Origin of the sequence: Collinsella sp. AF14-35 (assembly GCF_003464565.1) — a bacterium.
Lineage (GTDB): Bacteria > Actinomycetota > Coriobacteriia > Coriobacteriales > Coriobacteriaceae > Collinsella.
Window position 1 is genome coordinate 1 of the sequence record NZ_QRZD01000011.1, and the last position, 57,671, is coordinate 57,671.

Annotated in this window: 47 protein-coding genes and 1 other RNA gene (1 of these 48 running past the window's edge); 8 read left to right on the forward strand and 40 right to left on the reverse strand. The window is 60.1% G+C overall.

From position 1 onward, the window contains the following. Nucleotides 1–135 precede the first annotated feature (135 nt). From nagB to ssrA, 7 genes are all read right to left on the reverse strand, one after another. Complete coding sequence (nagB, locus tag DWW12_RS04965) at nt 136–864, reverse strand: glucosamine-6-phosphate deaminase (RefSeq protein WP_055251013.1); 729 nt, start codon at nt 862–864, stop codon at nt 136–138. Between the two features lie 272 nt (nt 865–1,136). Then, nucleotides 1,137–1,634 carry a PTS glucose transporter subunit IIA gene (locus tag DWW12_RS04970; protein WP_022094632.1) on the reverse strand — a complete coding sequence of 166 codons (498 nt, stop codon included), beginning with the start codon at nt 1,632–1,634 and terminating at the stop codon, nt 1,137–1,139. A 71-nt stretch (nt 1,635–1,705) separates the two neighbouring features. Beyond that, nucleotides 1,706–3,043 (reverse strand): phosphoglucosamine mutase, encoded by a 1,338-nt coding sequence (glmM, locus tag DWW12_RS04975; RefSeq protein WP_117637848.1) that lies wholly within the window; start codon nt 3,041–3,043, stop codon nt 1,706–1,708. A gap of 123 nt (nt 3,044–3,166) precedes the next feature. Then, the gene (rpsI, locus tag DWW12_RS04980) at nt 3,167–3,562 is read right to left on the reverse strand and encodes a 30S ribosomal protein S9 (RefSeq protein WP_022094634.1); all 396 of its coding nucleotides are present in this window, start codon (nt 3,560–3,562) and stop codon (nt 3,167–3,169) included. A 2-nt stretch (nt 3,563–3,564) separates the two neighbouring features. Further along, complete coding sequence (gene rplM / locus DWW12_RS04985; RefSeq protein ID WP_022094635.1) at nt 3,565–4,008, reverse strand: 50S ribosomal protein L13; 444 nt, start codon at nt 4,006–4,008, stop codon at nt 3,565–3,567. Nucleotides 4,009–4,165: 157 nt separating this feature from the next. Next, nucleotides 4,166–5,044 carry a patatin family protein gene (locus tag DWW12_RS04990; RefSeq protein WP_117855277.1) on the reverse strand — a complete coding sequence of 293 codons (879 nt, stop codon included), beginning with the start codon at nt 5,042–5,044 and terminating at the stop codon, nt 4,166–4,168. 608 nt (nt 5,045–5,652) lie between these two features. Then, nucleotides 5,653–6,016: a transfer-messenger RNA gene (gene ssrA / locus DWW12_RS04995) on the reverse strand. 239 nt (nt 6,017–6,255) lie between these two features. On the opposite strand from ssrA, the gene DWW12_RS05000 reads away from it, so the two are divergent. Beyond that, on the forward strand, nt 6,256–6,690 hold the full coding sequence (locus DWW12_RS05000) for a hypothetical protein (protein WP_147345465.1): 435 nt from the start codon (nt 6,256–6,258) through the stop codon (nt 6,688–6,690). Between the two features lie 58 nt (nt 6,691–6,748). Here the strand turns inward: DWW12_RS05000 and DWW12_RS05005 are convergent, their stop codons facing one another. From DWW12_RS05005 to DWW12_RS05030, 6 genes are all read right to left on the reverse strand, one after another. Continuing rightward, nucleotides 6,749–7,264, reverse strand: coding sequence for a PIN domain-containing protein (locus DWW12_RS05005; RefSeq protein WP_147345466.1), 516 nt, complete (start codon nt 7,262–7,264; stop codon nt 6,749–6,751). Next, nucleotides 7,261–7,614: a hypothetical protein gene (locus DWW12_RS05010; RefSeq protein WP_147345467.1), complete on the reverse strand. Its 354-nt coding sequence runs from the start codon at nt 7,612–7,614 to the stop codon at nt 7,261–7,263. The genes DWW12_RS05005 and DWW12_RS05010 overlap by 4 nt, the downstream gene beginning before the upstream one ends. A gap of 143 nt (nt 7,615–7,757) precedes the next feature. Next, nucleotides 7,758–9,773, reverse strand: coding sequence for a heavy metal translocating P-type ATPase (locus DWW12_RS05015; protein ID WP_233544232.1), 2,016 nt, complete (start codon nt 9,771–9,773; stop codon nt 7,758–7,760). A gap of 78 nt (nt 9,774–9,851) precedes the next feature. Then, a complete protein-coding gene (locus tag DWW12_RS05020) occupies nt 9,852–10,097 on the reverse strand; it encodes a DUF6110 family protein (RefSeq protein ID WP_055250999.1) in 246 nt (81 codons plus the stop codon). Nucleotides 10,098–10,292: 195 nt separating this feature from the next. Next, nucleotides 10,293–12,050 (reverse strand): ABC transporter ATP-binding protein, encoded by a 1,758-nt coding sequence (locus DWW12_RS05025; protein ID WP_117855285.1) that lies wholly within the window; start codon nt 12,048–12,050, stop codon nt 10,293–10,295. After that, the gene (locus DWW12_RS05030) at nt 12,051–13,874 is read right to left on the reverse strand and encodes an ABC transporter ATP-binding protein (protein ID WP_187364965.1); all 1,824 of its coding nucleotides are present in this window, start codon (nt 13,872–13,874) and stop codon (nt 12,051–12,053) included. 114 nt (nt 13,875–13,988) lie between these two features. On the opposite strand from DWW12_RS05030, the gene DWW12_RS05035 reads away from it, so the two are divergent. After that, nucleotides 13,989–14,993: an AraC family transcriptional regulator gene (locus tag DWW12_RS05035; RefSeq protein ID WP_117855287.1), complete on the forward strand. Its 1,005-nt coding sequence runs from the start codon at nt 13,989–13,991 to the stop codon at nt 14,991–14,993. Nucleotides 14,994–15,290: 297 nt separating this feature from the next. Here DWW12_RS05035 and gatB read toward each other — a convergent pair whose 3' ends face one another. The 16 genes from gatB to DWW12_RS05125 all read right to left on the reverse strand — a co-directional run bounded on the left by gatB (nt 15,291) and on the right by DWW12_RS05125 (nt 39,446). Further along, nucleotides 15,291–16,967 carry an Asp-tRNA(Asn)/Glu-tRNA(Gln) amidotransferase subunit GatB gene (gatB, locus tag DWW12_RS05045; RefSeq protein ID WP_117855289.1) on the reverse strand — a complete coding sequence of 559 codons (1,677 nt, stop codon included), beginning with the start codon at nt 16,965–16,967 and terminating at the stop codon, nt 15,291–15,293. After that, complete coding sequence (gene gatA, locus DWW12_RS05050; protein WP_117855291.1) at nt 16,967–18,481, reverse strand: Asp-tRNA(Asn)/Glu-tRNA(Gln) amidotransferase subunit GatA; 1,515 nt, start codon at nt 18,479–18,481, stop codon at nt 16,967–16,969. Before gatA ends, gatB begins: the two co-directional genes overlap by 1 nt. Further along, on the reverse strand, nt 18,481–18,792 hold the full coding sequence (locus DWW12_RS05055; protein WP_117855292.1) for an aspartyl/glutamyl-tRNA amidotransferase subunit C: 312 nt from the start codon (nt 18,790–18,792) through the stop codon (nt 18,481–18,483). The genes gatA and DWW12_RS05055 overlap by 1 nt, the downstream gene beginning before the upstream one ends. A 325-nt stretch (nt 18,793–19,117) precedes the next feature. Further along, nucleotides 19,118–20,035 carry a class C sortase gene (locus DWW12_RS05060; RefSeq protein WP_158564398.1) on the reverse strand — a complete coding sequence of 306 codons (918 nt, stop codon included), beginning with the start codon at nt 20,033–20,035 and terminating at the stop codon, nt 19,118–19,120. Nucleotides 20,036–20,178: 143 nt separating this feature from the next. Beyond that, nucleotides 20,179–21,141 (reverse strand): MarR family transcriptional regulator, encoded by a 963-nt coding sequence (locus DWW12_RS05065; protein ID WP_199570701.1) that lies wholly within the window; start codon nt 21,139–21,141, stop codon nt 20,179–20,181. A gap of 518 nt (nt 21,142–21,659) precedes the next feature. Beyond that, the gene (locus DWW12_RS05075) at nt 21,660–23,471 is read right to left on the reverse strand and encodes a SpaA isopeptide-forming pilin-related protein (RefSeq protein WP_158564400.1); all 1,812 of its coding nucleotides are present in this window, start codon (nt 23,469–23,471) and stop codon (nt 21,660–21,662) included. 114 nt (nt 23,472–23,585) lie between these two features. Then, the gene (locus DWW12_RS05080) at nt 23,586–25,253 is read right to left on the reverse strand and encodes a SpaA isopeptide-forming pilin-related protein (RefSeq protein ID WP_158564402.1); all 1,668 of its coding nucleotides are present in this window, start codon (nt 25,251–25,253) and stop codon (nt 23,586–23,588) included. After that, complete coding sequence (locus tag DWW12_RS05085) at nt 25,246–28,452, reverse strand: Spy0128 family protein (RefSeq protein ID WP_117855302.1); 3,207 nt, start codon at nt 28,450–28,452, stop codon at nt 25,246–25,248. Before DWW12_RS05085 ends, DWW12_RS05080 begins: the two co-directional genes overlap by 8 nt. Nucleotides 28,453–28,568: 116 nt before the next feature. Further along, nucleotides 28,569–28,772 carry a hypothetical protein gene (locus tag DWW12_RS05090; protein ID WP_117855304.1) on the reverse strand — a complete coding sequence of 68 codons (204 nt, stop codon included), beginning with the start codon at nt 28,770–28,772 and terminating at the stop codon, nt 28,569–28,571. A 513-nt stretch (nt 28,773–29,285) separates the two neighbouring features. After that, the gene (locus tag DWW12_RS05095) at nt 29,286–30,107 is read right to left on the reverse strand and encodes an HAD family hydrolase (protein ID WP_117855306.1); all 822 of its coding nucleotides are present in this window, start codon (nt 30,105–30,107) and stop codon (nt 29,286–29,288) included. A 210-nt stretch (nt 30,108–30,317) separates the two neighbouring features. Next, nucleotides 30,318–31,598, reverse strand: a complete 1,281-nt coding sequence (locus DWW12_RS05100; RefSeq protein WP_158564404.1) for an MFS transporter — start codon at nt 31,596–31,598, stop codon at nt 30,318–30,320. 288 nt (nt 31,599–31,886) lie between these two features. Next, nucleotides 31,887–33,188 carry a molybdopterin-guanine dinucleotide biosynthesis protein B gene (mobB, locus tag DWW12_RS10095; RefSeq protein WP_117855309.1) on the reverse strand — a complete coding sequence of 434 codons (1,302 nt, stop codon included), beginning with the start codon at nt 33,186–33,188 and terminating at the stop codon, nt 31,887–31,889. Nucleotides 33,189–33,192: 4 nt separating this feature from the next. Further along, complete coding sequence (gene moaA, locus DWW12_RS05110) at nt 33,193–34,248, reverse strand: GTP 3',8-cyclase MoaA (protein ID WP_233541961.1); 1,056 nt, start codon at nt 34,246–34,248, stop codon at nt 33,193–33,195. Between the two features lie 234 nt (nt 34,249–34,482). Next, nucleotides 34,483–35,520 (reverse strand): hypothetical protein, encoded by a 1,038-nt coding sequence (locus DWW12_RS05115; protein ID WP_117855310.1) that lies wholly within the window; start codon nt 35,518–35,520, stop codon nt 34,483–34,485. Nucleotides 35,521–35,734: 214 nt separating this feature from the next. After that, the gene (locus DWW12_RS05120) at nt 35,735–37,633 is read right to left on the reverse strand and encodes an ABC transporter ATP-binding protein (protein WP_117855312.1); all 1,899 of its coding nucleotides are present in this window, start codon (nt 37,631–37,633) and stop codon (nt 35,735–35,737) included. Continuing rightward, nucleotides 37,626–39,446 carry an ABC transporter ATP-binding protein gene (locus DWW12_RS05125; protein WP_369832419.1) on the reverse strand — a complete coding sequence of 607 codons (1,821 nt, stop codon included), beginning with the start codon at nt 39,444–39,446 and terminating at the stop codon, nt 37,626–37,628. The genes DWW12_RS05120 and DWW12_RS05125 overlap by 8 nt, the downstream gene beginning before the upstream one ends. 261 nt (nt 39,447–39,707) lie before the next feature. On the opposite strand from DWW12_RS05125, the gene DWW12_RS05130 reads away from it, so the two are divergent. Then, complete coding sequence (locus DWW12_RS05130; protein ID WP_117855314.1) at nt 39,708–41,054, forward strand: MATE family efflux transporter; 1,347 nt, start codon at nt 39,708–39,710, stop codon at nt 41,052–41,054. A 70-nt stretch (nt 41,055–41,124) separates the two neighbouring features. Further along, nucleotides 41,125–41,973: a MerR family transcriptional regulator gene (locus DWW12_RS05135; protein WP_117855316.1), complete on the forward strand. Its 849-nt coding sequence runs from the start codon at nt 41,125–41,127 to the stop codon at nt 41,971–41,973. Nucleotides 41,974–42,030: 57 nt separating this feature from the next. Here DWW12_RS05135 and ligA read toward each other — a convergent pair whose 3' ends face one another. The 8 genes from ligA to DWW12_RS05175 all read right to left on the reverse strand — a co-directional run bounded on the left by ligA (nt 42,031) and on the right by DWW12_RS05175 (nt 51,654). Beyond that, on the reverse strand, nt 42,031–44,259 hold the full coding sequence (gene ligA / locus DWW12_RS05140; protein ID WP_117855317.1) for an NAD-dependent DNA ligase LigA: 2,229 nt from the start codon (nt 44,257–44,259) through the stop codon (nt 42,031–42,033). 247 nt (nt 44,260–44,506) lie between these two features. Further along, on the reverse strand, nt 44,507–45,976 hold the full coding sequence (locus DWW12_RS05145) for a S1C family serine protease (RefSeq protein ID WP_117855319.1): 1,470 nt from the start codon (nt 45,974–45,976) through the stop codon (nt 44,507–44,509). Between the two features lie 173 nt (nt 45,977–46,149). Beyond that, a complete protein-coding gene (locus DWW12_RS05150; RefSeq protein WP_117855320.1) occupies nt 46,150–46,773 on the reverse strand; it encodes a hypothetical protein in 624 nt (207 codons plus the stop codon). Nucleotides 46,774–46,793: 20 nt separating this feature from the next. Beyond that, a complete protein-coding gene (locus DWW12_RS05155) occupies nt 46,794–47,147 on the reverse strand; it encodes a hypothetical protein (RefSeq protein WP_117855322.1) in 354 nt (117 codons plus the stop codon). Next, on the reverse strand, nt 47,137–48,264 hold the full coding sequence (locus DWW12_RS05160; RefSeq protein WP_089573200.1) for a hypothetical protein: 1,128 nt from the start codon (nt 48,262–48,264) through the stop codon (nt 47,137–47,139). The genes DWW12_RS05155 and DWW12_RS05160 overlap by 11 nt, the downstream gene beginning before the upstream one ends. A 182-nt stretch (nt 48,265–48,446) precedes the next feature. Continuing rightward, complete coding sequence (locus DWW12_RS05165) at nt 48,447–49,109, reverse strand: response regulator transcription factor (RefSeq protein ID WP_006234733.1); 663 nt, start codon at nt 49,107–49,109, stop codon at nt 48,447–48,449. Between the two features lie 50 nt (nt 49,110–49,159). Next, a complete protein-coding gene (locus DWW12_RS05170; RefSeq protein WP_117855323.1) occupies nt 49,160–50,497 on the reverse strand; it encodes a glutamine synthetase family protein in 1,338 nt (445 codons plus the stop codon). Between the two features lie 134 nt (nt 50,498–50,631). After that, nucleotides 50,632–51,654, reverse strand: a complete 1,023-nt coding sequence (locus DWW12_RS05175) for a LacI family DNA-binding transcriptional regulator (RefSeq protein ID WP_158564406.1) — start codon at nt 51,652–51,654, stop codon at nt 50,632–50,634. Between the two features lie 235 nt (nt 51,655–51,889). Between DWW12_RS05175 and DWW12_RS05180 the strand changes: the two genes are divergently transcribed. Both DWW12_RS05180 and eda read left to right on the forward strand, forming a co-directional pair. Further along, nucleotides 51,890–52,924 carry a sugar kinase gene (locus DWW12_RS05180; protein WP_117645915.1) on the forward strand — a complete coding sequence of 345 codons (1,035 nt, stop codon included), beginning with the start codon at nt 51,890–51,892 and terminating at the stop codon, nt 52,922–52,924. Nucleotides 52,925–53,178: 254 nt separating this feature from the next. Further along, nucleotides 53,179–53,820 carry a bifunctional 4-hydroxy-2-oxoglutarate aldolase/2-dehydro-3-deoxy-phosphogluconate aldolase gene (gene eda, locus DWW12_RS05185; RefSeq protein ID WP_117855327.1) on the forward strand — a complete coding sequence of 214 codons (642 nt, stop codon included), beginning with the start codon at nt 53,179–53,181 and terminating at the stop codon, nt 53,818–53,820. A gap of 379 nt (nt 53,821–54,199) precedes the next feature. Here eda and DWW12_RS05190 read toward each other — a convergent pair whose 3' ends face one another. Both DWW12_RS05190 and DWW12_RS09835 read right to left on the reverse strand, forming a co-directional pair. Continuing rightward, the gene (locus DWW12_RS05190; protein WP_117855329.1) at nt 54,200–54,892 is read right to left on the reverse strand and encodes a GntR family transcriptional regulator; all 693 of its coding nucleotides are present in this window, start codon (nt 54,890–54,892) and stop codon (nt 54,200–54,202) included. Between the two features lie 162 nt (nt 54,893–55,054). Further along, nucleotides 55,055–55,228 carry a hypothetical protein gene (locus DWW12_RS09835; RefSeq protein ID WP_158564408.1) on the reverse strand — a complete coding sequence of 58 codons (174 nt, stop codon included), beginning with the start codon at nt 55,226–55,228 and terminating at the stop codon, nt 55,055–55,057. A gap of 133 nt (nt 55,229–55,361) precedes the next feature. Here DWW12_RS09835 and DWW12_RS05195 point away from each other — a divergent pair, with 133 nt between their 5' ends. Together DWW12_RS05195 and DWW12_RS05200 are read left to right on the forward strand one after the other, a co-directional pair. Then, on the forward strand, nt 55,362–56,171 hold the full coding sequence (locus DWW12_RS05195; protein ID WP_117855330.1) for a gluconate 5-dehydrogenase: 810 nt from the start codon (nt 55,362–55,364) through the stop codon (nt 56,169–56,171). 205 nt (nt 56,172–56,376) lie between these two features. Further along, complete coding sequence (locus tag DWW12_RS05200) at nt 56,377–57,018, forward strand: RpiB/LacA/LacB family sugar-phosphate isomerase (RefSeq protein WP_117855332.1); 642 nt, start codon at nt 56,377–56,379, stop codon at nt 57,016–57,018. A gap of 138 nt (nt 57,019–57,156) precedes the next feature. Here DWW12_RS05200 and DWW12_RS05205 read toward each other — a convergent pair whose 3' ends face one another. After that, a protein-coding gene (locus DWW12_RS05205; RefSeq protein WP_117855334.1) for an NAD(P)/FAD-dependent oxidoreductase crosses the window boundary here: on the reverse strand, nt 57,157–57,671 show its end. 1,435 nt of this gene lie beyond the right edge of the window; the window shows 515 of its 1,950 coding nt (coding positions 1,436–1,950); its start codon lies beyond the right edge, outside the window; its stop codon occupies nt 57,157–57,159.

A 57,671-nucleotide genomic window follows, 5' to 3' on the forward strand; every position in this document is an offset into this window, starting at 1 on the left:
GCGCCGACGCCCCTAAAGTAGACACACATTTTGTCCTATAAGCCGATTTTGGTCAAGCGGGCGGAGAGGGATAACAAAAAGGCCCCCGCAAAGCGGAGGCCTTAGGCAAGGCTATGTCGAGATGCAGGATTCGCGCTACTCGCAGAGCGAAAGGGCGGCCTCGTCGGCAACGACAACGCAGTTGGTGTGCAGCTGCAGGATCGAAGCCGGGCACGCGGGCGTAACCGGACCATAGCACATGTCATGCACGGCCTGAGCCTTGGCCTCGCCGTTGGCGACGACTAGGATCATGCGGGCATACATGATGGTCTGGGTACCCATGGTGTAGGCCTGACGGGGAACATCGTCGATGCTGTCGAACAGGCGGCTGTTGGCCTGAATGGTGCTCTCGGTGAGGTCGACGCAGTGCGTGCCCTTGGAGAAGTGGTCATCGGGCTCGTTGAAACCAATGTGGCCGTTGTTGCCAATGCCGAGCAGCTGCAGATCCGGGTAACCGGCGGCGGCGACGATCTTGTCGTACTCAGAGCAGGCAGCGGCGGCGTCGGGGTTGGAACCGTCGGGCACATGCGTGTTGTTCAGGTCGATGTTGATGTGATCGAAGAAGTTCTCACGCATGAAGTAGTGATAGCTCTGGGGATCGTCGTGCGAAAGGCCGCGATACTCGTCCAGGTTGTAAGTGCTGACCTCGGCAAAGTCGACGTCGCCCTTCTCGTACCAAGCAGCGAGCTGCTTGTAGGCACCGATCGGGGTGGAGCCGGTGGCAAGACCCAGCACGCAATCGGGCTTGAGGATAACCTGCGCCGAGATGATATTGGCGGCCTTGCGGCTCATATCCTCGTAGTCTTTAGCTTTAATGATCTTCATTACGCGTCCTTTCTCGTACAAGAGAGGCAAGGCTCCCCTTACAAGCACTTGCCCGCGGCCCGCGTCGGCCGCAACCAACGTGTGCGGCCACCAGGGCGAGGTCGCGTAATGTATGTGTCTCGTGTCTAGCCGCGTCGAGGCCCCTGCCCGTCCACGGTGACCCGAAGCCTTTTAGCTTCGGACAAATCCCATCTTGCCACGGAGGGCGTCCTCTTTCAAGGGCGCCCTCCGTAAACGTGTTTGAATTGTAGGCTAATGGCCACGTGCACTTGCTAGCGCTCGCGAGCAACGATGAGCTGGTCCATCTCTTCGACATGCACGCCAACGGAGCCCTTGATGCTCGAGAACTCAACAGAGTTGCACACCAAGATGGGAACCGTCACATCGTAGCCCTCGGCAGCAATTGCCTCGCGATCGAACTCAATGAGCACATCGCCCTTATGGACGATGTCGCCCACTTGCGCATGTACGGTAAAGTGCTTGCCCTCAAGCTGAACAGTGTCCAAACCAACGTGGATGAGCACGTCCAAGCCATCGACCGTGTTAAGCGCAACAGCGTGTCCCGTGGGAAAAATGGCCTCGACCTTGGCATCAGCCGGCGCAATCACACGCGTGCCGGTAGGCTGAATCGCCACCCCCTGGCCCAAAAGCCCGGTGGCAAATGTCTGGTCATTGACCTCGGAAAGCGGAATGACGTCGCCCGAGATGGGAGCATCCAGCGTAAGGACTCGACCACGCATACCAAAAGACCTTAGGACTTTAGTGAACATGCTCCCCCTCGGACATACCAATCGACCAAAATAGCTTTAACAGTTTACCACTTGGCACTCGTTTTTGACCATTAGGGAAGTTCGCGCTTGACAACCTCGACGATGTCGTCGACAACGCGCTGGGTCAGCTCGTGCGTCTCGGCCTCGGCCATCACGCGGACCAGCGGCTCGGTACCGCTCGGACGCACCAGAATGCGACCACGGCCGTCAAGTTCCTTCTCGGCAGCAGCGACGGCATCCCAGATGGGCTGGCAATCGTCCAGACCAGCCTTGTTGTCGGAATGCACGTTGACGAGTACCTGCGGGTACTTCTTCATGATGCCGGCAAGATCGGTGAGGGTACGACCGGTGCGCTTGAGCACGGCCAGCAGCTGCAGAGCCGTCACCAGACCGTCACCGGTGGTGTTGTGCTCCAGGAAGATGATGTGGCCGGACTGCTCGCCGCCGATGACGGCGCCATCCGCGAGCATACGCTCCAGAACGTAGCGATCGCCCACGGCGGTCTGAACCATTTCGAAGCCCTGCTCCTTCATAGCGATGGAGAAGCCAAGGTTGCACATGACGGTCGAGACAATCTCGGAGTTGGCGAGCTTCCCGCGGGCGGCGAGGTCAGAACCGCAGATAGCCAGGATGTAGTCACCGTCGATCTCATTGCCCTCGCCGTCCACGAACAGCACGCGATCGGCGTCGCCGTCGTGGGCCAGACCGATGTCAGCATGGGTGCGCAGCACGAGCTCGCGCAGGGGCTCAAGATGGGTGGAGCCGCACTCAACGTTAATGTCGGTGCCACAGTAATCGGTGTTGATGGCATGGACCGTGGCACCCAGGCGCTGCAGCGCGGCGGGCGTAGTCTGGCAGGAAGCACCGTGACCGCAGTCAACGGCAACGACCAGGCCATCAAGCCTCAGGCCATCAAGCGTATCGATGGCGTGGTCGACGTATGCCTTGCGAGCGTCCTTCATCTTAATAATGTGGCCCACGCCGGCGCCAGTCGGCAGCGTGTCGGCAGCCATGGCTTCCTCGGACATGACCCAGGCGCTGATCTCCTCCTCGACCGCATCGGGAAGCTTCATACCCTTGCGGCTAAAGAATTTGATGCCGTTGAACTCCGGCGGATTATGCGAAGCAGAGATGACGATGCCGCCGTCGAGCTCGTTCTGGACGGTGAGCAGCGCCACGGCAGGCGTGGGGATGACGCCGCAGCAGTGCGGACGGCCGCCCTCGGCCATGATGCCGGCGGTCAGAGCGCTCTCGAGCATGGTGCCCGAAAGACGCGTGTCGCGGCCGACGCAGATATCCGGACCAAGGAACTTGGTCGCCGCGCGGCCCAGGCGAAACGCGAGGTCGCACGAGAGGTCGGCATTGGCGACGCCACGGACGCCGTCGGTACCGAAGATGTTCTGGGGCATAGGATCGCTCCTTCCCTAGCAGGCGATATGCAACCGCCTACCCTAGTCGAAAAAGAAAAGCGGGACCCGCCGAGGAATCGGCAGGCCCCGCTTGTACATTGTATCTCGTAAGGAGATAAAACCTTAGCGCTTGGAGAACTGGGGAGCGCGGCGGGCCTTCTTGAGGCCGTACTTCTTGCGCTCGACCACGCGAGCATCGCGCGTAAGGAAACCGGCCTTCTTGAGGTCAGCACGGTAGTCGCCAGCGTTCAGAAGAGCGCGGGCGATGCCCAGGCGCAGAGCGCCGGACTGACCGGAGATGCCGCCGCCATCGCACAGAGCGATAACGTCGAACTGACCGGCGGTGTCGGTCACCTTGAAGGGAGCAAGGGCGTTCTCAACGAGCTGATGACGGCCGAAATACTGCTCGGCGTCACGCTTGTTGATGGTCACCTTGCCGGTGCCGGGGACGAGACGGACGCGGGCGACGGCGTTCTTACGACGGCCGGTACCCTGGTAGACAACGGTGTTCTCAGCCATCTTTAAGCCTCCAGCTCAATCTTCGTGGGGTTCTGGGCAGCATGCGGATGCTCGGCACCAGCGTAGACCTTAAGCTTGGTCATCTGGGCACGGCCGAGGGTGGTCTTGGGCAGCATACCGCGAACGGCGCGCTCGATAACCTTCTCCGGGTGCTTCTCCATAGCCTGGCGGAAGCTCTCAGCCTTGAGGCCGCCGTTGTAGCCGCTGTGGCGATAATAGGTCTTCGTGTCGGCCTTGTTACCGGTAAGCTGGACCTTATCGGCGTTGATGACGACAACGAAGTCGCCGCAGTCGCTGTTGGGCGTGAACTGGGGCTTGTTCTTACCGCGCAGGATCATTGCGATCTGGGTGGCAAGACGGCCCAGGACAGCACCATCGGCGTCGACGAGAACCCAGTTGCGCTGGACCTCGCCCTGCTTGGCGTAGTGAGTCGATTTCGAAATCACTTAGACTCCTCCATGTACAGTACGTGTTGTTACAGAGATTCACGGGGCTCTGCAAGTAACCCGTCCATATTACCCCGCTCACCGTACGAGTCAACAGGTATTTTGGCTCCGACCAGAGTTTCTGCACATGTCGTCCATGGGTCATGACGTCGCGACACTAGCGCTCGACAAATGCCTCGATATCACTCAGTAGGCGCTTTGCCTCCTGGCGGCCCTGGATATACAGGTCGAGAAGCTTGGCCGGATCATGCTCGACATGGCCGACCTCGACCGGCTTTTGCGGAGCGATGACCAGCGCGCGGCCCTCGCGCTCATACTTCCACAGGTGCATGCGCTGGAGGTTATAGCGGTCGTGGCGCGTCTCGATAGCCTCGAGCAGGTAGGGGTAGTCGACATAGCGGGCGCGCGCGGCGGGCATAAACTCGTAGGGCTTTTTCTCGTATGAGCGGTCCTGCGTGACAATAACAACCGCGCGATCGAAGCCCGCCTCCTCCAGCACGTGCTCGATGGGGACCGAATCGGCTACGCCGCCGTCGACGTATTTGTGCCCGTCAATCTCGACCGGCGGCGTAACCAGCGGCAGCGAGGTAGAGGCGCGCACGGCGTCGAGGTCAAGTACGGCGCTTTTGACCGGCAGGTACGCGGCGGTTCCAAAGAGCATGTCCGTCGCGACGGCGTACATCTCGATGGAGCTCGCGTCGAACGTCTCGTTGTCAAAGGGATCCAGGCGGTCCTGGACATCGTTGAAGATAAAGTCGTAACCCACAATGGAGCCCGTGGACGCAAACGATGCGGCACCCATGAAGCGGTTGTCGTTGCAGAAAGCCAGGTTGATGCGGTTGGCACGGCCGATCTGGTGCGACTTGTAGTTCACGCCGTTGAGGGCGCCGGCCGATACGCCATATACCGCCGGAATTTCGACACCGGCCTCCATGAGAACGTCGAGCACGCCGGCGGTAAACTGCCCACGAAAACTGCCACCCTCCAAGACGAGCGCGACCTTGCCGGCGTTCTTTGCCTTATCTTCTGCAGTCATATTGACCTCCTGCGATTGCGTTTTGGCTTTCTTCTACCCAGTTTTGGAATGGAGGGCGCATGGGTTTTGGAGTTGAGGGGGCGGCTGGCGGAAAGCACGTCCCGTTCTGAGGGGCGATTCCGGGATGCGCTTTCCGCCTGGGTTGCCATGGGGAAAGCATGTCCCACTCTACGGCTCGATTCCGGGTCGCAGCTTCCACTTGAGGCGTCATCCGGAAAATGTATCCCATTCCGAGCTTAGATTCCGGGATGCGGTTTCCGCCTGGGCAGTCATTGGGAAAACGCGTCCCACTCTGCGTCACTGAGGCGTTTTCTTTACGCCCGCGCCCTGCATAGAGTTCGATTCTCCGCGGTACGGGGGATCCGTTGATGCTGGACGAGGCCAGCTGAAATTCGATAAACATCGCATCTATATTGGGCTGAAGCTTTGCGCGAAGAATCCGCGTATTTGCTGCACCGGCTTCGGCCGGCTGCCGCCGCCCTCGCCCGCGGGCTACAAACGCTTCGCGTTTGCTTAACGCCCGCGCCCTGCACAGAGTTCGATTCTCCGCGGTACGGACTAGAAATAAAAAGACAGGTAGATACGAATATCTACCTGCCTGTTACTTATGGTGGAGGCGCGGAGAATCGAACTCCGGTCCACGAAAGCCCCCTGATTGGCATCTCCAAGCTCAGTCGCTGGTTTAGTCTCGGACGCTTTGCGCGCAGCGACACGCTCGCAGCATCCCAACCGGTTCGATCTTAGCCTGCGCCATACCGATTACGTGCGCAGGAGCATTCCCCTAACATGACGTCGCACCGGTGTCGGGGAAATCACCGGGTTGACGCGCCGCTATAAATTAAGCAGCGAGAGCCATAGGCTCAAAAGAAGAGTTGTTGTCAATTCAATTTGACGGTACCCCTGTTTAACGAGGCGAGGAGACCTCGGCTTGCTTCCTCTCTCAGAGCTATCGTGTCGAAACCAGTCGCCCCCGAATGTTGGGAAAGTCTGGATGGTATCGGGCCTGCAAACACCCGATAACCGTCGACTTTTCAAGGAACATACGGGGCGAGCCCCGCTTGTGGAGTGTTATCTTACCACGTTCTGAAAGCGGACAGCTGTTCTATGCACGAGCTGTGAAGACCCCAATGTGCGCCGCACTTCGCACTTTTGTTACCGATCGCGTCACGTATATTTTCGCCAAGCAAAATTGCCCCGTCGAAAGGACCGTTATGGATACCAAGCAGCAACTCGTCAATGCCCTCGCAGGCCTGGGCTCAACCATTACCGAAGCCATGGATGTCATCGAAGGCTTTGTCCCCTGCGGACACCCCGCCCTCACGGTATCGAACGCACTCGTCGCGCTGGACGCTGCCGATGATGCAGCTCTTGCCCAGCAGCTTGAGACCGTCGAGGGCTTTATCGACCACGTGAGCGAGAACCGTGGCGTGACCGCCTACCGCGGTATCGAGGTCGAGCTCGCGGGTCCCAAAGCCGATCTGCTCGCAGCAATCCGCGAGGTAGGTGCCCTCATGCAGACCGCAGGCGTCAAGAACACCCAGGTCAACGAGTGGGTCTACCGCAGCCTGGCAGCACTCGACAGCTCCGACGAAAAGGCAGCCGAGCAGCTCGCAGAAAGTCCCGCCATTAAGGCCGAGCTTTTGTAAATAGCAGACGCGGGTCCCTTGGCGCATCGTCGTCCAAGAGGCCCGCAAACAGTTCGCGTCAACCGATAGCCGCGCCGCCGCGTTCGGCCAAAGCCAGAATCGGCATCATTTGGCGCGGGGTCTTTGCTGCAAGATCGGCATGTTCGAGCAGCTTGCGATCGTTAGTTACCAAGTAATCGACCTGCGCGCGCTTGCACGCGGCGAGCACCAAGTTGTCTTCGTAATCGCGATGGAGCGCTAAGTATTTGTCGGCCAGCCAAAGGTCCGACGCATCTGCGCCCACGGCCGTGGCGTTTTCGGTCATGTTCCGAACAAACGCCAGCGCCGCATCGCCAATTGCACGGGCAAACGCCTCGTCGATCGCTCCCCCGCTGGCAAGAACGCTACGCTTCAGCTCGTGTTGGACAACGTACAGCACGTCCTTAGCGATATGCACCGGAAAGAACAGCAATGCCCCCGCCTCCGTCGCCTGCCCAATAAACGCACGTGCGGCAAGCGACTCGGCATGGTCGACGCAAAACGAATCAACCCATACGTTGGCATCCACCATTATTTTGAGGGGAGCCCCGCTCACAGGATCATCCCCTTTTGGCGATAGCGCTCGTCCATAGCTTCGGGATAGATTGCGTCCCAATCGCGATCGTCGGATACGGGCGACGTCGCGATGCCCAGGTCCGCGTAAAGCTGATCCGCCGCCGCCCACGACGCGGCAAACGGTGTATCGGGCGCGACGGACTGCTGCCGGTCGTCGACGGCCGCAAGCACTTCCTCGCACTGCCCGCCACCCTGCGCGACCTTAGCCACCACCTTTTTGATGAGCTCGGGCAGTGACCCGCCCGAAAGCCGCAGCACCTCCTCGGCACGGTTCTTGACCTGGCGATCTACGCGAACGTTCACCTGCGCCATGCCGCTAACAGCACCCACGTCGATCCCGCTCCCTTCAATTGCTAGCCCTGCTAGCAACACTATATAGAGAAGCTAGCACATGGTCAAACGCAAAAGGCCTGCGCTCGGACGACACCGATGCCGTCTGGGCGCAGGCCAGATAACGTGGGCGAACACGTCTGCTAACGCAGGTAAGCCTTCGCGTTGCTCAGACTGTAGGCAATCGTCGAGCCGTTGTGCAGCAGCGACGACGCCTGCGGGGTAATCGCGCCGGTAATGCCCAGCGCCAGGAGCGCTGAGTTGGTGAGCATCACCTTAGAATAGGAGCTCGTCAGACGATCAACGAGGCCCTGGCTCATGCGGCGCAGGCGCACGATTGCGGCCAGATCCGTATCGGTCAGGATGATATCGGCGACCTCCTTGGCGATGTCGCTTCCGCCACCCATTGCCAGCCCCACGTCGGCCAAACCGAGTGCCGGCGAATCGTTGACGCCGTCGCCCACCATGGCAACGTGGCGCCCCTCACCCTTAATGCGCTCCACATAGGCGTACTTGTCCTCGGGCAGCAGCTCGGCCTTAAACTCGTCGACACCCGCCTCGCGCGCAATGCGCTCGGCCGTGCGCTCCGAATCGCCCGTGAGCATAACGACATGCTTGACGCCCAGCGCATGTAGGTCGGCGATGGCCTCACGGACGCCGGGCTTGAGCGGATCCTCGATGCCGAGCACGCCGACGACCTTGCCGTCGACCGCCAGATACAGCGGCGACAGGCCTTGCATCTGGAGCTCGATTTGCTCCTTGATGTCGGACTCGAGCTGCGCACCCTCGTCCTCAAATACAAAGTGCGCCGAACCGATAATGGCGCGACGCCCCTCGATGGACGAAGCGATGCCGTGCGCCACGATGTACTCGACCGCGGCATGGCGCTCGCGGTGCTCGAGCCCGCGCTCGAGGGCGGCGTTGACCACGGCACGCGCCACCGGATGCGGGAAATGCTCCTCCAAGCAAGCGGAAAGGCGCAGGACCTCGTCCTTGCTCCAGCCATCTGTCGTCAGCACGCAAGCCAGGCGCGGCTGCGCCTCGGTAAGCGTGCCGGTCTTATCAAACACGATGGTGTCAGCCTTGGCAAACGACTCAAAGTACTTCGCGCCCTTGACCATGACGCCCATCTTGGCGGCATCGCTCATGGCGGTCATGACGGCGACGGAACCCGTGAGCTTGAGTGCGCACGAGTAGTCGACCATCAGCGCCGCCGAGGTCTTGATAAGGCTGCGCGTGGTGAGCGCAACCAGGCCCGCGAGTAGGAAGTTCCACGGGACGATCTTGTTGGCGAGGTCCTCCATATGCGACTGGCCCTCGGATTTGAGCGAGTCGGCCGTCTGCACGAGCGAGACGATCGAGCGCAGTTTGGTCTGCGCCGTGTTGGCGCGCACGCGCACCAAGATGCTGCCGTCTTCCACGACGGTACCGGCGAACACGTCGTCGCCCACGCTGCGCTCAACGGCAAGCGGCTCGCCGGTCAGGGTCGCCTGGTTGACCATAGCGCTCCCCTGCTCGACGACACCGTCGATGCAAATGGACATGCCAGTGCGCACGGCGACCAGATCGCCGGGCTCGAGCTCGGTCGCAGCAACGCTTACCTCGGTATCGCCGACGACCTTTTGCGCCTTGTCGGGTACATCGAGCAGCGAGTTGATGAGCTCGTTTTCGCTCATGGCGCGGGTGTAGTCCTCGAGCAGCTCGCCCACGTTGAGCAGGAACATTGTCTGGCCCGCGGTGTCGACATCACGCTTGACGAACGAAATGCCGATGGCCGAAGCGTCGAGCACGGGAACGGTCAGGCGCGGCTGCGCCAGCTCATGAAGGGCAGCGCGCAAAAATGCCATGTAACCGGCCACGACAAACACCGCACGCAGAGGCGTCGGCAAGAACCAGCGGCGCGCGTAGTGGGCGCCGACGAGTGTCGCCAGGTCCATAACGAGTTTGTGCTTGCGCGGCTCAAGCTGCATCACATAGCCCGACTTGGCATCGGCGATAGCTTGAGCATCGAGTGCGCCCAAGGCGTCGAGCACGCTCGCGCGACGTGGCTCGTCGTATTCGAGCGCCATCTGGCCAATACGGCCATATACGCGCACCTTGTGCACGCCGTCGATATCGCCGCTGAGCTTAAGAAGTGCATCGAGATCGCTCTCTGGCACAGGACCCGCCAATTGAAGACGGGTCCTGCCGGGGATCTCGCTGATAATCGAGAATCTCATAGTTTGTGCCTGGGAGCGTTACTCGGCTGCCTCGTCAGCAGCGGCCTCGCTCTGGGTGATGTAGGCCGCCTCGGCAACCATGTCGTCGACATTAGCCTTGGCCTGCTCGACCATGTCCTGGTAGCCGTTCTTGATGCGCATGCCGCACGCGATACCCTGCACGCAGGCGTTCTTTACCGGAGCGCTGGTGAGCAGCTTGATGCCAGCCGTACCAAGCAGAAAACCGCCACCAACAAGCAGGGTGTTAAACGTCGACTTCTTCATGTTACTTCTCCCTTTTGCCGCATGGGGCGCGGCATGGTGCCTTAGCACCCGAGTTCATCAGTCAGCTCGAGCACGCTTTTGAAATACCTTAATTCTATCTAACTATCTAGGTCAGCCATGGCTAACCTTTTGAAAATTAACGATGCGGAGTAACCGATTGTCAATGTGACAAAGGGACTGTCCCTTTGTCCCTTCTTACAACTGCCAGGTAGCTGCTTCCTTTTGCAGCGCAACCATGCGGGCGAATTCTCCACCTGCCGCCTTGAGCTGCGCCGGAGTGCCCTGCTCGGCAACCACACCATCCTTGAGTACAACGATTTTGTCGGCATTTTCCACCGTACGCATACGGTGGGCAATAACGATAACCGTCTTACCTGCAAGCAGACGGGAGAGCGCCTGCTGAACCACGGTCTCGTTCTCCACATCCAAGCTCGCCGTCGCCTCGTCCAACAGCACGATAGGCGCGTCTTTGAGCAGCGCACGGGCGATGGAGATGCGCTGGCGCTCGCCGCCGGACAGCTTGGAGCCGTTCTCGCCGATCATGGTGTTGTAGCCCTGCGGCATGCGGCTCACAAACTCGTCGCAGTTGGCGGCGCGCGCAGCCGCAAGCACTTGCTCATCGGTGGCGCCACGACGCCCGAGGCGGATGTTTCCCATCACCGTGTCGTCAAAGAGCAGCACGTCTTGGAACACAATGGCGTAGTCGCGCAGCAGCACCTCGGGATCCACGCTCGCAACATCCACGCCGCCCACGGTGACCGTGCCCGCGGTGGCATCCCAAAAGCGCGCGGCCAGGCGGCTCACCGTAGACTTACCGGAGCCCGAAGGACCGACCAGTGCCGTGACCTCGCCTTCCTTGGCGGTAAAGCTCACATCGGTAAGAACTTTCTCGCCGGCGCGGCCGTCCTCGCCCGCACCATAGCCAAATGCCACGTGATTGAACACCACATCGTGGCCTACGGGCTCAAACTGCTCGCTGCCCCGCGCCACGGGCTCTTCCATGATGGAACGCATGCGCTTGGCCGACGACTCGGCGGCAAACAGCTCGGACATCAGCATCAGCGCCTGATCAAAGGGCGCATAGATGCGGCTCACCATAAGCAGGAAGGCAAACATCACCAAAAAGTCGACCTGGCCGGAGGCGACCATCGCAGCGCCCGTGACCAACGTGGTGGCAATCCCCAGGCGCAGGATGGCAAAGGCGGAGTTGACCAAAAGCCCATTGGCGAGCTCGCCTTTGGTGGTCTCGCGCTCCTCGGCATCGATCACGGCGTTGAGCCCCTCAAGATAATGAGCCTCCTGGTTGGTGGCGCGGATCTCGCGCACGCAGTCGAGCGTCTCCTGGATCGCCTCGGTAACCTTGACCTTCTCGGCGCGCACATGGTCGAACACCGGGGTCATGGGGCCGCGTGTCAGATACAGCACGGCAAAGGCCACGGGCACGCTCCAAAACGCCGCGATCGCCAGCTGCCAGCAAAAGAACAGCGACGCCACGAACACAATGGCGCTTGCGATGATGGCACCCCAAAGCTCTCCCAGCACGTGGCTGTAGGCGTGCTCCATGGCCTGGACGTCGCCCATGATGGTCTCGGTTAAATCGGCCAGATCACGACGGCCAAAAAACGACAGCGGCAGCTTGCGCAAGCGCTCGGCAATCTCCATACGCTGCTTGCCGCACTCCTCGTAAAAGATGCAGTAGGTGTAGTAATACTGCTGCCAGTTAGAGGCAAAGAGCAACACGAAAAAGACCAGGAGGCCGCCCACAATCGGCAGGGCATCCGGCAGGTCGGCACCGGTGGCGAGATGTTCGACAAAACCGGCCATGACCAGGAACAATAAGCCCATGCCGGCCATGGTAATGAGATTGGTGAGCGCGGTCCAGAAAATGCCGCGTTTTACGCCGGCGACGCCTTTATCGGATAGGAAATACTTCTTTTGGAATGAGGCGAACATTTAGGCCTCGCCTCCCTTCGTGACGGCGGCATCCGCGGCAGCAGTGATCTTCCAGCTCGCGGCCTGTTCGTATTCGGCCCACATCTTGGCATACAGACCCTCTTGGGACAGCAACTCGGCATGGGTGCCAGTCTCCTGCACGCTACCCTGGTTGAGCACCACGATTTGATCTGCGCCCACTACAGTCGAGAGTCGGTGCGCGATCATAATGACCGTACGACCCGCCGCCAGCTTGCTAAAGGCGCGCTGGATGAGTGCCTCGTTCTCGGGGTCGGCAAACGCCGTGGCCTCATCGAGCACCACGATGGGCGCGTCTTTAAGGATCGCGCGGGCAAGTGCCACGCGCTGGACCTCGCCGCCCGAAAGATATGCTCCGCCGGCACCGAGCATGGTATTGATGCCCTGTGGAAGCTTGGCCACAATGTCGTCGCACTGAGCTGCGGAGAGGGCCGCACGCACTTCGTCGTCAGTGGCCGTAGGCTTGGAAGCGCGCACGTTATCGGCAAGTGTTTGCCGGAACAGCTGGTTGGTCTGGAACACGAAGGCGACCTGGTCCATAAGCTCGTGCGGATCCATATCGCGAACGTCCACACCACCTACGAGCACTCGACCCGAGGAAACATCCCAAAAACGAGGAATCAGGCTTGCGCAGGTTGACTTGCCGCCGCCCGAAGGACCCACAAGCGCAAGGGCACTACCAGCGGGAACGCTGAAACTTACATGGCTAACGGCAGGTGCTTCGGCACCCTCGTACGTAAAGCTCACGTCCTCAAATCGCACGTCGCCGCCGGCAGGGTGCTTGGGTTGCGTGGGCACGGAGAGCTGCTTGGAATCCATGACGCTTCGAATGCGAGCCAGCGAATCGGCACTCATCTGAGAGGCCTCGCCCACAAACATGAGCTTGGTCATGGCCGTCGGTACCACGGCCGAAAATATCGCGTAAAACGTGAAGTTGACCATAAAGTGCGCGAAGTCCGTCTCGCCCGGCGCCAACAGCAACGCCACGGGCAAAAGAAATGCCACGAGGCCATTGAGCGCGGTAAGGTTGAGCACCTGCGGGCCTCGGCAGAACGTACCCGCATAGCTTTGCGCCATGTCGGCGTATTCGGCGATCGCATCGTGAAACGCCTTAAAGGAGTAGACCGTCTGCTGGAACACCTTGACCACGGGGATGCCGCGCACGTATTCGGTGCCGGTCTTGTTCATCTTGACCAGCGCGCCCATGTAGGCCTTCATAAACTCGGCGCCCTTGCCGCTCATCATGGTGGCCATGGCGCAAAACGAAACGACGACCGAGATTAAGCATGCCGCGCCCAAACGCCAATCGAGGGCAAATAGCAGCACAAGCAGGCCCGCGACCATGGCAGTGGCGCCGGCGATATCGGGCAGCATGTGCGCGAGCAGCGTTTCGGTGGAGGCGGCGCATCCGTCTACGATACGGCGCAGCTCACCGGTGGCGTGCGTGTCAAAGTAGCCGAGCGGCAGCTTAAGCAGATGCTCGCTCGTAGCCTTGCGGATATTGGATGCGCAGCGAAACGCGGACAGGTGCGTGCACATGAGTCCCACGAAATAGACCACGATGCTTGCCAGGGCAAAACCCACAGCCCACCAACCATACATCGCGATGTCGGCGGCCTCGCTCCAGTTAGGCGCCACAGCGATCAGGTCTCGCGCAACAAGCCAGATGCACACGTACGGGCCAAAGCTCAACAGCTGCGAGAACGCCGAGAGGGCCATGCCCAAATACGTTAGGAATTTACGGTCGCCGGCATATGCAAGCAGCTCGCCGATACCGCCGCCTTCCTTTTTTGATCCCTTTGCCATGAGATTCCTTTCTAACGGCTTGAGAGTTAACCGTAATGAACTTATCATTGATGTGTTAGCCATGGCTCACAATCGAGCCAGGCGTGGACGTTTCTGCAAAGGAAAGGGACGCTTTTGCAAATACGGCGGGCAGCGACCGACATAACCGAGCTCTATGCACCGCAGTTTGAGCAGTTTGGCCTGGAGCTTACCGGCAAGGGCGCCGTCTTTACCGGCGAGGTGGCAAACGATCGGGCGCACGGACGCGCATGGATCATGCCCCTCTCCCCTGCCTGCATCGTCATGGAGCATTACATTACCCCGACGCACGATATGTACCTGGCCGAATACACACCCGAACCGTACGCGTGCGTGAGCGAGGTCAGCGCGCCCACGCTCATGTGCATGCCCGAAGCCGGCATAACGCCTGCGAACCTTAAACCCCTGCATGGACCGTGGCCGAACAGCGCGGTGTGCAGCTTTATCCAAGATAGCTGCGGCGAGGAGCTAAGTCCGCTGTTTGCAGGGCAGCTTTATCACTCGCGCTCGGTGCTCTTTTTGCCCGGGTATTTTGACGAGCTGGAGCATCGGTATCCCACTGAGTTCGTAGGAGTCTTTGAAGCGTTTGCCGAGTCGTGGCACGAGGAGGCGACGTCTGCCATCTGCCACACGCTGCGCCGGATTAACGAGGACCGCGCCCGCACCGTAGGCGGACACGTCTATATGCAAGGCATCGTGGAGACCATGGTCGCGGAGCTCGCCTGTTCGCGCGCGGCCCACAAGCAGGCGCGGCGGGCGGCAGACACACGCGCCAGCATAACCATTGCCGAAGAAGCAACGGCAATGATTGAGCGCGCGCTCGACAAAGGCAGACGTGTGGGTATCAACGAGGTAGCCGAGAGGCTCTACACAAGCCGCTCCAAGCTATGCGCCACCTTTAAGGCCCAAACCGGCGAGTCCCTGGGTGCCTACATTCGCAGACGCCGTATGGAGCGAGCACAGGACCTTTTGGCCGATAGCTCGCTCACGATAGCGCAGGTCGCAGAGCGTCTAGGCTACCCTCAGCAGGCCGCCTTCGCCCAAGCCTTCAAGCAACACACCGGCACCACCCCCACCGCTTGGCGCTCCCAACATCAATAAAAAGACGGCAAAGGGACAGCCCCATGAGTTCCACACGCAATGTGACAAAGGGACTGTCCCTTTGTCACATTTACAAAAATGGGCGCGCCAACGGCGCGCCCATTCACTCAATTTCATTCAGCCCGCCTGACCCGAACGGCCGAGTCGTTGCAGAACCCGGGAGCCCCGGCAGGGCGGGTGCTTGCTCAAAATGAGTTCCGCACGCAAAGAAGGCCACTTAATGTGGCCTTCGTCTTGCGCAGGACTGTTTGAAATTTTGAGGAAGCACCCGCCCTGCCGGGGCTCCCGGGTTCCCGCTTACGAGAGCGCCTTTCTCAGCAACTCGTTGAAGAGCTTCGGGTTGCCCTTACCGCGGCTTGCCTTCATGCACTGGCCCACCAAAAAGCCGATAACCTTCTGGTTGCCGTCGCGATACTGCTGTGCCTGCTCGGCACAGTTTGCCAGCACCTCGTCCACGATGGGCTGCAGCGCGCCGGCATCGCTCACCTGACGCATACCGCGCTCGTCGACGATCTTGTTGGGGTCGTCGCCGGTCTGGGCCATGGCCTCAAAGACCTCGTGCGCCTGGTTGGAGCTGATGGCATCGGTCACCAGCAGCTTGGCCAGCGCTGCTACCTGAGCCGGCGCGATGCCGGACTCGGCGAGCGACACGCCTGCGCTCTTAAGGTAGGCGATCATCTCGTTGACCAGCAAGTTTGCAACCGTCTGGGCCTCCTTGCCAGCCATACCGGCAGCGGCCGCCTCAAAGAACTCGGCAAACTCCGGGTCGCCGGCGATCTGCTCGGCGTCGGCCGCCTTAATGCCAAAGTCGGCCTCAAAGCGGGCGCGCTTGGCATCGGGCAGCTCGGGGATCTCGCCACGGCAGCGGTCGATGAACTCGTCGTCCAGATCGAACGGTGCCAGGTCGGGATCGGGGAACAGACGATAGTCGTCGGCCGTCTCCTTGACACGCATGACAACGGTGCGCTTGCGACTGGGCTCCCAGTGGCGGGTCTCCTGATAGATAATGCCGCCCTCCTCGAGCACCTCAGCCTGACGGCAGATCTCGTAGGCAAGGCCGTCATGCAGGCTCTTAAATGAGTTGAGGTTCTTGAGCTCGGTCTTGGTGCCCAGCTTGGTCTCGCCGCGGCGACGCAGCGAAACGTTGCCGTCGCAGCGCATGGAACCCTTCTCCATGGAGCAGTCCGAAATGCCCAGCGTCACAAAGATGCGACGGAGCTTCTCCATAAACAGGCGAGCCTCCTCGGGCGTGCGCAGATCGGGCTCAGTCACGAGCTCAATCAAAGGCGTGCCGCAGCGGTTGTAGTCGACGAGCGACTCGGCCGCGGCGGTAATGCGGCCCTCGGCGCCGCCCACGTGCACCATCTTGGCGGCGTCCTCCTCCATGTGGATGCGCAGGATGCGAATGGGCACCGTGTAGGAACCGTCCTCGCGGCGCTCGGGCATCTGCAGGTTGGACGCATCGTAGCTGGCCAGATGGCCGGCACGCTGGTTGCCCTCGCGCATGGTCGACGTCATGGACGTGGACAAGCCCTCGGCGTTGGCCGAAGCGCTCGCCAGACTCTGGGCCTCGGCCTCGCCAAACGCGCAATCGGGGCGCTCGGCGGCACCGCGACCGGTCACATCCAGATCGAGGTGACCGTACATGGCAAAGGCGACCGGACCCTGCGTAGTCTGGAAGTTCTTGGCCATATCGGGATAGAAGTAGTGCTTGCGGTAGAACATCGAGTGGCGCTGAATCTCGCAGTTGGTGGCGAGACCGGCCTTGACGATGCTCTCGATGGCGCGCTTGTTGGGCACCGGCAGGGCGCCGGGCAGGCCCAGGCACACCGGGCACACGTTGGCGTTGGGCTCGTCATCGTGGCTGAGCTTGCAGTTGCAGAACATCTTGGTATCGAGTGCGGTGAGCTCGGTATGGATCTCCAGGCCGATCACGGCCTCCCAATCCTGCAGGACCTCGGAAAGCTCCTTCATTACAGCTCGCCTCCCTTCCCGGCAAAATCGGGCGCGACGGAAAGCGCGGGCGCACCCGTGGCGGCATCGGCAAAGCCGCGCTCCAGGGCGCGGGCAAACGTGAGCAGTTGACGGTCCTTAAAGGCCGGACCCACCAGCTGGGCAGAAACGGGCAGATGAGTATCCTCGCCCAGGCCCAGCGGCACCGAGATACCGCCGTTGCCGCAGATGTTGAGCGAAATGGTGTACAGATCGGAGAGGTACATCTGCGTGGGGTCGCTGATCTCGCCAAACTTAAAGGCCGTGCGCGGCGAGGCGGGCATGAGGATGGTGTCCACCTTGGCATACGCGGCATCGTAGTCCCGCGTGATGAGCGTGCGGGCCTTTTGCGCAGCGTAGTAGTACTTGTCGTACACGCCCGAGCTCAGCAGGTAGGCGCCGAGCATCTGACGGCGCTTGGCCTCGGCGCCAAAACCGTGGGCACGCGAAAGCGAGCTCTGGTCGGACAGGTTGGCGCAGCCCTCCTCCTGATAGCCGTAGCGAATGCCGTCGAAACGTGCCAGGTTGGAGAACGCCTCGGCCGGGCCGATGACGTAGTAGGCGGCGATGGCGGCATCCAGGTGCGGCAGGTCGACCTCCACGAGCTCGGCACCCTGGTTCTGCAGCTCCTGGGCGGCGCGCTGAACGGCGGCCTTGACCTCGGGCGTCAGGCCCTCGGCCTCCATAAACGCGGGGATGATGCCCACGCGCTTGCCCTCGATGCTGTCGTTGAGGTGCTCGGTAAAGTCGACGGCGCAATCCTGGCTGGTGCAGTCGTACGGATCGTGGCCCGCGCCGGTAAGCGCGTTCATGGCCAGCGCGACGTCCTCGACCGTGCGGCCAAAGGGACCCACTTGGTCGAGCGACGAGCCAAAGGCGACCACGCCGTAACGGCTCACGGCGCCATACGTGGGCTTAAAGCCCACCACGCCGCACAGCGACGCCGGCTGGCGAATGGAGCCGCCGGTATCCGAGCCCAGCGAGAGCGCGACCTCGCCCGCGGCGACGGCGGCAGCGGAGCCGCCCGAGGAGCCGCCGGGCACGCGCTCGGTATCCCAGGGGTTGTTGGTGCGGTGAAAGGCCGAGCTCTCGGTGGAGCTGCCAAAGGCAAACTCATCCATGTTGGCCTTGCCCATGGGCAGGCAGCCGGCGTCGAGCATGCGCTGGACGCAGGTGGCGGTGTAGACGCTCTGGTAGTCCCCGAGCATGCGGGAAGCGCAGGTGGTGCGCGTGCCCACGAGGTTCATGTTGTCCTTGATGGCCAGCGGCACGCCCGCAAGCGGGGGCAGCGGCTTGCCTGCGGCACGGTCGGCATCCACGCGCGCGGCGGCCTCGAGCGCAAGCTCGGGCGCCACCTGCAGGAATGCCTGGACCCCGCCCTCGCGCGCCTCGATGGCGGCAAGGGAGGCCTGGGCCACCTCGGTAGCGGTAAAGTCGCCAGCGGCAACGCCCGCAGCGATCTGGGCGGCGGTAAGGGAATCGAAGCTCTGCGCCATTACTCGCTCTCCCCCTCTCCCAAAATGGACGGCACGCGGAAGTAACGCTCGCGCGCGCTGCCGGCGTTTTCGAGCGCGACGTCGAGCGGCAGGTCGCGCTCGGGCTCGCGCAGGTCATCGCCCATCACGTTAGACAGGCTTCCGATAGGATGGAACGTGGGCTCCACGTCGGGCAAGTCATATTGCAAGACGGGCTCGAGCATCTGGACGGCGTCGTTCATGTAGGACGTCATCTGGGTGAGCTGGTCATCGGTCAGTGCGATCTTTGCGTACTCGGCGATGCCGCGCACGTCTTTCTCGCTGAGTGCCATAGGCGCTCCCTTCCGCATAACAGATAAACCGCTCTAGTATACAAGGCAACGCCGCTTGGAGCAGGTGCTTTACCCAAATGCAGCGAAAACGTAACGAGGACGGCGGGTTGGCAGGCGGCGAGCTGGCGGTTCCGCAACGAAACCGCAACGTCCATAGCGAAAACCGTCCCGCCCACAACGAAAACCGTCCCGCCCGCAGCGAAAAGCATCACAACATTCAACGCTTTTCGCCAAAATCGCGATTTTCATCGAATGTTGTGATGGTTTGGAAGTCCCGACCACCACAAAGGTGCCTGTCCCCGTTGTGGTGGTTCTGAACGATGTCCTATGCCGAGGCCTTGGCCTTGCGGCGCTTGCGGACCGCGTGGATCACGATGTCCAGCAGCAACAGCGCAATGGCCACAACCACGATGAGCACGGCAAACTCGCGCTTGCCCCAGTGGCGGCCGGCCAGCGACTTTTGCTTGTCAACGTCCTTTTTGTTGTACTTGGTTCGCACGCAATGCACCAGCAGGCGGTGGTCGTTCACGCCGTAGGGCGTGCAGGTGACGAGCGTCACCTTGTCGGCGCCGGGCTCGATAGTCAGCGACTCCATCTCCTCGGGCAGTACCACCTCGGAGTCCACCATCTTGTAGGCAAGCGTCTTGTTCATGGTGTGCAGCAGCACCAGGTCGCCGGGCTCCAGCGAGTGGATGTCGTCGAACATGCTCAGGTTGCGCATACCCGAGTGCGCGGTGAGCACGCAATGCGTCGAGGTGCCGCCCACCGGCAGGCTCGTGCCCTCCAAGTGGCCGACACCCGCCATGAGGACCTCCTCGCTCGTGCCATGGTAGATGGGCATGCTCACGTCGATGGAGGGGATCTCGACCCAGCTCATCATGGGGTCGCGGTCAAAGATGAGCTGCTGGGCGTAGGGCTCGATCTGGTCGGCGGGAAGCTCGGTGGCCTCGCCGGCAAGTTGCTCGTTATAGGAGCGCGCCTGGAGCAGGATGCGCTCGCGCTCCTCGGCAGACAGCGCGTCCACGGTGCTGGACACGGTGCTGATCTGGTTGAACACGCCCGAGGCCTCGAGCCGGTCCAAGATCCACGGCCAAGTCATAAGGCCCACGCCGATAAGGATGATGACGATGGTGATGAGCCGGTCGGCCCAGCGCGGCAGCCGCTTGCGACGGCGCTTGGGCTTTGGTTGAGGTTTGGGCTGAGGGCTTGAGCCGCCGTTGTCCGCAGCGTTATTGCTCTTCATATGTTTGGCGCCCTGCACCATCGCCGGTCACTCCTCTACAGCTCAGGTTGTCTAAACAAATAATAGCCGATTAGCGAGCTCATGCGCCGGACAACGCAGCTAGGACCGAAACACCGCCTACGGCCCGAATTCTTGGAGACCTTCTACAGCGCTTCTTGCCATGGATATTCCTTTCCAAACATGCGATCGACTTCGAGTTGAATTCGCTCATCGTCGATTGCCGCCAAAGATAGCGCAAGCGAAATGTCGTCAATACGGGAGGAGCCGGCAAACATGGGCGCATAGCGCCACACTTGGATCATCGCCGTTTCGTTATCCGGCAACTCCCCGTCTACGACTTCGAGGTCGCTCAGTTGACGCCATGCACTTCTTAAGACGGCCTTTTGTTCCATACCCGACGCAGCGAGCATCGAACGCGCAGCGAGCGCCGTCTCCCCGGCGTCAACAAGATAGTCGATCTGCGGCGTCTTCCTTGCAAAAAAGACCTTCGAGACAGGCGAGGAGAGCTCTGCCATGTGCTCACTGAGCAGAAGATCAACGGCAACAGGGAACACGACAACACGCCGCTCGCGACGCTCGCGCCTCGCGAGTCCCCTGTCAACAAGCTCGGTTATGGCCTCACTCGCACGGCTTGCCGAGATCCCAAGCGCACGACAAAGGTCATAGGGACGATATGGCTCCTGGGCTGCTCCCCAGATTGCGGCAGCCTGTGCGTTGGGTGACATCTTGGACGCGTGATTGCGAGACCGGGCACCGCCCCTCTCCGTGCAAGCTGTGCCCATAAATGGAAGAAAAGCCTGTCTACCGGGGCAGACAAACGGAATCCCTTGTGCGACCAATGCTTTGCGCTGACGTGCATCGGCATCAGGAAACGAAACGACAACAGGAGTCTCCGCGCGCAAGGCTAGCTGACTATAGACTCTCTTAGCCTCGGGAAGCCCGACGCCAGTAGGCAAACTTGCAAGCAAAAATGAAAAACCGTTTGCGTCAACCGCGCGGACCTCAATCGCCCGCAGATGCAGCGGCAAGCGTGCAGATCCAGGCCAAGTTTTGGTCTTGGCGGAGAGGCCTAGTGCTTCTTGTAAGTAGATTAGCGCTTCGTTCATTTCCATCGTTTTCGTTTGATTCCAGTTTTAATTGGAATTATACATAATTTTCGGAATTAACGAAATTCCTTTCGTGCATAAGCCAGCATTTGCGTTTTCAAAATGTCCCGAATCGGCGGGGCGATTCGGGATACAATGTCAATAGGAAACGACGCACCCCGCGTAAGTGTTCGAAAGCGCGGGCGGCCTAGTTTTCAGCTTTAGTTAAATGCCCGGGCTCCGAACCCCGGGCATTCTTATTTGCGCTTGTTGCGGCGCAAATGCCGTCCACCGTCCGCACCGCGCGTGCGCCTACGGACCTTAAACCGAACCTCATACGAGTCAAGAAACGCGATGACGAACGTACCCGCATCGGACGGTGGAGGCTGGCTGCGTTGTCCAAAAAAACGGGGCAAACTCCAGTGCGGAGTCTGCCCCGAAAAGAGAATGGCAAAGCAAGAACGTGGATGGACGAGAAAAGTGTCCGCAAGTCTCATGGCCATCACATCCCACCTGCCAAAGGGATGGGTGAGTGAGCGTTACTCCTGCTCGGACTCCTCAGCCTGCTTACGGCTGCGGATGAGGTGCGCCACGCCGATGCACAGCACCGCGCCACCAGCGATCCAAGTGAAGGTCACGCCGTTGAGACCGGTCAGCGGGAGGCCGACGGACTTGGTGTTGCCGACGTTGATGGTGATCTCACCGGTGGCGGCGTTGGTGCCGGTGCCATCCGTACCGGTCAGCTTATTGTCTCCGTCATTGCCGTCGAGCTTACCGAAGGCGATGTCGGTGCGGCCCTCGTCGGCCTTGGAAACCGCCGCCGTGAGGCCCGTCACCTTCATGCTCGCGTCATCATACGTCGCGGTGATGGTGAAAGTGAAGGGGTTGGCCTTGGTGTAATTCTCATTGGGAGCCTGGACCTCGGTCACCTTGTAGGAGCCTTCATCGAGACCTTTCACGGCAATCTGGCCATTATCGCCAGACGTGAACTTCACGTAACCGGGAAGGCTGGTGGTGCCGGCAACGGTCACGAGCTGGCCCGCGACGACGCCCGCGGTGGGGTCGTCCTTCGAGGCGATATACTGGTCTTGAGTGTTCGCATCAGCGGACTGGATGGTGAAGACGGCGCCCGCAAGGCCCTTCTCGGTGCCCTGGTCGACCTTGTTGAGGTTGAGCCTGAAAGCGAAGTCGGCGACGGTATCCTCGATCGTCTCGCCCGTGTCCTCGGCATACGGGTTGTTGGAGTACTCGAGCTTGACGGTGTTGGGGTTGCCGCGCTTGTTGCCGTCGGCTGCGTTGCCGATCACGGCGTTGCCGTTGAGCTTTGCCTTGTAGAAGACAACGATCTTGGTGTCGGCGGTCACGCTCGCGACGTCCTTGAGGCCCTTCTTGCCGTCTTCGGTCTTGAACTCGACCGTCAGCGTGTTGTTGTTGCTAGCATCAGCATCCGTCACGGTATAATTGTTCGACTCAATCTCGCTGTAAGTCTCGCCGTTCAGCGCGTACACCTTAACCGAGCCTTTGACATAGTCAAGGCCATTGGAAAGCCCGTCGGTGAACTTGTAAGCATACGTGCCAAAGGTAGCGTAGTTGCTGGCGATCGTGCCGGTCAGCTTGTAGTTAACTTCCTGGCCGATCTGGGAATCGGCGACATCATTCCATTTGTTGGAGCCCTTGATGTCGGTGACGGCAGCGTAGGCGTCGGCGTCGTCAAGGACCTTCTTCACAACCGTGGGGACGCTCTTCTTAGGCTTGACGGTCGTCGTGCTCTCGCCGTCGATTACAGCGTACACGGGAGAAGTGAACGCATCGGTCGACTTATCAGCAGACTTACCGACGGTATCAGTGAGGAAGAGCCAGTAGCCGGCATCGAGACCAGAAAGGGATGCGTCGCCCTTGGTCGTCTTCCGCCAAGCCGTGCTGTCCTTCAGGTTAGCGGCGATTAAGCTGAAGACGTTGTCGCTCGCGACCTTCGAGTCGGCTCCAATACCCTCAGCGTGGACACTCAACCAATCGGCTGCATCCTGAGCGTTCGTGCTGTTGTAATTCTTATCATTAACTTTAATCGCCCTAACAACAGCATCCTGAATCGCCTGCTGCGCAGCCTGATCGGCACCGGCCCACTCAATCCCGCTTACCGTGGTGTTCTCGCCGGTCTTGGTAACCGTCGCCTTGAAGATCTGAATACCCTTGTAGGTCGACGACGTAGCATAATCAGTATCCACGAACGTCACAGTCGAGCCCGCACCACCATCAGCAAACGCCATGGTCACCGGGGCCATGACGCCGCCGAAGCTCAACGCTGCTGTGAGGCCGGCGGTTACTGCCAGGCGTGCGATGTTCTTGTTCATGTGCATCTTCTTTCCTCTGCTTTCTACTTCGTAACTCATTCGATCGGTCATCATCTGTCTGTGTCTTAGCATCTACTTCGCTACGTCTCGCCCCGCTCTCTGTGGGGCTGCCAGCTACTCTTTATGGCTGCCACCTCCCCGCTTGACCAGGAGCGCGACCACGATGAGCGCGGCTCCGGCGACCGCTGCGGCGGCCGCGGCGTACATTGCCATATCGCCAGTCGAGGGCATAAAGCCTCCGGTGGTAATGCTAGGGGGTGTGCCGGTGGGCGTGTTGATGAGCGATGCCTCCAGGCTGCCCGTCGAGCCGTCCGCGCTGTCGGCACGCAGGGGCGACTCGGCCGTGATGGTGAGTTTGGGCTTGGCGGCGACCACCTGGTCGACGTCCAGACCCTCGGCCTTGACCGTCACGGAGCGTGTGCCCTCAAAGGCGGTGTAGCCCTTGGGCGCCTTGAGTTCGCGGACCTCCAGCTTGCCCGAGTCCACGCCCGAGACGGTCACGCGGCCGTCCTCGCCCGTGGTGACGGTGGCCTTGCCTTGCGCATCCCACGTGCCGTCGACCGCCAGCGCGCGACCGCGATCGTCGGTGATACTCAGGACCGCCCCGGCAAGCGGCTTGTCGCCGTCGCTGCCGCGCTTGGTAAGCGCGAGATCCCAGGTGTAGGCGCACGCGTCATCGCTCGGCGTGCGGGTAAAGCCGGCATCGCCGGACTGGTCGGCAAAGGGAGAGCGCGGGTAGCGCAGGTAGACCTCGTTGGGGTTGCCCTTCGCGATGCCGTGGTTGCACGCGCTGTTGAGCGGCGCGTTGTACACGGCGACCACGCGGCCGCCCGCGGTGAAGGCGTCGACCCCGCCGAGCGCGGCGACCAGGTCGCCAGTGCGCACGGTGAAGGTCCCGTCCGCCGCTACCTTGGTGGTGCACTGGGCCGTGATGTCGGTCCAGCCCTTCGCGGGCTCGGTGCCGGCGCGGCCGTCCTTGCCGGCCGAGACGGCGTCGAAGCCGCCGTCCGTGCCCGCCGCCGCGTACACGCGCATGCTCGCGGCCACCTTGGAGGGGTCGAGCCCCGCGCTCATGGTGTCGACGAACTGCACCGCGTAGGTGTCGTAGGCGGAAAGGCCCGCCGGGACCGTGGCAGAGAGGCGCCAGTACAGGTCGTCGGCGACCGTGGCGTCGGCGGCCTTCTGCCAGGCGGCGGTGCTGTCCTCCAGCACGTGCTTGGACACCTTGGGGGTCGCGGCCTTGGGCTTGACGGTGACGGCGCTGCCGCCGACCAGGGCCATGATCGGCGCGGTGCCGGCCTCGCCCTGGGCGATGGCGTCGTCTTTGGCGACGATGAGCCAGTAGCCGCAGGGCAGCTCGGCCGCCGTACCCGCGTTAAGGGCCACGGACACGGCGCCAGAGCTCTGGAGGGAACGAGCGAGCTGTGCGCTCAGCGCGCTCGTAAGGTGGGAATCGGTGTTGAGCCACTCGGCAGCTTCCTGCGCGGTGGTCTGGGAATTGGGCATACCGGCGCTGTGCAGCACAGGCAGCGCGGCGTCGCGCACGGCGTCGCTTGCCCAGACAAGGTCGGTGGCGATCTTGGCGTCGCTGTCGCCGTCGACGACGTTGGCGCTAAAGATCTGATAGGCGTCGTAGCTGCTCGCCACGGTGCCGCTCACCGTGATGGAACCGGTCGAGGTCGGCGCGGCCTGCGCGGATGCGGGGAACACAACCGCGCAGGTGCCAATCAGGAGGGCAAGCAGCGCAAACAAGATCGGGAAGGAGCAAACTTTCTTATTCACGACGCTCACCTCCCTTCGCATTCGCCTTGCGACGAATGTGCATCCAGGCCGCAGCAGCGCAAAGCACCGCCGCGCCGGCAAGGTACGTCAGAGTGACGCCCGACATACCAGAAAGGGGCAAAGAGGTGGAGTAGGTGTTGGTGAAGGTTGGGGTGGAGGTTTCGGTGAGTTCGTGATCCGTAGCATCGGTGTTTACCCAGTTACCGTCGGAGTCAACGGTCCCCTTCCTGTAGGTCACCTTACAGCTGATGTCCCTTTTGGAATTATCCGTTGCAACAACCGTGAACTTGTAGACCGAATTATCGAACTTGTAATGCGAGAAAATCGAGCTATCGCCCTTCTCTCGCACATAGTACGTGAAGGTCTTGGAAGCACCGCGGCCCGGAACATCAGAATCACTCTGCTTCAGACTGGCAAGATTGTACTTAATCTCGCCGAAGCCCAGGGTCTGGGATTTGTCGCCGTCGGCAGTAGTGGTAATCACGCCGTTGGGGTCGGTCTTAACCGTCTCGGCTTCTTTGAAGCCCGTGTTATCCGCAAACTCGAGCGTGAACTCCTTCATCTCGCCACCCTTAACGACCTTAGTCGCCTTGGGAGTCCAAGAGCCGTTGGAGGTGTACCGAGTGTAATTATTGGTGAAGGTCTTTTCCCCGTCAGGGCCGACAATCGAATAATAGCCTTGCTCGTTCTTATCCAACGAGTTAGTCGAATCTCCCAGACTCACGCTTGTAATCGTATAGTTGTGAACGTAAAGAGTAACGTCCAAGTTTGGATTTTCCCTGCTCGGCACATTCATGAGTGGCGTTTGGTTGTCCCGAACCGTCACCACAATCTTGTACACGGTTGAGTCGTACGTGATGTCGGGATCGTACGTGATGCCGGGATCATTGCCAGCATTTTCGACCAAATAGTATGTAATCTCGTTAGCCTTAACAGTCTTATCAATAAGCTGTTCGCCAAGGTCAAAGGTGATGTTACCGTTCGCATCATTCTTGGCGGTTCCGACCAAGGTGCAGCCGCCATTGTTGAATTTCTTGTCATTCCAAAAGGGCTCCGTCGCGTCATCCGAATCCTTACGGTAGACCGAGAAGGAGAACTTGTCTTTGTCGAACTTCATGTTTTGATTGGTCTGCTGATTTTTCAGCGCCTTGGTTGCCTTCAACTTAAGGCTCGGATAGACGTACGTATCCTCAGGCACGCCTAGGTACAAGTCGCCATTCGACATGATGCCGCCACCATGGTCCCAAGAATAGTTGCCCGTGATGAAAGTTGTCACTTTAGTACCCTGTACTAAGTCAGTCACCGCTTTATCCTTGGCGCTAACACCCGAAGTCAGACCGATGCTATTTTTTACCTGAGCAACACCGTTGGCGGGGATGCTGATGCGATTCTTTAGCTCAATGCTTCCCGAGTACTTGGCGTCTATATCGCCAAGCATCTTGCCGGATACCACTGCGACCGGCGTATTGTGATCCCGCGCTGCGAGGAAGAAATCGGCATGACCGGACTCGCGGAAATCGGGTGAGTTGTATGCCTCTCTATCTTCAGTCTTATTAGTATCAGCAATACCACCACCTGAAAGATGGGGCGTACCATCATTACCACTGCCATCTTCCCGTTTGTATTCTATGAAATTAGTATCATTGCCAGCAGACGAATTGCCAAAGATTGCCGTGCCCTCAGTGTTCGTTACCAACGTCTTGCCCGTCGGGCAGACTGCAACGCCACCGCCATAGCCGCCAGCGGTATTACTGCTTATATACGAGTTGTATACAAACAGCCTGCCTGCGTTATCCGCGTTTTTCGAATCACCCTGAACAAAGATGCCGCCGCCGCCCCAGTCAAAACGAGACATGCAGCAGTTGTTAGTGATGTAAACTTTGCTGCCTGGAGTGCCGTTGTTGTCTGGAGTGTCGCCAATCATCGCGTCAACCTTCTGGCCCACTCGAATGCCAGCACCCTCAGATCGGAAGCTCACGTTAGAGGCAATATATCCTCCCGTAATGTCGAGCCATGCCATATCTCCTCGATTAAGATTGGTAACGTAAACGCCGCCGCCAGCTTCCTCGGAATAGTTGCCGGTAATCTGGCCACCGGAAATAGTGACATGGGCGCCGTTATTGGCAGCAAGCCCAGCGCCGCCATGACAACCACTGCCATCCGTGCCACAGAATTTAGCCATTCTATTATTCGTGATATGGCCACCAGAAACGGTAACTTTACCGCCTGAAGCCATGATGCCGCCGCCGAGACCGGCACCAGAAGCAAGCGTGCTGTTGCCGGAGATTACGCCACCAGCTATGGTGACCGTGGAAGCGTTGCCAAACACACCGCCGCCACTAGGAGCGCGGTTGCCGGCAACTACGCCACCGGTCATATTAAGGGTCGAAGCGCCGCCACTCGCGTTGGACACCATAATGCCCGCGCCCGCGCCCGCGCCCGAGCTAGAAGCGCCACACACGTAGCCGCCGCCCATGTTGACGATAGAGCCGCCCTCGGCATAGACCAAGCTGCCAACGCTGCTGCCCTGTTTTTGCGTAATCGCGCCGCTCACAAGGTTAAACGTGCCGCCCTTGCCTTTTTTGTTATACAGATTGATGAGCCTTAGATTTGCGCTGCTGCCGCCGCACGCCACGATGGCACCTTTAATCTCAACATCATGTTTGACAAGTGTCTCGGTTGTGCCTGTTTCGTTCGGGGACGATTCGGTCACGTAGTAGGTAAGATTAGATGGAATGTTATCGTTATCGTTATCTTTAACGTAAGTCAGATTGGCATTCTTGCCATAATTGGCGGCATAGTTGTCATAATTATCGGCATTCAGGCTCTGCCCCCGATCAGTCAGCGGCTGGCCCCCGCTGACCTTCTCACTCTCCTGCTTGGAATCCATAATTGTAAGTGTTGCGCCGCCAGCAACATCGAATAACGGCTTGTTGTCACTCGAGTGCTTAATCTTACAACCGTTTAGGTCAAGGGTGATATTGATGGGGTTATCGTCAGTTTGTTCAAGCCTAATCTCATCGTTGCATTCAATATTGTTAACAAGCGTAAAAGTAGCCCGGCCCTCATTATCGCGAAAGCTCTTGTCAGGAAGCTTCGAGCTGAGTTCAGCTCCACTCCTGATTTCATGAGTCGATCCATTCTCTGCAGCAAGTGCGATCGTGCCCTCGTCGTTAGCATCATCATCCGCAGGCTGCACGGCGCCCTCGGCCTCCGCGTCATCGGCTGTCGAGTCTGGTGCAACGGTATCCTCGTTCGCCTCATTCTCGGCATCGCTGCTATTCTGGTTTTCGGCGTCCCCGTTGTTGGTGTTTTCTACATCAGTAGACTCAGTTGAGGACCCCCCATCACAGTTTCCTCGGTAGAAACCGTCTGGGCATCGTTGGCGATGGCCTGCGAGATCGGAGGCATGACGAGCGACAGTACCAGGCTCAAAACGGAGGCTCCGCACAAAACGCCTGCCAGTACACGGCGCGTCGCTTTATTACTCTGCTTAGATTTGTCCGAATTCGCTTTCATCGATGTCTCCTCCCCAAGAGACCGCGATCTTGCTCTTTCCCTATCAAGCTTGGACGCGCAACCGATATTTGCGCGCGCTTAGTAATGGTATTGTACTTCTTGTTTAAACATCTATGTACTAGATTCTGACATTATTGTAGCAGTAATCCAGCGCTCTTGACATTTGCTCAAATTAATTGTTTTTTATTAACCTTAAATAAAACTAAATTGCTGGTAATTTAGCTATTGCTATTTTTTTATTCGCCAGCGTATTATTTGTACAACATTTAACTCAAATGCAATAATGCTGTGAACGGTGGGCATTTAGCGGTGAGCGGTAGCACTAGCTTATATTACAGGCTACCTCATTAGCAATCTGCGCGGATGTCGCGCCGCTAATTAATGATGTTCGCATATCTATATACACGAAACTAGAAGAATCTCGGCATCATAGGCAAAACCACCCAAACACTTGGCCGCGCTTAGGCAACCACCACAAACGTACCCGCCCCTTTGTGGTGCTCTTCCCCGGTGCTACAGCAGGTGCTCCTGGATGAAGATCGCGATGCCGTCTTCGTCGTTGCTGGCGGTTACAAAGTCGGCGGCGGCACGGGTGGCGTCGCTGCCATTTGCCATGGCCACGCCCACGCCGGCGTCAGCCACCATGCAGGTGTCGTTATCGGCATCGCCAAACACGCAGATGTTCGCAAGCTCCATGTCGTTGAGCTCCGCCACGCGCACCAGGCCGCGCGTCTTGGACACGCGCGGATCCATGAACTCGTAGAGCCGCTGCGTGGTTTGCAGAGCCGCCGCCTTAACAGTGTTATCGGCAAACGTTGACGCCCGCTCAATCACCCGCGGCATTACCTCGGGTGCCATGGTAAACATCACCTTGGGCTGCGGCTCGCGCAAGAACTCGGCAAAGTCGACCACCTTGTAGGGCACGCCGTCGACGCGCGACAGGTGCTCGACGCATGCGTTGCTCTCGGGCACGTAGAACACGCCGTCTCGGGGGCAGACGGGCGTTGCCGGAAGGTCCGCCATGTGCTTGCAGATGCGCGCGATGGTCTCGCCCGGCAGCGGATAGCTCAGCTCGTTGATGTCGTGCGCGCGGTCGATGACCTCGGCGCCACCGCAGCCCACCAGCACGTCCACCAGGCCTTCGATGCCCCAGAGCTCGTACATGGCCTCGGTCGCGTGGGCGTCGCGCCCGGTGCACAGGCCAAAGAGCACGCCGCGCTCGCGCAGGGCGCGGATCGCCGCCACGGTGCGCGGGGACACCGCGTGCTGGCTCGTGAGCAGTGTACCGTCGATATCGCAGAACACGGCTTTGATGTGGCTGAAGATGGTGTCCATGGGGGCCTTTCTGGGTTGTGCGGCGGTGTGGGGTGTGGTCGTGAACGGCGTACATGGTATACCAAGGCACAGGCGCGGCCCGTCAAAGCAAAAACCACCACAAAGGTGCCTGGCCCCTTTGTGGTGGTTGCGACGTTTGCGGGCCAAACCATCACAACATTCGACGTTTTTCGGCAAAATCGCGATTTTCATCGAATGTTGTGATGGGTTTTACTGCCTTGCGGCACGATCAAAATGCCGGCGCCCAAACAGCAGCAACGCCGCGGGGACTGCCGTCACGACCATGCCTGCTCCGATGAGCGTCTGCTGCACGCCAAACGTCGCCGCCAGCCACGGGGCAATCGCCAGCGGGGCCACGCCGGCAAACATATTGCCAAAGCCCATGACCGAGTTCACGCGACCGAGTTGCTCGAGCGGAGCCGTCGTTTGCACAATGGTGTTGTGGAGCGGGTTGACGACGCCCCAAGCTATGCCCAGGGCGATCTGGCCGACGAGGGCCACGCCCACGTACGGCGTCCCCACATAGAGCAGGCTTCCCAGGCCCACGGACATGAGCGCCACGAGCAAGGTTTTAAGGTTGACCAGGTGCGGCGGCAAGCGGAGCGCGAGCACGGCACCCAGCACCGCGCCTACGCCCGAGGCCGACGAGAGCCAGCCCATCCACTCAACGCCGACGCGTAGGACATCGCGATAGAAAAACGACTCGAGCGGATCGAAGGCTCCGTAGCCAAAGTTCGAAAGAAAAATGATGCAGAAAAGTAGCGCGAGGACGCTGTTGGTGAAGACTGTCTTGATGCTGGCTGCGAAGGTGGCGCGGGCGGACGTGCTGGGGTTGGAGCTTTGTCCCGCACGCTCCCCTTCCTCTGCCGAATCGGCATCCGCATGCCCGGCGACATGGCTGGTCTGCGACCTAAAGCCCCAGCCGGCAACGAGCGCCAGCACGGTAAAGAGCATCATGAGCACGAACACCGCGCGTGACGATGCAGCAGCCGCGACAAAGCCGCCCAACGTGGGTCCGACGATGATACTCACGTTTGAGAACATGGCAATGGCGGAGTTGATGTCTTTGAGCTCGACGGGGTCATTGGTGAGATAGGCCGGATAGGACGTGGCAATGGGCTGAGCGAATCCCATCGTAAAGCCTAGGAACACCGCGCCGAGCAGGACGACGCCGGTCGCGCTACCAAAAGCGATGATTGCCGTGCCAGTTGCGAGAGCGCCGATGATGCTCAGCAAGAAATGGCGGCGCGGACCCCAGGCGTCGAGCTCCGCGCCACCCGCAAAGGATCCCAGGATCACAAATACATTCATAAACAGGACAGCCAGCGATGTCGCGATGACCGAAGCGCCGTCCGCATAGGTGAGTGTTCCGATAACGCCGATAAAGTAGCTGGTCTGAAAACCGGTGTAGATGAGAAAGCGCATCGCCACCAGGCGCTTGGCCTGCACGGAAAGCGATGATTGAGGCTTTGAGAAAAGAGAGACGAGCATGGAGACTCCTTGTTTCATACGAATGTGGACGGCGGGCATTCGCCACCGTCTGTCAAATCAATCTATCCGCATGAAACATTAAGGACGCATCAAGCCCCTTTTCTCCGTTTTTCGCCCGTCATGAACTACTTGGTAGATTGTAAGGCATGTCCCACGCATCTACCAAAGCAAAATCCACCACAAAGGTGCCTGGCCCCTTTGTGGTGGAAATGGCGTTTGCCCAGATAAAACCTGCCAAAATAAACCTGTCCCTTTTTGGCATGTTATGGCAGCGCAGCGAGCCGGCCCCTAAAGGTGATCTTGGATAAGGTCGCAGATGGCTCGGGCGTCGTTGATGTTGATGGCTCGGGTCGCGAAGCCGGCGTCGAAGGCCTGACGCGCCAGGGCCTCATTGCAGGCAAGCGCCAGCGTGCGACCGTCGACCAAGTCAAGCGAGCTCTTGCCGCGCAGGCGATCCACACCCGATCGCGCGACGACGATGTTGTCGAAGCCCTCGGTCTTGTAGCCCTCGATGATCACCACGTCGACATCGTTGTAGCGCGACAGCAGCTCGCGCGCGGGCATCTCGTCCTCCTCGCGCGTGTCGGCGTACTCCGCCCAGCGCGTAGCGCAGATGAGGCCCACGTGCTTTGATCCGGCTTGGTGATGGCGCCAGGTGTCCTTAGCGGGCACGTCGATATCAAAGCCGTGATGCCCATGATGCTTGAGCGAACCCACGCGCAGGCCGCGGCGGGTGAGCTCGGCGATAACCTTCTCGACGAGTGTGGTCTTGCCCGAGTTTTGGTAGCCGATAAACGCGATTGCGGGGACGGCCGGAGTGGGAGCTGCGGGCGCGACGGCGGCAGGTGCGTTCGCGGGTGCGGCACCGTCAGCGGTCACGGACTCAACAGCAGCGGTCTGACGCTCGACACGATCCCACACGCCCGAGCGGCCGCCCTCCTTGTGCAGCAGGCGAACGTCGACGATCTCCATGCCGCGATCGACGGCCTTGCACATGTCGTAGATCGTTAGGCACGCAGCGCTCGCGCCGGTCAGCGCCTCCATCTCAATACCCGTCTTGCCCGTCACGCCCGCCGTAACCAGTACGTGAAAACCAACCTGCCCGTCCGCGCGCGCCGGCGCCCAGCCCTCGGGCACGTCATCGGCCGGCGTCCCCGCCGGAGCGATGGGCGCAATGTCGCACTTGCTCTTGGTAATGAGCAACGGATGGCACATGGGAATGATGTCGCTCGTGCGTTTGATGGCCATAATGCCCGCCACGCGCGCGCAGGCGAGCACGTCACCTTTTTTGGCGCGATCCTGCAGCACCATGGCTTGCGTCTCGGGGTGCATGAGGATGGTGCCCTCGGCGATGGCGGTGCGATGGGTCTCGGCCTTGTCGGACACGTCGACCATGCGTACCTCGCCCTTGGCGTCCACATGCGTCAGCTCGTCGCGACGGGCGTCACGGGCGGGCTCGGCTGCAGCGCTGGCAGACGGCTGTGCGGACGCGTCGGCGTTGCCAGCATTCGCCGCAGCCGTGACTTTGTGGGCAGACATCGCGGCCCTGCGAGCGGCCTTGGTGGCATCGGCGTACCTGCTCTTGGCCATATGATCATCCTCCGATTTGGGACATAAATCGTTGCGTGCCCTCAATTATCGCGTGTTCCTGCGGTTTGTGGGCCACGGCATCGCGCCAAATCGAAAGTACCTGCATATCATCACCACGGCGCAGCGCCTCACGCACCGAATACTCGGCATCGCTGAACAGGCACGGACGCACGTTGCCATCGGCCGTCAGGCGCAGACGGTTGCAATTCGCACAAAAATGGTTGGACATGGCGCTAATAAAGCCGACCGTTCCCGCCGCGCCCGGAAAGTGCCAATAGCGCGCAGGGCCCGCGCCGGCAGGAGCGTCGTTGATGTCGAGCGGCTCGAGCTCGCCCAGCCCCGTCGCGGCGGCCCCGGCATTGATGCGCGCCCGCAGCTCGTCGCTCGGAACGGTATCGCTCGCGTCCCACAGCTCGGGATTGAGCGCGGGCGCATGCGGGTCCACAGCGCAATGCGAGCTCGTGTGTTCGTCGCCAATGGGCATGTATTCGATAAAGCGCAGGTGGATGGGGCGGTCGAGCGTGAGCCGTGCAAGGGCCGCCACATCCTGGTTGAGCCGGCGCACCACAACGCAGTTGACCTTAACGGGCTCAAAGCCCCAAGCCAGCGCCGCGTCGATGCCAGCCATGGTCTGCTCGAGTCGACCCAGGCGCGTGATCTTTCCAAAGAGCGTAGGGTCGAGCGTGTCGAGCGAGATGTTGACGCGGTTAAGCCCGGCATCTTTGAGCTGCGGCGCCAGCTTGGGCAGCAGGGCGCCGTTGGTGGTGAGCGAGATGTCCTCGATCTGCGGAATCGCGCGGATATCACGAATGAGCGGAATAATACGGCGGCTGACCAGCGGCTCGCCACCCGTCAGGCGCACGCGGCGAATGCCCTCCCCCGCCACTAAGCGCACAAAGCGGGCGATCTCCTCGGCGCTGAGCAGCTCATCGTGCGCGCGGGGCGCCACGCCATCGGCCGGCATGCAATAGATGCAGCGGAAATTGCACTTGTCGGTAACGGCAATGCGCAGGTAGTTAATGTCGCGGCCAAAGCCGTCATGTTGCACGTGCCCGTCCACGCAGCCCTCCCCTCACGCAGCGTTTATTCTTCGGAAAACATAATACCCCACGGAAGAATCATGCCGACACCCGTACGACAGGACAGGTTGCTTTGAGCAAAACGGACTTTCCAAGCCCATCCTCAACATACAAACCATCACAACATTCGATGCTTTTCCCGCTTTTGGCAAAAAACGTCGAATGTTGTGATGGTTTGCCTGCCCACGGCACCCCGCAGAAGGACCAAAGCGCCCCTAAAGGCCGCCGTCCCAGTGCCGAATCACAAATTCTCGCAGGTCGTTTTGACGCTTTTGGAACGCTTCGCTTCGGTCGCACTTAAGGCCCATAGCGAGCGCAATGGCGTTCATCGCCCGGTGCAATTGCAGCTGGTGGGCAAACTGAGTCCCGGTGAGGACGATCATCCTAAAGCCCAGCGCGCTCAGCACGGTCATACGCTCCGCATCCGACGCGCTGCGCTGCTTATCAAGATGGTCCGAGCCGTTATATTCAATCCCCGTACCGCTCGCAGGCGCATATACGTCGATCTCGAAATACCCGGCCTTTGCGAGATACTTGAACTCGTTGGGAACATCGACCCAATGGTTGAGCTCGATCTTGGCGTATCCCAGCCCGCCCTGGGAACGTTTTGCTACGACCATGATTGCGGTGGCCGTCTCCATGGGCGACCGCGCGCCATCGTGCACGCGCTTGAGCACGGCGGCCGCGCGTATGGCCCCCTGACGAGATCGGTTCTCATTGCAATAGGCAATCATGTCGGCAACGGTATATCTCTGCCTCATCTCGACATAATCGTCTGTCGACAGATGATTCAAATGGTATCGGGCGCAGATTTCATAACCATACTCCAGCTGTTCGGGCTCACTCATCCACGAACCCGCTTGGACAAAGCACATGGCCTCATCAACCACCAGAAGGCCCTCTGCCACCTCGATAAGATGGCCTGGAGGTACCGGCGCCCCAAACACGTGGCACCTAAACCCAGCCGGCGTCGAACGCTCAAAATCGAAGTTGACGAGTGTGTCGATATGATCGAGCTCTTCTCGTGGAATACCAAGCGAAACCAGATAGTCGGTAACGATCCCAACTGCTGTCGAAGCCCTCAGTCCCTTGGCATCGAGTCCCAATTTGGGCAGGCTCGCAGTCGGCTCCGCCTCGCTAGCAAGCGAGTCCTCATCGTATAGGCTGCTTGCTCGCGAGAGCGGCTCGGACGGGCGCGCCACGTTGTGGTACAGCCAGGCAGTCTTATGGGACAAGACGATCGGCAGGTCCATGAGCCCTCCAATGGAGTCGGATAACCAACCTTATTCCCCTGCCCACGGGTCCGCACACCTTCGTGCACAAGAAAGCGATTCCACCCGGCCGAGCGGCAGAAAAACCATCACAACATTCGATGCTTTTCCCGATTTTGGCAAAAACGTCGAATGTTGTGATGGTTTGAGGCGAGGTGAGGGGCACGAAGGGGTCGAAGCATCGTGCTCGAACGGGTTAATCCAACTCTTTTAAGCCATGCGCCAGCTGCCAGTACTCGCCGTGCTGGGCGAGCAGCTTTTCGTGGGTGCCGCGCTCGATGATGCGGCCGTGTTCGAGGACCATGATGGCGTCGGCGTCGCGGACGGTGGACAGGCGGTGCGCGATCATAAACGTGGTGCGTCCGCGCATGATGCGGTCCATACCGCGCTCGATGAGCTTTTCGGTGCGCGTGTCGATGCTCGAAGTGGCCTCGTCCAGGATGAGCACCGGCGGGTCGGCAACGGCCACGCGCGCGATGGCGAGCAGCTGGCGCTGGCCCTGCGACAGGTTGGCGCCGTCGGCCGTGACCAGCGTGTCGTAGCCTCTAGGCAGGCGGCGGATAAACGAATCCGCGCAGGCCGCCTCGGCAGCGGCGCGCACCTCCTCGTCGGTCGCGTCGAGCTTGCCAAAGCGGATGTTCTGCGCAATGGTGCCGCTAAACAGGTGCGTATCCTGCAGCACAATGCCGAGCGACCCGCGCAGGCTGGCCTTGGCAATGTGCTTGACGTCGATGCCGTCGTACGTGATCTCGCCGTCATCGACCTCGTAGAAGCGGTTGATGAGGTTGGTGATGGTCGTCTTTCCGGCGCCCGTCGAGCCCACAAACGCGATCTTTTGCCCCGGCTTGGCAAACAGGTTGAGGTCCGTGAGCACACGGGTGCCCGGCACGTAGGAAAAGTCCACGGCATGGAAGCGCACGTCGCCGGCAAGCGGGACCAAGCCGCACGTGAGCTCGGTACCGTCGGCAGCCACCGCACGGCCCGACTCATTAACGGCAGCCACATCATGCAGATGCCCGTACGCGCCCACGCCCTGGCCCTCGGGAATCTTCCATGCCCACGCAGCGTCGCCCGTCTGCACCAGCTCCACGCAGCCCTCGTCCACCTCGGGCTTAAAGTCCATGGCGGCAAACAGGCGCTCGGCACCGGCCAGCGCGTTGAGTAAGAAATTACCCAACTGCGTAAACTGGTTGATGGGCATGGCCGCCTGGCGTACAAAGACCAGGTAACTTGCAAGCGCGCCCACGTCGGCGAGCCCCTTGATGCAGAGCATGCCGCCCGCCACGGCGACGATGGCATAGTTGACGTAGCCAATCACCACGGTCATGGGCACCATCGAGTTGGCGTAGGCCTGCGCGGCACCACCGGTGCGGCGCAGCTCTTGGTTGCGCACGTCAAAACCGGCCACGTTGGCCTGCTCGTGATTAAAGACCTTGATGACCTTTTGGCCCGAGACCATCTCTTCGATATATCCGTCCAGGTCGCCAAGCGATGCCTGCTGAGCGGCAAAGAAGCGCTTAGAGCGCGCGCCCGAGTAGCGCGCATACAGCACAATGGCCGCATCGCACACGAGCGTGATAATCGTGAGCTGCCAGTTGAGGATGATGAGCATGGCCGTGGTGCCGACCACCTGGATGCTCGCCTGAATCACGTTGGCAAAGCTGTTGTTGAGCGCCTCGGAGACGGTGTCGACATCGTTGGTAAAGAAACTCATGATGTCGCCCGAGCGTGTGCCGTCGAAATAACCGAGCGGCAGCATCTGGATGTGCGCAAACAGGTCGCGGCGGATATCGGACACCACGCGCTGGGCCGCGCGCACCATAATCTGCGAGTAGCCCAGAGCCGAGAGCACGCCCGCGGCGTAGATGGCAGCGGTAAAGATAACCTGCTTAGCGAGCAGTTCCTCGCCGCCCGTTGCCAAACCGTTGACGATGGGGCGCACCATGTAGGTACCGGCAAGGCTTGCGATGGCCGCAACAGAGGCAAGCACACCCACTGCGAGCAGCGAGAACTTGGCGTGACCCATGTAGGAGAGCAGGCGGCGGAGCGTCTGCGCCAGATTGGCGGGACGGGCCTGAGCGGATGTCTTAGGCATGGCGCTCACCCCCTTCCGTGGCTTGAAGTGATCCGCTGGGGCCAGACGAAGACGGGGCATTTGCGCCGTCTGCGACGTCCGCATCCCCCGCAAACTCCATCTGCGAGGCATAAATCTCCTGGTAGATGTTGTCGCCCGCCAGCAGTTCCTCGTGCGTGCCCACGCCGTGGACACGACCGTCGTCCAACACCACAATGCGATCGGCATCCATGACGCTCGCGATGCGCTGGGCGATGATGAGCACGGTCGTATTGGGAATCCGAGCGATGTGCTCGCGAATCTTAGCGTCGGTCGCCATATCGACCGCGCTGGTTGAGTCATCAAAAATGAGCACGCGCGGATGCTTGAGCAGCGTGCGCGCAATGCACAGGCGTTGCTTCTGGCCGCCCGAAACACCGGCGCCGCCTTGGCCCAACTCGCCGTCCAGCCCGCCGGTGCGATCCAGGAACTCGTCCACGCATGCCGCCCGGCAGGCCGCGAGGAGCTCATCGTCCGACGCCTGCGGATTGCCCCACTGCAGGTTCTCGCGCACGGTACCCGTAAACAGCACGTTCTTTTGCAGCACGATACCCACGGCGTCGCGCAGGGCAACTAGGTCGTAATCGCGCACATCGCGCCCGCCCACGAGTACGGCGCCTTCGGTGGCGTCGTACAGGCGCGCAATCAGCTGCACAAGCGAGCTCTTGCCCGAGCCCGTGCCGCCGAGGATGCCCACCGTGGAGCCTGCCTCAATGCAAAGGTCAATATGCTCGAGCACATCCTCGGCAGCATCCGCGCGGTACTTAAACGACACGTCGCGAAACTCGATGCTTCCGTCGGCCACCCCGTGCACGGCAGTGGCAGCGTCGGGCGCCTGGATAAGCGAACGCTCGTCGAGCACCCGCGAGATGCGCTCCACGCTGGCAAGTGCGCGGGTGAGCAGCAAAAACACGTTGGAAATCATCATGAGCGAGTTCATGATCAGCAGCACATAGCTCATAAAGCCCGTGAGCGAGCCCACGCCGAGCTCGCCGGCAAGAATCATGCGCCCGCCGATCCACAGAATGGAAAGCGCCGCCACGTACATCGACAGCTGAAACACCGGCAGGTTGAGCACAGCGTTGCCAAAGGTCTTCGTCGCCGTATGCGCAAGCTCGGTATTGACGGCGTCGAACTTGGCCTCCTCGTGCTCGGCGCGCACGTACGCCTTGACGGCGCGCACGGCGGTGAGGTCCTCCTGCACCACGCCGTTGAGATGGTCCATCGAAGTCTGTAACTGGCGATAGAGCGGGCTGACGCGGTAGGTGATAACGCCCAGTACGATCGCCAGCACCGGCAGGATGATCGCGAATACCGTAGCGAGCGGACGCGACAGCACCAGCGCATAGACCAAGCCGACGATGAGCGTCACGGGGCCGCGCACCATGGGGCGAAAGCCGTTGCCGATAGCGTTCTGAATAACAGTGATGTCGGTGGTCATGCGAGTGACCAGCGAGCTGGCGTCGTAGTTGTCCAGATTGCCAAAAGCGAGCGTCTGAATCTTGCGATACTCGGCCTCGCGCAGGTTAGCGCCCAGCCCCGAGGCGACGCGAGCAGACGTGCGCGCATAGCCCAAGCCAAGTACCAGCGAAAATGCGGCACATACCAACATATACGTGCCCTGCAACAGCATGTAGTCGATGTCGCCCGCGGGCACGCCTACATCGATGATATTTGCCATGATGACCGGGATAAACAGCTCGAGCGCCGTCTCGGCCGTCACAAAGAGCACGCCGAGCATGGCATCGCGGCGGTATGCCCCCAGATAGGAAAACAGAATCTTGAGATTGCGCACGCAGGTTCATCCCCCATCAAACGTTGTTCGCAAACCCACGTATTATGGCGCGCCGTGCGGCGGTGTCAAGTGTTCCGAAATCGATTTCTGCAAGGCTAGTGCAGGCACCAAGCTCGCAGGACGCGCCCCTGTATTCAATTAGAAATGAACGCGAGCGTGACTTTTTCGCCCTGCTGCCAATACAAACCTTGACTCTACAATCGTTGTATGGTTTTCACTACACTGGTACGTAAACGATCTAAGCCAGAAAGTGCCCCGCCCATGGAACACGACCTCACACGCGGCAACGTCCTTAAGACCATCGCGGTCTTTGCCCTGCCTTATATGCTCTCGTACTTTTTGCAGATGCTCTACGGCATGGCCGACCTGTACATGATGGGGCAGTTCAGCGGCGCCGCCGGCATCACCGCCGTAGGCAATGGCGCGCAGACGCTCTATATCATTACCGTGACGCTCGTGGGCCTGGCCATGGGAACGACGGTCATCGTCGGCCACGCCGTGGGCTCGCGCCGGTTTGACCGCGCCGAGACCGCCATCGGCAATACCATCACGCTGTTTATGGGTGTCTCGGTGGTACTGGCCGCTGTCCTGCTCGCGCTTTGCCCGCAGATCGTGGCGCTCATTGGCACTCCCGCCGAAGCCGTCGAAGGCACTGCCGCCTACCTGCGTATCTGCTTTGTCGGCATTCCGTTTATTGCCGCGTACAACATTCTTTCGGCCATCTTTCGCGGGCTGGGCGATTCGCGCTCGCCTATGTACGTGATCGGCGTGGCATGCATCATTAACATCGCGCTCGACTTTCTGTTTATCGGCCACATGGGGCTCGGCCCCGTGGGTGCGGCGCTCGGCACGGTGACCGCGCAGACGGCTAGCGTTGCCCTCGCGCTTGTGTGGCTCAAGAGCCGTCGAACGCACATTCACCTCAAGCGCAGCGACCTGCGCCCCCAGCCCGAGGTGCTCGGCAGCATTCTTAAGATCGGCGTGCCCGTGGCCGTGCAGGACGGCTGCATCCAGGTGGCGTTTATGTTTATCACCGTCATCGCCAACCACCGCGGCCTGGTCGACGCCGCCGCCGTGGGCCTGGTCGAGAAGATGATCAGCTTTTTGTTCATTGTGCCGAGCTCCATGGGTGCCACCGTCAGCGCGCTCACGGCGCAAAACGCCGGCGCGGGCAAGGGCGACCGCGCGCGTCAGGTGCTCAAGGATGCCATGACCATCTCGGTGGTGTACGGCTGCCTGGTCACGGTGCTGATGTGGCTGGTGGCACCAGCGTTTATCGGCTTTTTTGCCAAGGACGCCGCGGTGGTCGCGGCCGGTACCGGCTATATGCGCAGCTATATTTTCGACGCGATTTTTGCCGGCATCCACATTTGCTTTAGCGGCTTTTTCGCCGCATACGGCAAGAGCTACATCGGCTTTGCGCACAACGTGCTGGCCGTGGCCCTCATTCGCGTGCCCGGCGCTTGGCTGCTGTCGAACGCCTATTCCGACACGCTGTTCCCCATGGGTATCGCCTCGCCGTGCGGGTCGATTCTGTCGGCGGTCATCTGCGTGATTGCATTTACCGTGCTCAACCGCCGCGGAACTTTTGACAAGCTGGTGGCGTAGCACGGAACTTTCACGTCAAGAAATACGGTGGGACCGTCCCGTTTCGCCTGCCACAGAAAGGAACAGAGCCATGACCGACATATCCGACGAGCGCACCGAGGGCCTGCTCCGCATTGGCGAGGTGGCGCGCCTGTTTAACCTGAGTGTGGGTACGCTGCGTCATTACGAGCAGATGGGCCTGCTGGAGCCGGCGCGCATCGATCCGGCGAGTGGGTACCGCTACTACGGATCGCGGCAGCTCTCCACGCTCAACACCATCAGCCACCTGCGTGTTCTCGACTTGCCATTAGCGCAAATCCGTGAGTTTGTGACCACGCGCGATGTGGACCTCATGCAGCGGCAGCTGGTCCAGCAGCAAGAACTGATCGAGCGCAAGCGCCGCGAGCTGGAGCGCGTGTCGCGCAAGATCGACAACCGACTTGCCCTGTTGCACGATGCCTTGGACGCCCAGCTCGACACCATCTGCGAAATCGACGCGCCCGAGCTTCGCTGCGCTGTGCTGCACGAACGCGTCAACCCCACCGACGCCTATGCGCTGGAGTGGCAGATTCGTCAACTGCAGAAGGGCCAGCACGAGACCTTTGTCTTTTTGGGCAACCTGGGCGTCGGGATCAGCGCCGAACGCCTTGCCACCGGTGATTTTGATGGTTACGACGAGGTCTTTCTGCTGCTCGATGACACCGACGATTACGTGGGCAACGTCGAGACGCGACCCGCCACGCAGTGCCTGACCATAAGCTTTCGCGGCACGCACGGGCAGGCAGCCCCGCGCTACGAGCAGCTGCTCAGCTATATGCTCGAACGCCACCTGACGCCCGCCGGCCCCTCGCGCGAGATCGCATTGATCGACGACATCATCAGCGATGATCCGGCAACCTACGTGACGCAGATCACCGTGCCCGTTGCCCCGTCAAAATAAGAACCGCCCGGAAGGCATCGTGCTTCCGGGCGGTTCTTCAATTTGGCTATCGATGCCTTACGCCTGGGGCACCTGACCAGTAGCCAAGATCTGCTCGAGTGCGTCCTCATCCAGTACGGGTACACCCAGCTGCTCGGCCTTGGTGAGCTTGGAGCCCGCTTTGGGGCCGGCGACCAGATAGCTCGTCTTCTTTGAAACACTGCCCGAGACCTTGGCGCCGAGCACCTTGAGCGCCGCACCCGCCTCGTCGCGTGTGCGGTTGACGAGCGTGCCGGTGAGCACAAAGGTCAGACCCGCAAGCGGCTGTGCGTCGGCAAGCTCGCCCGCCACCCCAGCGTCGGCTGCGGCTTGTGCATGCGCGGCGCCCAAGTCGACCTCGAGCGACAGGCCCGCCTGACGCAAGCGCTCCAGCACGGCGAGGTTCTCGGGCACGGCCAGGAACTGCTTGACGCTCGCCGCAATCTTGGGACCGATGCCCTCGCACTCGGCGATATCCTCTTCGCTCGCCAAGATGAGCTTGTCGATCGATAGGAATCGCTCGGCGATGACCTCGCCCACGCTCTTGCCCACATGACGGATGCCCAGGGCAAACAGCACACGCCCGAGTGGCTGGCTCTTGGACTTGTTGAGCTCGGCGATGATTTTCTCGGCCGTCTTAAGGCCTACCGGAATGGGATCGCCCTTCTTAACGCCCTTTTTGCTGTTGGAGCTGGCGTACACGCGCCCCGTGTCCAGGCCGGCGATGTCGTCGACCGTGAGCTGGTAGAAGTCCGTGACATCGTGGATCAGGCCAGCGGCGATCATCTTGTCGACGATCTCGTCGCCCAGGCCGTCGACGTCCATGCAGCCGCGGCTCACCCAGTGGAGCAGGCGCTCCTTGAGCTGTGCGGGGCAGTCGATGGACACGCAGCGGTAGGCCACCTCGCCATCCTCGTGAACCACGGGGCTGCCGCACACGGGGCAGACCTCGGGCATGTGCCAGTCGACCGAATCGGCCGGGCGCTTGTCGAGCACCGGGCCCACGACCTCGGGAATCACGTCGCCCGCCTTGTGCACGATGATGGTATCGCCCTCGCGCACGTTTTTACGACGGATCTCGTCGATGTTGTGCAGCGTGGCGCGCGCGATGGTGGAGCCGGCAACCGTCACCGGGTCGAACTCGGCGACCGGCGTGAGCACACCGGTGCGGCCCACCTGGATGCGAATTTCGCGTAGGACGGTCTGCTTTTCCTCGGGCGGGAACTTAAAGGCAATGGCCCAGCGCGGTGCGCGAGCAGTAAAGCCCAGGTCGAGCTGCTGCTGGAAGCTGTCGACCTTTACGACCACGCCGTCGATGTCGTAGTCCAAGTCGCCGCGATGCTCGAGGGCCTGGGCACAGAACTCGTGGACCTCGGCCGGCGTGGCGCAGCGGGCCACGTTGGGGTTGACGCTAAAACCGGCGCTGCGCAGCCAGTCGAGGAACTCACGCTGGCTGTGGACGTGCAGCGGATCGGTATCGGCAATGGCGTAGATAAAGGTGGCCAGGTCGCGGCGCGCCGTGACCTTGGGATCCTTCTGGCGCAACGATCCGGCGGCGGCGTTGCGCGGGTTGGCGAAGGGGTCGCGGCCCTCGGCATCGGCTTCGTCGTTCAGACGCACAAAGCTGCCCTTGGGCATATAGACCTCGCCGCGCACCTCAATGGTACGCTCGCGGTCGGCGCCCATGTGGGCGAGCGCCGGCTCGGACAGGTGCATGGGCACATCCTTGATGGTACGGACGTTGAGCGATACGTCCTCGCCCGTGGTGCCATCGCCACGTGTGGCCGCACGTACGAAGGTGCCGTTTTGGTAGGTAAGCGCCACGCCCAGACCGTCGATCTTGAGCTCGCAGGTATAGGTGACGCTGCCGGCACCGAGCGCATCCTCAGTGCGCTGGAGCCACGCGTCGAGCTCGTCCAGGTCCATGGCATCGTCCATGGAATACATGCGCGCCATATGCGTGACCGGCGTAAACTGCTCGCTCACGTAGCCGCCCACGCGCTGGGTATAGCTGTCGGGCGTCACCAGGTCAGGATAGGCCGCCTCGATCTCCTGCAGCTCAACGAGCATTTTGTCAAAGGCGGCGTCCGTGATCTCGGGCGCATCAAGCATGTAGTAACGGTAGGCGTGGTAATCGAGCTCGTGGCGCAGCTCGGCCGCGCGCGCTGCCGCCTGGGCACGAGCATCGGTCAGTGCGGCGGCATCCGCGGTCGTGGGCGTTTCGGTATCGATATCCACACCGTCACCAAACAGGCTCGATTGCTCCATAGCGGTACTCCTTCGCTCGATTTCAAACGGACACTAGAGTACCACCGGTCGCAACGGGGCCGAATAGCGGTCTCAAACCGCACCGAATCGGCAGCCGCCAGACTGGGGTGGGTCGCGCGATTAAACCATGCTCTTATCAGCTCTAAATGATCCGTTTCCACGTCCCCAACGGATCAATAAGAAAAGAGGGACTGTCCCGCGTTGGCGGGACAGTCCCCTCTGGCTTCGATATGTGCAATACGGCTCGTTAGAAACCCTGGCCATAGCCTTGGCCTTGACCCTGGCCCTGCTGGCCCAGCAGCTCCTCCAGATACTGGCGCAGCTGCTCGTCGGTAATACCGCCGTTGCCGGTATCGGTCGCGCTGTCGTTCTGCTGCTGGTTCTGCAGCTCCTCGTCGGAGCCCAGCTCGACCGTGACCTTCTTCTCGTCCTTGCCGCGCATGAGCGTGATCTCGACCTTCTCGCCCACCTCATGGCTGCGCAGCGCGATGATCAGGCCGTCGGCGCTTGTAATCTCGTCGTCGTCCAGCTTGGTAATGACATCGCCCTCCTGGATGCCGGCCTTGGCGGCGGGACCGTCCTCGACGACGCTCGCCACGTACGCGCCGCTATCGGTGCTCAGCTTGTTGGTGCGGGCGTTGAGCGCGTTGACGCTCGAAAGCGTGGCGCCCAGGTACGGGTGCACTGGCGTCTTACCGTCGATGATCTGGTCGGCAATGTTCTTGGCGTAGTTAACGGGAATAGCAAAGCCCACGCCCGAGCTGGAGCCCGAATAACTCTCGATGAGCGAGTTGATACCCACCAGCTCGCCGTTGTCGTTGACGAGCGCGCCGCCGGAGTTGCCCGGGTTGATGGCGGCATCGGTCTGGATCATGTTGGCATAGATGGTGTTACCGTTGGTAGAGCTCATGGCCGTGGAGCGGTAGAGCGCCGAGACGATACCGGTGGAGACAGACTGCTCGTTGCCAAACGGCGAACCGATCGCCATGACCCACTCGCCCACGTTGAGCTTGGAGGAGTCACCAATCTCGATCGGCGTGAGCTTGGAGGCGTCGGCGTCCTTGAGCTTGATGACGGCTAGGTCGCTCGAGGCATCGTTGCCCACGAACTCGGCCTCGTAGGTGGTGCCGTCGTCCATGGTCACCACGTACTGGTCATAGCCATCGACCACGTGGTTGTTGGTGAGGATATGGCCCTCGGTATCGAGCACCACGCCCGAACCGACGCTGCCCGAGTTGTCCGACTCGTCGGCAGACTGCGAAAGCGAGCCATTCTGGCCGCCGCTCGAAGTGGCGGTGATGGAAACCACAGAGGGCAGGGCCTTGGCAGAAACGGCCTCGGCCAGCGTGGTGTCCTCGGAGTCGATGGTGATCTTTTGCGTCGACGAACCCGAAGCGCCCGCCGTCACGGCATTCTTGCCGCCACCGATATCGAGCGTACCGCTCATAATGAGCGCAATGACCAGCAGGGCACCACATGCGCAGCCGGCAAGCGCTGTAATAAAGATCGGCAGCTTTTTGGTCTTGGTCTTGACCACCGTGTGCTTGTTCACGACCTGTTGGCCGCCCAGCGGCTTGCCGGTCTGCGTATCGTAGGCCTGCACGTAGGGAATGTTGTTGCCGTCGGCAGGCGTCGACTCCACCTGCACGCGCGGCTGCTGCTGAGTCTCGCCGGCATTGCCAACATCCTGGGGACGCTGGGAATCGTTCTCGCTCATAGCTGCGATCCTTTCGTCAAATAACCAAAGGCCCGCCAAACACCGTGGCGGGCCATCATTGTTCACGTTGAGTTGTACCCCAAGCTGGGCAGTCCCGAGCACTAGATGCCAAGATTTCAGCTTTGCTTAAGTAATGACATGCTTATAGGCCAATTCGTTTTATGCCGTCATGTCTATTCGATATAGCAGTCGATAGCAAAACTATATGTTGAATCGTTAATAAAGTCTGTAATCGTCGCGCCCATACCCGATCCGCACGTCCACTTATCCTTCTCCGCATCGTATGGCGTTGGCCCCCACCCCGTTTCATATGATGCTTCGCTTTCTGTGAAGTAGTTCATCACATATTTATCTTTCTGCATGAGCGCATACCAAGCGTTTGCATACATCACAAGCGGATCAGTTTGAATTATCGAATATTTTCCTGACCGAATTGCAATGCTTTGCCCATCTTCAGAATATTCAACAACAATCTCAATCTTTGCCAACACCGGCAGCGAATCATCTGACTCCCTATGAACCGTCACCAAATTCTTAGTTGCCGCTCTTGTCAGGGACGCTGCACCGTCATTATTCCTGTTTATGCTGCCAACAGCCATTTTTCTATTTCCGGCACCCAAGACATCTTTGCTTCGCGCCGAGGACACAATAACCCCAGCCTCATTCCGAACTATCATGTCGGTCACAAGCGTCAATCGTTTTTGCGCATTCGTAAGCTGCGCAGCGTTGGCCCTTCTCGCCCCAGCAAACATAACAGCTCCTGATGCCAAGACGAATAGCTGTCTTCTGTTGATCATTCCTCTCGCTCCTCACCGATTTAGTTAACTTTTTCCATATAGTAGGGATGCAAAGTTTCCTCTTCTAAATTGGCATCACTTGCGAAGAATAGAATCCATTTCTCTCCCGCCTTCAGCCCTGAAGCAGTTCCGGTATTAAAGTAACTACGGATATCAATCTCTTTCCGCCCTCCGCTTGACACGAGAGCCTCAAATTGTCCGTTATGAATATCCGACAGCGTCTGTACTTCAACTGAAATATGTTCGTCATCTTTTCCACCGACGACCGAGGGGCTCGGTTGATAGGCCGCGACAACCAATATCCCAAGAAATGCGCAAAGAAGCCCCAGCGTTTTACGTATGCGCTTTCTATCATCTTCGCCGTCACTCTCCACAATACGTCCCTTCATGCGATATATAAATCGTTGTGTCATATGGAAGAAAACGCAGCTGATTGAACCAACCATCCCAGACAACAAGCATATATTTCTTATCATTTGAATATGTATTATGCATAGCCACATATCCCGCAACAGCCATCGCATGAGCGTCATGGCTTGAACTGAGAGTCCCAGAAAAGATACTGAGATTTCCAGAATCTGCAGTTGCCCTGAAAGAATCCCAAGATGGATACCAGGCAAATGATGTCTCAAGCCTTTTCCCGCGCCTAGCACAGAACTCCTTAATAGCCGGGGCAGCATTTGGAGATGGAGTCTCTCCTTGGGTAAAGTAAAGGCCCGTAGCTTGATCGAATGACTTATTTGGTTTGCCGGATGTTCCCGATAACTGCCAAAGCTCATGATATAAGTCTGGCAATTTGAGCCGGTTTAGCGTTACATAATGGCTGCTTACCGCAAACATCGCAGACACATCGCAAGCATAGGTCCCCGTTTCTTTAATAACCTCTGATTGTGTAGGCGTTATCATCCCTGAAATAGTTTTACTTGCGTCAATGACATATCCTTGTTTATACAGGTCTTTGGGCAATACGAAAACATCCTCGAACCTGCCTGGAGATCCGCTGCGGCTATTTCCCACAGAAAACACCGCTGTTGACCGGCATCCCTTCTCATCTAAAACAACGTTATTATCCAGATCTGCAATACCAAAAGACAGCTCGTCAAATTTCAAAGCAACGATGTCATCTTGGGATGCGAGAAGGGCTATTTCATCGCTTGTATTCTCAATGGGCATAGGGGCGTTCGGAGCCAAGCAGTATTCGCTGATCCACCAAGATCGCTCTGAATCAAATACGACGTAGCCATAGTTAACGTCATCCCGCTTCGCGCGAACGATATACCCGATTGATTCCCCATCGGAATTCACCATTTTTACTGGGTCACAAGCGGTCACCGGCTCATCCGATACGTCATCAAAGAAAGCTTGCGCTTGCTCCACAGCTATTTGCGGTGTGACACGAACCAAGTCGTCGTCTCCAAAAACCAACCTTGGAGACATCAGGGCGGCAAGCAATACTATGAATCCGACAATCACCTTTCTCGAATAACGCATTTCTTCCTCCATCCGTGCAGTAGGGAGATACGGTAACTAAATGATATTCGTGAGATAGTGCTATACGTTTGATATTGTTTTTACTGACACACTTTAAATCGGTGAAAGGTCTTCTTTTCGCCCTAAACGAGAAAAGGGTACTGGAGAAATCTCCGGTACCCTCACATTCCTCTATTTACTTGCTAGTCCTTAAACAGATAGCCCACGCCGCGGACGGTGGTGATGTGTGCCGCGATCTGCGGGCCCACCTTGGAGCGGATGCGTCGGATGTGCACGTCGACGGTGCGCGTGCCGCCGCAGTACTCAAAGCCCCACACGCGGTGCAGCAGCACCTCGCGGCTGTAGGCGCGATTGGGATGCGTCGCCAAAAAGCTCAGCAGCGAGTACTCCATCAGCGTCAGGTCGATGGGCTCGTTATCGAGTGTCACCTGGTAGGTAGCCAGATTAATCTCGAGGTTATCGATGTTGAGCACATCGTCGGCGGTGACGGTCTCCTCCTCGCCCATCAGGCGCTGCGCGCGAGCCTTAAGCTCGTTGGGCGTCGCCGTGGGGCACACAAAGTCGGCATGCGCGTGATTCGGCAGGCGCAGGGTACCGAGCGCCTCATCGTCGACGATCACCAACATGGGGACACCGCCGCGATCGTCAAGCCACTTGGCAATCTGATCGATGCGGTCGCTGCGGATGCCGTCGGAATCGAGGATCAGCAGGTCAAAGTCGTGCGCCGCAGTTGGCGAATCAGGGGTTGCCAGGCTCACCTCGACACCCAGGGTAGTCGTCAAGCTGCGGGCAAACTCGTGGAAGCGCGTCGTGCGCGCCATGAACAGGGCACTCTTTTCGGACATATCGGCCTCCAAAGAAATGAGCTCAATCGTACTGGAACAAGCCAGCGCGATTAGGAGTTCGCCAGGTAGTGCTTGATCTCCCACTCGGTGATCGTAGACTCAAACTTATGCCACTCGTCGCGCTTCTTTTTGAGGAAGAAGCTGTGAATGTGCTCGCCGAGGGCATCCTTCATAATCTGCGAGTCCTCAAACACATCGAGCGCCTCTTTGAGCGAGCGCGGCAGCGGCGCGTAGCCGGCCTCGACCATCTGACGGTCGGTAAGCTTGAGCGTCTCGGCCGTGGCCTCGGGCGGGAGCTCCAGCTTGCGCTCGATGCCGTCCAGACCAGCCGCCAGCGTGACGGCGTTGACCAGGTACGGGTTGGCCATGGGGTCGGGACTGCGCAGCTCGATGCGCGTGGACAGCGGCTTGCCGGGCTTGTAGACCGGAATGCGGACCATACTCGCGCGGTTGCGCAGGCCCCACGTGGCGTACTGCGGCACGGAGTCGCCACCCGTGGTGATGCGCTTGTACGAGTTGACCGTGGGGTTGGTGATGGCACTGATCTCGCGCGCGTGCGCCAAGATGCCGGCCATGTAGTGCTTGGCGATTTCGGAGAGGTGGTACTTCTCGTCGTCCTCGCCCCAAAAGACGTTGTTGCCGTCGTGGTCGAACAGCGACTGATGCAAAAACATGGCGCTGCCGTCCTCGCCCGCCAACGGCTTGGGCATAAAGGAGGCGTGGCAACCGCTCTCGTAGGCCTGCTGCTTAATGATGAGTTTGGCCGTGGTGATAGCGTCGGACATGCTCAGGGCCTCGGCGTGACGCAGGCTCATGCCATGCTGCGAGCGACCGGCGGCGTGGAAGGTGTACTCCACGGGCACGGACATCTTCTCGAGCGTGAGGACCGTGTTGCGACGCAGGTCGCGGGCAGCATCACTCACCGAAAGATCGAAGTAGCCCACGTTGTCGAGCGGCTCGGGGGTGTGCTCGTCGGGGAAGTAGTAATACTCCAGCTCGGCGCCCACGTTGAGCAGATAGCCGGCCTTCTCGGCCTTGCGGAACATGCGGCGCAGGGCATCGCGCGGGTCGCCGGCGAACGGTTTGCGATCGGGAGTACACACGTCGCAGAACACGCGGGCGACGCCGTTGTGGCTCGGGCGCCACGGCAGGATCTGGAAGGTCGAAGCGTCTGGGAACGCCAGCATGTCGGCTTCCTCGGGCGTGGCAAAACCCTCGATGGCGGAGCCGTCAAAGCCAATACCCTCCTCAAAAGCGACCTCGAGGTCCTCGGGGCTAATGGCAAAGTTCTTGAGGCGGCCGAGAATGTCGACAAACCACAGACGCACAAAGCGGATGTCACGCTGCTCTACGGAGCGGAGTACGTAATCGATGTTCTGCTGGTTCATGTCGCTCCCCTTTCTTTCGGGCGGGTTTCGACTGGTCTATATCGCAGATACTATCGCAGAAAAATGTTTCCGCAGGGTTAAAGCGTATCAAGCGCTCAAAAAACGTGCGCGAACAGGCAGTTGCGAACGAGTAGTTAGCGCGAGGTCGAAGCGCGGTGTTCGATGTGGCCGGGGACCTCGATGCGCTTGGGGGCGAGCTTTGCGGCGTCGCCCACCGTAGTGGTAACGACGTCGATGCGCTCGGACAGGCGCTCGACCACGCGCTCGGCAATGGTGAGGGTGTCCTGCGCGGCCGTGGTCACACCGCCAAAGAGCACGTGGTTCCAGGGATAGTCGTCAAACGTTGCAATCTTGAGACCCGCCGGCAACGAGGGCCCCAGCTGGGCCAGCGCCTCGGTCAGGCGCAGGAAAACCAAGCCGTTGACGGCAATGAGGCCGAGCTTTTTACCCGCATAGCCGCGGATGGTCTCGTCCAGGCGACTGACACCCTCGACACCACCGTCCGCCAAGGTGACAACCTCACCCGCAAGGCCGCGTCGCGAAAGCTCGTCGACAAAGGCCTCGGCACGCTCGCGACGCACAGGGCTGTCGTCGCTTGCCTCGGTGAGCAGGCACAGGCGCTCGCTGCCCGCAGAGGCCAAGGCGTCTACCAGGCCGGCGACCAGCTCACGGTTGTTGGAGGTCACCAGATCGATGCCACCGTCGGCAACATCGCGGTCGAGCAGCACAACGGGCAGGTGCCCCGCGGCCGCGGCGATCGCCTTGTCGTTGCCTCCGCAGGTATTGACGACCAGGCCGTCCACGCCGGCATCGATAAGTCTGGTGAGCGACTCTGCCTCCTTGGCGGGATCGTTGCCACTAATGGCCGTCATGAGCGAGCAGCCGCGCGCGGCGGCACTGGCGGAAAGCCCTTCGAGCATGGCGCTCGAGAACGGGTTGGCGATGTCGGCCAAAATCACGCCGATGAGGTTGGTACGCGAGCTGCGCAGATTGCGCGCGGCGGCACGTGGACGATAGCCGGTGCGCTCGATAACCGCCGCGATGCGAGCGCGGGTTTCCTCGGTCATCTGCCCGGGACGGTTGTTGAGATAGCGCGAGACCGTGGCCGGGCTCACGCCCGCCTCGGCGGCAATGTCCTTGATTCTCATCTGCGCCATAGCGCACCCCGTTTCCCAATTGTCGGCAGTCTGAGCCATTTTAGGCATTTTTTTAAAAATCTCGCTTGCAAAACGCTGTAGGTGAGTATACTACAACTCGAAACGAAACCGATTTCGTAAACCGATTTCGGCAAGCGTTGGCACGGAGGTGCAAAGATGTACCCTACCGTCTTGGCACCTCCGTGCCAACGCCATATCAAAGGTGTACGCACGAGTAAGAAGGAGCTGCGCGACCATGGGTAAAACGGTTCTTACCTTCGGCGAGATCATGATGAGGCTCTCGCCCAAAGACCATCTGCGCATTGAGCAGGCGACCGAGTTTGATGTCCGCTACGGCGGCGCCGAAGCCAACACCGCGCTTTCCCTGGCCTACCAGGGTGACAAGGCAGCTTACGTCTCCGTTGTCCCGGCCAACCGTCTGGGCGAGTGCGCCCTGCGTTCGCTGAAGGTCTACGACGTCGATACCTCGCGCGTCGTGCGCCAGGGCGACCGTCTTGGTTCCTATGTGTTTGAGGTCGGCGCCTCGCAGCGCGGCAACGGCTGCGTCTACGACCGCAAGTACTCTGCCATCAACATGGCCAAGCGCGACGTCTTTGACTGGGACGAGATCCTCAAGGGTGTCGATGTCTTTTACTTCTCCGGCGTGACGCCCGCCGTCTCCGACGAGATGGCCGCCGCCTGCAAGGATGCCCTCACCGCCTGCCGCGCCAAGGGCATCACCACCGTTTGCGACGTGAACTATCGCGGCAAGATGTGGTCGCCCGAGAAGTCGCAGGCCACCATGAAGGAACTCCTGCCGCTCGTTGACATCTGCATTGCCAACGACGAGGACGCTCCTGCCGGCCTCGGTATGACCTGCGTCTCCGGCTCCCTTGCCCACGGCATCGAGGAGCGCGACACCTACGTCGAGATGGCCCGTCAGATCTGCGCCGAGTACGGTTGCAAGAAGGTCGCCTCGGTCGTCCGCAACATCTCCTGCGTCGAGCGCTCCATCTGGATGGGCATGCTCTTTGACGCCGAGAGCGGCGAGCACTGGTTCTCCCCTGCTCACGACGTGCACGTGCTCGAGGGCGTTGCCGCCGGCGATGCTTTCAACGCCGGCCTCGTCCATGCCCTCATCAACGACTTTGCCCCGCAGGACGCCGTCAACTACGCCATCGCCGCCTCGATCCTCAAGCTCACCATCAAGGGCGATTCCAACCTGGTGACCGCAGACGAGATCGCAGCCGTGGCATCCGCCGCCGACGGTGGCACCCGCGTCGCGCGCTAAGCCGTCCCCATTCCGCGGGCCGCAGCTTTCCATACCCATACCCCTGCGACCCGCTCCCCGATTCCTCCGGCCAGGTAGAACCACTTAGTCCCATTCCGGTTTTGTCTGGCATTCCTTCACGACTGGCCTCGTAGCCGGTTCCGAAATTGCTTGTGACCCAAGCAGTGCCTCCGATAACCAATCCGGAACCGGCTCATGGCCAATCTTCTTTGGCAATCACGCGCCCGTGCGCGCCTCACATCGAAAGGAACACTATGTTCGATCAGTTCTACACCACGCTTGAATCCCTGGGCATCGTGCCGGTCGTCGTGCTCGACAAGGTCGAAGACGCCGCACCGCTCGCCCATGCCCTTATGGCAGCCGGCATGAAGTCCGCCGAGGTCACCTTCCGCACTGCCTGCGCCGCCGAGTGCATCGCCGCTATGGCCGAGGCCGAGCCCGAGATGTGCGTCGGCGCCGGCACTGTCCTGACCGTCGAGCAGGTTGAGCAGGCCCGCACCGCCGGTGCCAAGTTCATCGTCTCGCCGGGTTACAACGAGGACGTCGTGAAGCACTGCATCGACATCGACCTGCCCGTCCTTCCCGGCACCGTGACCCCCTCCGAGGTCACTGCTGCCGAGAATCTGGGCCTCAAGGTCACCAAATTCTTCCCCGCGGCTCAGTATGGGGGCCTCAACACCATCAAGGCCCTCGCTGCTCCGTTTGTCGGCCATCGCTTTATGCCCACCGGCGGCGTGAACACTGCCAACGTCGAGGAGTACCTGAGCTCCAGCGCCATCATCGCCTGTGGTGGCACCTGGATGGTCAAGCCGGCCCTGTTCGCCGACGGCGACTTTTCCAAGGTCGAGCAGATCGCCCGCGAGGCCATGGACGTCGTCAAGAAGGTCCGCGGCTAGGTTTAGCTCTCTATCGTGAAAGGGGGCGTGTCCTAGACCTCGCCCCCTTTCTTTTAAAGCGGCTCGGAAGCGCGCCGTTTCCGTCACGAACAAGAACCAAAACCGTCTTGTATGCTGATAGAACGTGACGGAAGCGACACGCCCCCAAGCCGCTTTGCTTTCCCGGTCAATCAACCGACTCAACATAATCCAGTCCACCAAAACAGCTGCGGCGCCGTCTGGAGGAATGGACCCTTGCTTCCGGTCTTTTCCTCCAAGCGGCGCCGCAGCCTTTTCATGCCCCGATTGCACCCCCGCACTTGCGGTGAAATACGGACTGCCTACGTCGTCAAAGCCGCAAAACAGTCCCTATTTCACCGCAACTAATGTAGGGGGCGAGTTAGATGGCCGAGTCTTTGGACAGCTCGAAATAGTCGGGATGCAAGGCGATAACCGGGCCCTGCTCCTCGGGCATCAGATGCAGGTGCGTCTCTGCCAGGTAGCTCGCCGTGTCGGTATCGCCCTTCTTAATGGCCTCAAGAATCCGGCGATGTTGCCCACGGATCGGCTCCCAGTCCAGATCCTGCGACACCATACGCAACCAGTTGTATCGCTCAAAATGCGTGTTGACGCTCTTCATCCAATCCCACAACATGTGGCGGCCGGCAATCTCAAAACATGTCTCATGGAACAGGTTGTCCAGATCGAAAAAGCGACGCGTTTCACGATGATCGAGTGACTCGGACTCGGCAAGAATCTGCTCGAGCCGATGCTTTTGCTCGGGCGTGGCGGCAGAGCAGCATTTAATGAGCACACTTCTCTCGAGTTTCTCGCGCAAGAAACAGGCGTTCTCGGCGCGTTCCATGCTGATCTTAGAGACGTAGGTGCCGCTTTTGGGACGCGTTTCCACCAGCTCTTGCTCGCGCAGGCGTACAAAGGACTCGCGAATGGGCGTGCGCCCGATTCCCGTCTCCTTTTCCAGACCAATCGCCGAAAGACGTGTGCCGGGTTTGAGCTCGGCATAGATGATCTTGGAGCGCAATGTGTTGTATGCCTGATCTTGCAGGCTCTGATAAGGCTGATGTTGTTCCATAAAGCCCTCGGATGAAGCTCACGGTTTGTCGAATTTCACCACGTAATACTATCGCATCCCCCATACCCTCAGTTGCGGTGAAATAAGGGCCGCTGGCACCCATGCACAACTTAGGCGGCTTTGACGTGACCAGACGTGACCACCGCTATCTCGGCGCTGATCTTAGGCAACGTCGCCGGCATCGCCAGTAAGTTGTTCACCCGGCACTTTGCGCGCGCCGCGTTTGAAAAGTAGCACTACGCGCGGGGCCAACGGGCAGCCCGTGCCCACTTGTCTCTCGAGCTTGCCCTCCTCGATCAGGACAATCGAGCCGCCCGCGCAGCAGTGCGAGTTCACCGTTTACCTTTTAAAAGTGAACGTTCACCTATTTTTCGGAGAATGGGAGGGTTTATTACCCTACTTCACATATACTGAGCTTGTACGAAAAGCAAGACTTATATAGATGAACGTTTCTTTTGGAAGGATTGCTATGTCTGATCTTATGGACAGCTTCCGCCTGGACGGCAAGGTTGCGCTCGTGACCGGCGCCACCTATGGCATCGGCATGGCCATGGCCGAGGCACTCGGCGAAGCCGGCGCCAGGATCGCCTTTAACGCCCGTCACGCCGACAAGGTCGCCGAGGCCGAGAAGCACTACCGCGAGCTGGGCTTTGATGCTCACGGCTATGTTGCCGACGTCACCGACGAGGCCGTCGTCGCCGAGCTCATCGCCAAGATCGAGGCCGATTTTGGCACCACGCCCGACATTCTGGTCAACAACGCCGGCGTCATCCAGCGCACCCCGATGCTCGACATGAGCGCCGAGGACTTCCGTCGCGTCGTCGACATCGACCTCAATGCCCCGTTTATCGTGTCCAAGGCCTGCCTGCCGGGCATGATCGCCAAGGGTCACGGCAAGATCATCAACATCTGCTCCATGATGAGCGAGCTGGGCCGCGAAACCATCGCTGGCTATGCCGCCGCCAAGGGCGGACTCAAGATGCTCACCAAGAACATCTGCTCCGAGTTTGGCGAGGCCAACATCCAGTGCAACGGCATTGGGCCGGGCTACATCGCTACCCCGCAGACCGCACCGCTGCGCGAGACGCAACCCGATGGCAGCCGTCATCCGTTTGACCAGTTCATCATTGCCAAGACGCCCGCAGCCCGTTGGGGCACGCCCGAGGACCTGAAGGGCCCCGCCGTGTTCCTGGCTTCCGACGCATCGAACTTCGTCAACGGGCACATTCTGTACGTCGACGGCGGCATTCTGGCCTACATCGGCAAGCAGCCGCAGTAGGGCATTCGGGCGAGGCGGTGGACGATAAAGTCTGCTGCTCAGACAGTCCTGCTCGCACGGAAAGCACATTAAGTGCTTTCCGGCTCGTGCGGAACTCGCGACAGACCTTATCGTCCACCGCCCGCAAAACCAACCTCGGGTTGGAATAGACGCCGCCCGCATGCAGAAACAAAAAAAGAAACATTTGGTTGAAAGGTTAACTCAAATGAAGATCGCTCTGATTAATGAGAATTCTCAGAACTCCAAGAACCCTATGATCGAGGCTGCCCTTAAGAAGGTTGTCGAGCCCATGGGGCACACCGTCTTTAACTATGGCATGTATGCCGACGCCGACTCCAAGCCCCTCACCTACGTGCAGAACGGCATTCTTGCCGCCGTGCTGCTCAACTCCGGCGCTGCCGACTACGTCGTGACCGGTTGCGGCACCGGCGAGGGCGCCATGCTCGCCTGCAACTCCTTCCCCGGCGTGCTGTGCGGCCATGTTGCCGACCCGCTGGATGCCTACACCTTTGCCCAGGTCAACGATGGCAATGCCGTCGCCATGCCCTTCGCCCTCAAGAACGGCTGGGGCCAGGAGCTCAACCTCGAGTACACCTTCGAGAAGCTCTTTGGCTTTGGCTCGGGCAACGGCTACCCCGCCGAGCGCGTTGAGCCCGAGCAGCGCAACAAGAAGATCCTCGACGGCGTGCGCGCTGTGACCATGCGTCCGTTCGTCGACGTCCTGGGCGAGATCGATCAGGATCTGGTGAAGGGCGCCCTCGCTGGTGAGCACTTCCAGGAGTACTTCTTTGCCAACGCCACCGACGAGGCCATCATCGCCAAGGTCAAGGAGATCTTGGGCCTGTAATAAGGCCTTCGGGGCGCACCGACCCCCAACAAACCGCCAGACAAAAGGCGCCGCGACGATCCATGTGTCGCGGCGCCTTTTTAGATTGGCTATCGCTTGAGTCACCGCAAGGCGGCCGCTCCCCTATTTGCCAAGAGCCTACAGCTCGCAGGCGACCTTGTAGCCGTCGCCGATGGCGTCGCGGATGTTGCCGCACTTCTGGGCATCGCCCAGCACGTGGGTGGCAACGCCGGCAACGGCAAGGTCATCGGCCAGCTTGGTGTTGGGGCGGTAACCCATGGCAAGCACCAGCGTATCGGCGTCGGCGATGGTATGGACTTCGCCGTCCTTTTCGTAACTGATGGCGTCCTCGGTAATCTCAGTCACCTTGGCCTCGGTCAGCACGTGAACGCCCTTGGAGAGCATGCGCGTGATGAGCACCGCGCGACCGGCGCCACCCTCGTTGGCGGCAAGCGTCTTGGTCATCTCGATGACGGTGACATCGCGGTTGGCCGGCGACAGATCGTTGACCAACGGGGCCAGGTAATCGGCCGTCTCGCAGCCGACGGTGCCGCCGCCCACAATGACGATCTTCTTGCCCGGGAAAGCCTTGCCGCCCAGCAGGTCATCAGCCGTCATGACCTGCTTAAAGCCCTGCATAAAGGCCGGGGCGA

Excerpts from the sequence above, each read along its gene's own strand:
- DWW12_RS05095 (WP_117855306.1), bottom strand. The coding sequence starts at position 30,107 with ATGGACACCATCTTCAGCCACATCAAAGCCGTGTTCTGCGATATCGAC.
- DWW12_RS05100 (WP_158564404.1), bottom strand. The coding sequence starts at position 31,598 with ATGCTCGTCTCTCTTTTCTCAAAGCCTCAATCATCGCTTTCCGTGCAG.
- DWW12_RS05135 (WP_117855316.1), top strand. The coding sequence starts at position 41,125 with ATGACCGACATATCCGACGAGCGCACCGAGGGCCTGCTCCGCATTGGC.
- DWW12_RS05000 (WP_147345465.1), top strand. The coding sequence starts at position 6,256 with ATGGATACCAAGCAGCAACTCGTCAATGCCCTCGCAGGCCTGGGCTCA.
- DWW12_RS05190 (WP_117855329.1), bottom strand. The coding sequence starts at position 54,892 with ATGGAACAACATCAGCCTTATCAGAGCCTGCAAGATCAGGCATACAAC.
- glmM (WP_117637848.1), bottom strand. The coding sequence starts at position 3,043 with ATGCCCCAGAACATCTTCGGTACCGACGGCGTCCGTGGCGTCGCCAAT.
- DWW12_RS05145 (WP_117855319.1), bottom strand. The coding sequence starts at position 45,976 with ATGAGCGAGAACGATTCCCAGCGTCCCCAGGATGTTGGCAATGCCGGC.
- DWW12_RS05030 (WP_187364965.1), bottom strand. The coding sequence starts at position 13,874 with ATGGCAAAGGGATCAAAAAAGGAAGGCGGCGGTATCGGCGAGCTGCTT.
- rpsI (WP_022094634.1), bottom strand. The coding sequence starts at position 3,562 with ATGGCTGAGAACACCGTTGTCTACCAGGGTACCGGCCGTCGTAAGAAC.
- DWW12_RS05150 (WP_117855320.1), bottom strand. The coding sequence starts at position 46,773 with ATGATCAACAGAAGACAGCTATTCGTCTTGGCATCAGGAGCTGTTATG.
- eda (WP_117855327.1), top strand. The coding sequence starts at position 53,179 with ATGTTCGATCAGTTCTACACCACGCTTGAATCCCTGGGCATCGTGCCG.
- DWW12_RS05115 (WP_117855310.1), bottom strand. The coding sequence starts at position 35,520 with ATGGACCTGCCGATCGTCTTGTCCCATAAGACTGCCTGGCTGTACCAC.
- gatA (WP_117855291.1), bottom strand. The coding sequence starts at position 18,481 with ATGGCGCAGAGCTTCGATTCCCTTACCGCCGCCCAGATCGCTGCGGGC.
- DWW12_RS05020 (WP_055250999.1), bottom strand. The coding sequence starts at position 10,097 with ATGAAGAAGTCGACGTTTAACACCCTGCTTGTTGGTGGCGGTTTTCTG.
- DWW12_RS05195 (WP_117855330.1), top strand. The coding sequence starts at position 55,362 with ATGTCTGATCTTATGGACAGCTTCCGCCTGGACGGCAAGGTTGCGCTC.
- DWW12_RS05130 (WP_117855314.1), top strand. The coding sequence starts at position 39,708 with ATGGAACACGACCTCACACGCGGCAACGTCCTTAAGACCATCGCGGTC.
- gatB (WP_117855289.1), bottom strand. The coding sequence starts at position 16,967 with ATGAAGGAGCTTTCCGAGGTCCTGCAGGATTGGGAGGCCGTGATCGGC.
- DWW12_RS05055 (WP_117855292.1), bottom strand. The coding sequence starts at position 18,792 with ATGGCACTCAGCGAGAAAGACGTGCGCGGCATCGCCGAGTACGCAAAG.
- DWW12_RS05075 (WP_158564400.1), bottom strand. The coding sequence starts at position 23,471 with ATGAACAAGAACATCGCACGCCTGGCAGTAACCGCCGGCCTCACAGCA.
- DWW12_RS05170 (WP_117855323.1), bottom strand. The coding sequence starts at position 50,497 with ATGAACCAGCAGAACATCGATTACGTACTCCGCTCCGTAGAGCAGCGT.
- DWW12_RS05200 (WP_117855332.1), top strand. The coding sequence starts at position 56,377 with ATGAAGATCGCTCTGATTAATGAGAATTCTCAGAACTCCAAGAACCCT.
- DWW12_RS05175 (WP_158564406.1), bottom strand. The coding sequence starts at position 51,654 with ATGGCGCAGATGAGAATCAAGGACATTGCCGCCGAGGCGGGCGTGAGC.
- ligA (WP_117855317.1), bottom strand. The coding sequence starts at position 44,259 with ATGGAGCAATCGAGCCTGTTTGGTGACGGTGTGGATATCGATACCGAA.
- DWW12_RS05060 (WP_158564398.1), bottom strand. The coding sequence starts at position 20,035 with ATGAAGAGCAATAACGCTGCGGACAACGGCGGCTCAAGCCCTCAGCCC.
- DWW12_RS05160 (WP_089573200.1), bottom strand. The coding sequence starts at position 48,264 with ATGCGTTATTCGAGAAAGGTGATTGTCGGATTCATAGTATTGCTTGCC.
- DWW12_RS05065 (WP_199570701.1), bottom strand. The coding sequence starts at position 21,141 with ATGAACGAAGCGCTAATCTACTTACAAGAAGCACTAGGCCTCTCCGCC.
- DWW12_RS05090 (WP_117855304.1), bottom strand. The coding sequence starts at position 28,772 with ATGAAAGCGAATTCGGACAAATCTAAGCAGAGTAATAAAGCGACGCGC.
- DWW12_RS05120 (WP_117855312.1), bottom strand. The coding sequence starts at position 37,633 with ATGCCTAAGACATCCGCTCAGGCCCGTCCCGCCAATCTGGCGCAGACG.
- DWW12_RS04990 (WP_117855277.1), bottom strand. The coding sequence starts at position 5,044 with ATGACTGCAGAAGATAAGGCAAAGAACGCCGGCAAGGTCGCGCTCGTC.
- nagB (WP_055251013.1), bottom strand. The coding sequence starts at position 864 with ATGAAGATCATTAAAGCTAAAGACTACGAGGATATGAGCCGCAAGGCC.
- mobB (WP_117855309.1), bottom strand. The coding sequence starts at position 33,188 with ATGGCCAAGAGCAGGTACGCCGATGCCACCAAGGCCGCTCGCAGGGCC.
- DWW12_RS05165 (WP_006234733.1), bottom strand. The coding sequence starts at position 49,109 with ATGTCCGAAAAGAGTGCCCTGTTCATGGCGCGCACGACGCGCTTCCAC.
- DWW12_RS04970 (WP_022094632.1), bottom strand. The coding sequence starts at position 1,634 with ATGTTCACTAAAGTCCTAAGGTCTTTTGGTATGCGTGGTCGAGTCCTT.
- DWW12_RS05025 (WP_117855285.1), bottom strand. The coding sequence starts at position 12,050 with ATGTTCGCCTCATTCCAAAAGAAGTATTTCCTATCCGATAAAGGCGTC.
- DWW12_RS05180 (WP_117645915.1), top strand. The coding sequence starts at position 51,890 with ATGGGTAAAACGGTTCTTACCTTCGGCGAGATCATGATGAGGCTCTCG.